The organism is Pseudomonas cichorii, assembly GCF_003700275.1.
Classification (GTDB): domain Bacteria; phylum Pseudomonadota; class Gammaproteobacteria; order Pseudomonadales; family Pseudomonadaceae; genus Aquipseudomonas; species Aquipseudomonas cichorii_B.
The window spans coordinates 1-57671 of sequence record NZ_RBRE01000083.1 but is presented as its reverse complement, the minus strand read 5'-3'; the positions used below and the strand labels follow the sequence as shown (position 1 = coordinate 57671).

The window sequence follows — 57671 nt, the reverse complement described above, 5'->3', positions numbered from 1 at the left end:
GGGCTGCAGGCCGAACGTTTCAAGCGTGGCTCGGTAGCCGTCGCGGCGCTCCAGAGCGCTGAAGTCGCCGGCCATGCTGTTCTGTACAAAAGCGATGCGCCGGTAGCCTTTACCGTGCAGATAACGGGTGGCCGTAACTCCGACCTGGTAATGCGAGAAACCGATCTGGATCGGGCTGCGTTCAGGCTGGTGGTCCCAGGTTTCAATGACTGGAATATCGGCTTGCTCGATCATCTTCTCGGTCGCGGCGCTGTGAAAGCGGCTGGTCAGCACCAGGGCCGCCGGTGACCAGCCGAGGAACGCCCGCACCGCGCTTTCTTCCTGCTCGGTAGAGAAGTAGCTGGAGGCCAGCAATAGCTGGAAACCGTGCTGGCTCAAGGTGTCGCTGAAACCCTGGATGGTGTTGGCGAAGATCGGGCCGGAGATGTTGGGCATCACCATGGCGACCACCCGGCTGCGCGCCGATGCCAGACCGCCCGCCACCAGATTGGGGACATAACCCAGCTCATTGACCGCCGCAGCGATGCGCTCGCGCAGTTCGGGTGAAACCTGATCCGGCTGGTTGAAATAACGCGATACGGTAATCGCCGAAACCCCTGCCTGCCGGGCCACGGCATTGATGGTCACGCGACCTGCGCCCCGGCGTTTGCGTGTCACAGGAAGGTCATCGGCCATGAACGGTCACTTCGTATAAAAGAAAAAAGAATATAAAAGTAATTTTTCAGTATTGGACGATCTATGTGCCAGTTACTGATACTGGCGATGTTAGCGCTAACAAGATGGTTTGTCTGCTACTCGCTACCGCGAATGCCCGGACCCGGTTTAGCCAGCAATTTCCGACGTCAGTGCTCAGGCACTGGCCGACCAAGGCACATATCAGGCAGGCACGTAGATGCACACAACACTTGGGGATCGCGTCAAACACAACCTTCTGGCGCAAGCCATCGATCAGGCGAATACGGCGCGGGGACGTCGTTGTGGCATGTTGCTGATGAGCCTGGCGGCCATGCCGCTGGCTCCGGCGATGGCTGCAACCGAGGCCACGCAGAACGCCGAGGCGCCAACGCTCAAGGCGGTCACCGTTACCGCCACGCGCCGCGAAGAGTCATTGCAGAAGGTGCCGGTTGCGGTCTCCGTAGTGGAGGGTGAGCAACTGGAGCGTGATAACCGTAATGGTGTTGCCAGCATCGTGCAGCAGGTTCCGACCCTGAATTTCAGAACCGGGGCTTCCAACAAGGACACTTCGTTGTTCATTCGGGGGGTGGGCACGATCTCCACATCACCGGGTGTCGAGCCTACCGTGGCAACGGTCATCGATGGTGTGGTGCTCGGCCGTCCGGGCCAGGCTACCCTTGATCTGCTGGACCTGGAGCGCATCGAAGTCCTGCGCGGCCCGCAGGGCACGCTGTTCGGCAAGAACGCTTCGGCCGGTGTACTGAACATCGTCACCAAGGCGCCCACCGAAGAGACTCACGGCTACATCGAGCAGTCGTATTTCAGCGGCAACGAAAGTCGCACGCGTTTCGGCATTGGCGGCAGCCTGATTCCGCAAACCCTCAAGGGCTCGATCACGACGCTGTTCGGCAGCTACGACGGCAACGTCGACAACAAGCTCAACGGCCAGGAAGTGAACGGTTACAACCGCAAAGGCGCGCGCGGCAAGCTGGAGTTCACGCCCAATGACGACATCACTTTCACCCTGGCCGCCGATTACATGGAAGCCCATGACGACGCGCCCAACGGTGTGGTCAGCAAATCGCTGACGCCCGCATTCAGCAACGCCTTGTCGCCGGTGCGCGCCGACAGTGATAACCGCGATGTGATCAGCGATTACCGCAGCCATGTGGACGACATCAACAAAGGTCTGTCCGGCCAACTGGACTGGAAGCTGGGCGATTTCACCCTGACTTCCATCACCGCCTGGCGTGGCTGGGACAACACCCAGTATCAGGATGGCGACCGTCTCGGCACCATTACCGCAGCGTTCCCTGGCACCCAGGACAAGGGCGAACTTGAATACAACCAGTATTCGCAGGAATTGCGCCTGGCTTCGCCAAAAGGCGAGTTCGTGGAATACGTCGGCGGCCTGTTCTACATGCACGGCAAGAGCGATGAAACCTATCAGCGCACCCTGATCACACCGACCAGCCAGGATCGTGGCGTTGCCGATTACAGCACCACCAGCGAAAGCTATTCGGTATTTGGTGAGACCACCTTCAACTTCACGCCGGACTTCCGCGCCATCGCCGGCCTGCGCTGGACCCACGACAAGCTGGAATACGATCATCGTCGTGTGTCGACCTCGGCTACCACGGTCAGCGGCATCCAGCCGGCGACCAGCAGTTCCGGCTCTGTGGACGAAGACGGCAAATCCGGTCGTCTCGGCCTGCAGTACGACCTCACTGATGACGTGACCACCTATGTCACTTACTCGCGAGGCTACAAAGGCCCGGCCTATAACGTGTTCTTCAACATGCAGCCGCGCGACACCGATGCACTCAAGCCGGAAACCTCGAATACCTGGGAAGTCGGTATCAAGGCCAACTCCTGGAACAATCGTCTGACGACCAACCTGGCGGTGTTCCACAGCGAATACGACAACTACCAGGCCAACTTCTTCGACAGCGTCGCCGGGCAAGTGGTGACGCGCCTGATCAACGCGGGCAGCGTCAAGTCCGAGGGCGTCGAGCTCGACTATGCGTTGCAGGCCACCAACAATCTGAAAATCTCCGGTGCCCTGGCCTATACCCGGGCCCGTATCGACAGCTTCGCCTGCCCGGCCGGTGCGGCGGCGTCCTGCAACGTCGATGGCAAGACCCTGCCATACAGCCCGGACTGGAAAAGCTACGTGCGTGCCGATTACACCATTCCACTGGATAACGGCCTGGATATCGAGCTGGGCACCGATTACAGCTGGCAAAGCGAAGTGCAGTACGACATCAGCCAGAACGTCGACACCAAACAAGGCGCCTATGGCATCTGGAACGCGAGTGTTGCCCTGGCGGATTACAACGCCGGCTGGCGTGTCGCGCTGTTGGGCAAGAACCTGGCCGACAAGTCGTACTCACCGATGCTGGCCACCGGTGGCAACTATGTCTACCGCTCGGTGCCGCGTGATGACGAGCGTTATTTCGGTGTGCAGTTGCGTAAGGATTTTTGAGCCGTTGCGTGCAACAACCCTCAATGAATCGGTAAGGAGTTGGTTATGAGCAAGTCTGCTCGTCAGTTGAAGCTCGGCGCATTTCTAATGGCTACCGGGCACCATGTCGCGGCATGGCGTCATCCGGATGTCCCGGCCAATGCCGGGCTGGATTTCAAGCACTACAAGCATCTGGCCAGGGTGGCAGAAGAGGCGAAGTTCGATGCGCTGTTCGTGGCCGACAGTGTTGCGGCTCCCACGGGCGATATCGCCAGCCATATGGCGCGCTCCGATCATTTCGAGCCGCTGACGCTGCTCTCGGCCCTGAGCGCGGTGACCGAGAACATCGGCCTGATCGCCACGGCGACCACCACCTATAACGAGCCTTATCACGTGGCTCGCAAGTTCGCTTCGCTGGATCATCTGTCCGGCGGGCGGGCCGGCTGGAATCTGGTGACCTCCGATGCCGCCGCCGAAGCGCAGAATTTCGGTCGTGAGGAACATGTCGGGCACGCCGAGCGTTACAGCCGGGCGCGAGAGTTTCATCACGTGGTGACCGGGCTCTGGGACAGCTGGGCGGACGATGCCTTTATCCGCGACAAGGCCAGCGGTGAGTATTACGACCCGGCCAGGCTGCACGTGCTCGACCATCATGGCGAGCACTTCAAGGTCAAAGGCCCACTGAACGTGGCGCGCTCTCCGCAAGGCCAGCCGGTTGTAGTACAGGCGGGCTCTTCGGAAGTCGGACGGGATCTGGCGGCGCAAACCGCGGAAGTGGTGTTCACCGCGCAGACTTCGCTGACCAGCGCCCAGGCGTTTTATGCCGATCTGAAAGGGCGGCTGAAAGCTTATGGACGCAGTACCGATTCCCTGAAAATCATGCCCGGTGTGTTTATCGTCGTGGCTGAAACCGAAGCCCAGGCCCAGGCCAAATTCGAGTCGTTCCAGGATCTGGTCGACCCGCATGTCGGCGTGGCGCTGTTGGGGCGCATGCTGGGCAATTTCGATCTGTCGGGTTATCCACTGGATGGGCCGCTGCCGGAGTTGCCGCTGACCGACAGTGGCCAGCGCAGCCGGCAGCAGTTGCTGACTGAACTGGCCGACAAGGAAAACCTGAACCTGGCGCAGCTTGGACGGCGCATTGCAGGTGGGCGAGGGCATTACAGCCTGATCGGCACGCCAGTACAGATTGCCGATGAGCTGCAAACATGGTTCGAGCAGGGCGCGGCCGATGGCTTCAACGTGCTGGTGCCGCATTTGCCGGGAGGCCTTGAGGATGTGGCGCGCCTGCTGGTGCCCGAGTTGCAGCGTCGTGGTCTGTTCCGTACCGAATACGAAGGCCCGACCCTGCGGGAAAACCTGGGGCTGAAACGCCCGTCGAACCGATTTGAATGATCACTGCCCTGTAGGAGCGAATTCATTCGCGAGAAGGTGTTCCCGGCGACACATTTTCTTCGGGTGTACCGGCCCCTCGCGAATAAATTCGCTCCTACAGGCATTACAAGGAAAATACCCATGAGACCACTGGCTTTGATTGCTGCTGTATTGAGCCTGTGCGGAGTACTCAACAGCGCTTCGGCCCAGGAGCCGGACACGTTGCGCATCGGTTACCAGAAAGGCTCCATTACTCTGGTATTGGCCAAGGAACATGGCTTGCTGGAGAAGCGTTTCGCCAACACTCAGGTCAAGTGGATCGAGTTTCCGGCCGGGCCGCAGATGCTTGAGGCCTTGAATATCGGCAGTCTGGATATTGCTTCGACCGGCGATATCCCGCCGATCTTCGCTCAGGTGGCAGGCGCGGATCTGGTGTACATAGGTGCCGAACCGGCCAAGCCTCAGGCCGAAACCATTCTGGTGCGCAATGACAGCCCGTTCAAGAGCGTGGCCGATCTGAAAGGCCGCAAGGTCGCCCTGCAGAAAGGCTCCAGTGCACACAACCTGGTGCTGCGCGCCTTGAACAAGGCCGGGCTGAGTTTCAAGGATATCCAGCCGATCTACCTGACTCCCGCCGATGCCCGTGCCGCCTTTGAGAACGGCAGTGTCGATGCCTGGGCCATCTGGGACCCTTATTACTCCATTGCTCTGAACGAAGGGCACAGCCACGTCCTGGCCAATGGTGAAGGGCTTGGCTTGTCCGGCCCGATCTACACGGCTCGCCGGGCCTATGCCGAGAGTAATGGCGATTTCATTGAGCAGGTCTTGAACGAACTGAGCGCGGCGGATGCCTTGACTCGCAGCCAGCGTGCCGAGAGTATCGGGATTCTGTCGCGCAGCATGGGCCTTCCTGAAGCGGTGATCGGTCAGTACATCGATCATCGTCCTGAATCGCCCAGCTTGCCGATCACACCGCAGATTATCCGCGCGCAACAGGCCACCGCCGATCTGTTCTACGAGAACCGATTGGTGCCCAAGCGGGTCGATGTACAGCAGGCTGTCTGGCGTCGCGAGTAACACCTCACACATTCGCGACAGACCGAATACCCAACAAGAGAGGACTCAATGACCTACATCGCTGCCGAAAACCGTTACAACGACATGCCTTATCGCCGCACGGGCCGCAGCGGTCTGTTATTGCCAGCCCTGTCGCTCGGGCTGTGGCACAACTTCGGTGACAGCACGCCCATCGACACCCAGCGCGCCATGCTGCGCACGGCCTTCGATCTGGGCATCAACCATTTCGATCTGGCCAACAACTATGGCCCACCGTATGGCAGTGCCGAAATCAATTTCGGACGCTTGCTGCGCGAAGACTTCAAGCAATACCGCGATGAACTGATCATCTCCACCAAGGCGGGCTGGGACATGTGGCCAGGTCCTTACGGACAGGGCGGCGGATCACGCAAATACGTCCTGGCCAGCCTCGATCAGAGCCTGCAGCGCCTGGGCCTCGATTATGTGGATATCTTCTATTCTCACCGCTTCGACCCGGACACACCGCTGGAAGAAACCGCGAGCGCACTGGCGACTGCCGTGCAGCAGGGCAAGGCGTTGTACATCGGTATTTCTTCCTATTCCGGCTCGAAAACCCGGGAAATCGCCGCGCTGCTGAAAGAGTGGAAAGTGCCGCTGTTGATCCATCAACCGGCCTACAACCTGCTCAATCGCTGGGTCGAGAAAGACCTGCTCGACAGCACCGAAGAACTGGGTGCCGGTGTGATTGCCTTTACCGCTCTGGCGCAGGGATTACTGTCGGACAAGTACCTCAATGGCGTACCGCAGGATGCGCGGGTCAACCGTCCGGGTGGCGGTTCGTTACAGGCGGCGCATTTGTCCGAGCAGAACATCGCTCATGTGCGGGCGCTCAACGAGATCGCCAAACGGCGTGGTCAGAGCCTGGCGCAGATGGCCCTGGCCTGGACCCTGCGCGATCCGCGCGTCACCTCGGCGCTGATCGGCGCGAGTCGCCCGGAACAGATCATCGAGAACGTCGGTGCGCTGAAGAACCTTGAGTTCAGCCGTGAAGAGCTGGCCGAAATCGACCGGTTTGCAGTGGAAGGCGGGATCAATCTCTGGGAGAAGCCATCATTGGCCACGTAGAGCGAATTCATTCGCGAAAAATCCATTCGCGAATGAACCCGCTCCCATAGGGGGATTTAGCCTTCATCCCCCTCATCGTCATCCCCGCCATCGACCTTCATGCCCAATTCCTTGATCTTGCGGGTCAAGGTATTGCGGCCCCAGCCCAGCAGCACGGCAGCATCGCGACGGCGACCGGCAGTGTGCTTGAGGGCGGTTTCGATCATGATGCGCTCGAAGGTCGGTACGGCGCTGTCCAGCAGGCTGGATTGCCCACGCGACAAGGCCTGGTCGGCCCACTGGCGCAATGCCTGTTCCCAGTTGGTCACCGGCGCGGCGTCTTGCGGCAGGCTCAATAGCTCTGGCGGCAGGTCGCTGATATGCACTTCACGGCCCGAAGCCATGACCGTGATCCAGCGGCAGGTGTTTTCCAGTTGGCGGACGTTACCCGGCCATGGCAGGTGCTTGAGGTATTCCTCGGTTTCTGCCTTGAGCAGCTTGGGTTCCACCGCCAGTTCCTGCGCGGCACGGCTCAGGAAGTGCCTGGCCAGGGTCGGAATGTCTTCGCGGCGGTCCGACATGCGCGGAATGTGAATGCGGATCACGTTCAGGCGATGGAACAAGTCCTCGCGGAACTTGCCGGCCTGCACCAGGGTTTCCAGGTTCTGGTGAGTCGCAGCGATGATGCGCACGTCGACCTTGACCGGCGTATGACCGCCAACCCGGTAGAACTCGCCGTCAGCCAGCACCCGCAACAGACGGGTCTGGGTATCGGCCGGCATGTCACCGATTTCATCGAGGAACAGTGTGCCGCCATCGGCCTGCTCGAAGCGGCCGCGCCGCAGGTTGGCCGCGCCGGTAAAGGCGCCTTTTTCATGGCCAAACAGTTCCGATTCCATCAGGTCCTTGGGAATCGCAGCCATGTTCAGCGCGATGAACGGCGAAGCCGAACGCGGGCTGTGGCGATGCAGGGCGTGGGCGACCAGTTCCTTGCCGGTACCCGATTCACCATTGATCAGCACGGTGATGTTGGAGTGGCTCAAACGCCCGATGGCGCGAAACACTTCCTGCATCGCTGGCGCTTCACCAATGATTTCCGGGGTGCGGGTCAGGGTTGGCGCGACGTCCAGACCTTGCTGTTCCTGAGCGTGCTGGTTGGCGCGCTTGACCAGCGAGACGGCTTCGTCGACGTCGAACGGCTTGGGCAGGTACTCGAACGCACCGCCCTGGTAAGAGGCTACGGCGCTGTCCAGGTCCGAGTGGGCGGTCATGATGATCACCGGCAGACGCGGATGCTGCTCGCGAATTCGCGCCAGCAGATCAAGGCCACTGGCGCCCGGCATGCGGATATCGGAAATGATCACGTCCGGTTGTTGACGGGCCAGGCGACTCATCACCCCATCCGCGCTATCGAAGCTTTGTGTGGTCATGCCTTCCTGTTGCAGAGCCTTTTCCAGTACCCAGCGGATGGAACGATCGTCATCTACGATCCAGACAGTTTCACTACGGCTCATGTCGAAGCGGCTCCTTGTTCCAGCGGCAGGAAGATCGAGAAAGTGGTGTGGCCAGTATGGCTCTCACATTCGATCAGTCCCTGGTGCTGGCTAATGATGTTCTGGGTAATGGCAAGTCCGAGTCCCGTACCATCCGGGCGGCCACTGACCATGGGGTAGAAAATGGTTTCCTGAAGCTCGGCCGGAATACCGGGGCCGTTATCGATGATTTCGATCTTGCTCACCAGTCGGTGCCGAATGTGGCCGATGGTGAACTGGCGCATGGCGCGGGTGCGCAGGGTGATGCGCCCCAGGCGTAATTCGTTCTGGCCACTGATGGCCTGCATGGCGTTACGCACGATATTGAGTACCGCCTGAATCATTTGTTCACGGTCGATCAGGACGTCGGGAATACTTGGATCGTAGTCGCGCACCAAAGTGATGCATCCCTGGCTTTCGGCTTCGACCAGGCTGCAGACCCGCTCAAGCACTTCATGCACATTGGTCATGGCCAGTGAAGGCAGCTTGTTGGAGCCAAGCATCCGGTCCACCAGATTACGCAGGCGATCGGCTTCTTCGATGATGACGTTGGTGTAGTCCTTGAGGCTTTCTTCAGGCAACTCGCGGGACAGCAACTGCGCCGCGCCGCGAATGCCGCCGAGCGGGTTCTTGATTTCGTGAGCCAGGCCACGCACCAGCATCTTGGTGGTTTCCTGCTTGGATAACTGGGCCTCTTCCTTGGTGATGCGCAGCAGGCGATCACGAGGATGGACTTCCAGCAACAGCAGGGTGACGCCCTTGTTGAGAATCGGTGTTACCGCATAGTCGACGGTCAGGGTCTGGCCGGTCAGCGCGGTCAGCATGGCTTCACGTTTGGTGAAGGGGTGAGCCTGTTCCACGGCCTGACGAAGCGAACTAAGTGCTTCGGCGGATTCGGTGAACAGTTCGCTGATGAATTGCCCATGACTGCGCTGGCCACTGATGGCCAGCAGCATTTCCGCTGCCGGGTTCATGTACTCAAGGCGCAGGTCGGCATTGAGCAGAATGGTGGCAGTGGTCAGGTTGTCCAGTAACAAACGGTGCAGCGCGTCGCTGATAGTCATGAATCTTGGTGACCTCTTTTGGCACATTGCAATCGCGGAGGTGCAGGAGCCGAGCCGTCCTGGCCAGCATCAGCAAAGCCACTGATACGGTGCTTTATGGGGTGCTGTGTCAGTGAAGTTGCAAGAACCAAACCAAGGCTCCGAAAAGAAGCGCTTAATTCGCAAAATCAGGGCTTTTTTGGGATCTGTGCCCGCATAAAGCGCCACCCGACAGTCATTCCTGAACCAGATTGGGCTGTCTTGAAGCGTAGCGGAGAGAATCATGCACCATTAAGGTGCCTTGTGGGCGGGATGTGTTTTCCTGCCTAGAAAAAAGGCAGGATGCTGCTTTCCTCTTTGGGCTTGTCCTTGAGTGGACATTCGGGACGTACACCGTACTCGCCGGGTTTGCAGGGATTGGCGGTGCGTTTCTGCGCCAGCGAGATACGCAGCATATGGAAGGGCTGGTTGGGGGTTTTTTCCAGTACGCGGCCAGACTCATCGACTATCTCGACCGACAGCTGATGCGTGCCACGGTCGATATTGTTCAGCGGGAATACCGGGCTGCGTCCGGGCTGACCTACCGGTTGCCCATCGAGCAACAGGCGATAGCCATGGCCGGGCTGCAGGGCCGGTTCGCTGGTGACGGTCACGATCACTTCACCGCTTGTGCTGCGCACCGTTCCGTCCGGCTCGGGGGCCAGAACCCGTAGCAACTGATAGCGAAACATCATCTTGACCCCGGGTTTCGCCGGTATTGCCTGCCGGGTGCGAGGCGGTGGTGTGCCGGTCATGTTGTTGCTCGGCGGAATCTCCACACGCTTGGCATTCTTGTGCGGCTGATCGGTGAACACCCGGTTGCCGTTGGCATCGATGTAGGTATAGACCTCCGCTACGGCAGGCTGGGCCGACAGCAGCAACAGGCACGCCAGCAAACCAAACATGACGCGCATCTCAAGGCCGACCGACATGGACGCGCTGCACGGTCAGGGTGATGGTCGGGCTTTGCTGGACGATGTGCTCACCGCTTTTCACCACCACGGCAAAGCTGTGCTCGCCGCGGTCGATGTTTACCACCTGCAGGCGCGGCACATTGGACGGCTGCCCGTAAGGATTGCCGTCTACCAGCAATTGCAACTGATGAGGCTGTTGCAGGCGAGGCTGAATCCTCACACCGATGGTGAAGGTGCCGTTATTGGCGCGCAGCGCTTCATCGGTCGGCAGGTCGGTCAGTTCCAGGGTCTGATAGAAAGCCGATGGCTGCTGTTGGACTTCCCGCTGCTCTTGAGGCGCAGGAGCGCTGTTTCTTTGCATTGTTGAAGTATCGACGCTATTGAGCGGCGGCAGCACGACGGCTTCGGCCTTCGTGCCGTCCGGTGGCTGGTTGCTGTAAGCCGTATTGCCATTGGCGTCGGTGTATTTGTAGATCTGCGCAACGGCCGGCCAGGTGGTCAACAGCAGCAGGCAGATAAGGCAAAGACGCATGAAGGCTCCGATGACAGGACGAAGGCAGGGCATCCCGCTGCCGCATTACTGGGATAACGGTGTTCCGACGGCTCCAGCATAGAACACAACCAGTTCGACCGGAGTATTGCCGGTCTTGCCGCGGTGCATGATATCCACCATTTCGGCCAGGGTGTCACCTGCTTTGATGAGTATGGATTTGCTGCCGTCCCTGGCCTGTACTTCCAGCTCGCCGGAAAGCACGTAGGCGGCGTTCGGAACCGGATGCCGGTGCCATGGCAGGGTCGTATTGGCCGGAATGGTTATCTTGAGAATGCTCAGTTCCGGTTGGGTTGCGGGGTAGCTCCTGTATGGCGTGCCATCCCACGACCGGGTGCTCTTGAGCAGCACTTGCGCGCTGGGACTGTCCTGGTTGCCAGTGGGGCTGTCGGCGAAGGCGATACCGCAGGCGAATAGCAGGCAGGTAGCGGATATCAGGGTTTTGATGTGCATGGGCGCCTCGACTCTGAAATGGAGTGTTTTCCAAGCGAAGGCGCAAGATTCCCGCAAAGGGCCGACTGAAAGGGGTTAGATATGTATTACCTGCGAGCATAAAAAAGGCCTCCCGAAGGAGGCCTCATTACGCCATCAACGCTGGCGCGACTGGATTAGCAGCTGTAGTACAGCTCGTATTCCAGTGGGTGTACGAAGGTACGTACCTTGATTTCTTCTTCGCTTTTCAGGGCGATGTAAGCGTCGATGAAGTCGTCGCTGAAAACGCCGCCTTTGGTCAGGAACGCACGACCCTTGTCCAGCTCTTCCAGGGCTTCTTTCAGGCTGCCGCAAACTTGTGGGATCTCTTTGGCCTCTTCAGGCGGCAGGTCATACAGGTTCTTGTCAGCTGCATCGCCAGGGTGGATCTTGTTCTGGATACCGTCCAGGCCAGCCATCAACAGTGCAGCGAACGCCAGGTACGGGTTGGCTGCCGGATCCGGGAAGCGTGCTTCGATACGACGGCCACGTGGGCTGGAGACGTAAGGAATACGGATCGAAGCGGAACGGTTGCGAGCCGAGTAGGCCAGCATTACCGGGGCTTCAAAGCCTGGTACCAGACGCTTGTAGGAGTTGGTAGCCGGGTTGGTGAAGCCGTTCAGGGCCTTACCGTGCTTGATGATGCCGCCGATGAAGTACAGGGCGGTGTCGGACAGGCCGGCATAGCCTTCGCCAGCGAAGGTGTTCTTGCCATCTTTGGCGATGGACATGTGTACGTGCATACCCGAACCGTTATCGCCGTACAGAGGCTTCGGCATGAAGGTAGCGGTGCGGCCGTAAGCGTCGGCAACGTTGTGGACCACGTATTTCAGGGTCTGAACTTCGTCAGCCTTTTTAACCAGCGTGTTGAATTTCACGCCGATTTCGTTCTGGCCGGCAGTTGCCACTTCGTGGTGGTGAACTTCCACGGTCTGGCCCATTTCTTCCAGGGCGTTGCACATTGCGGTGCGGATTTCGTGGTCGTGGTCAAACGGCGGAACCGGGAAGTAACCACCTTTGATGCCTGGACGGTGGCCTTTGTTGCCGCCTTCCACGTCCTGGTCGGACATCCACGAACCTTGCTCGGAGTAGATCTTGAACATGGAACCGGAAATGTCGGACTTGAACTTCACTTCGTCGAAGATGAAGAACTCTGGCTCCGGACCGGCAAACACGGTGTCACCGATACCGGTGGACTTCAGGTATTCCTCGGCGCGGTGAGCGATGGCGCGTGGGTCGCGGTCGTAACCTTGCATGGTCGAAGGTTCGATGATGTCGCAAACCAGGATCAGGGTCGGTTCTTCGGTGAACGGGTCCAGAACTGCGGTTTCGTCGTCCGGCAGCAGGATCATGTCGGAGGCTTCGATGCCTTTCCAGCCAGAGATGGAGGAACCGTCGAACATCTTGCCGACTTCAAAGAAGTCGTCTTCCAGCGCATCGCGAGCCGGCATGGTCACGTGGTGCTGTGTACCTTTAGTGTCCGTGAAGCGCAGATCAATCCATTTAACGTCATGATCTTTGATGAGTTGAACCGACTTCGACATGGTGTCCTCCGGGGTGGCTAAGGGCCGAGTTATGGTTGGGGCCCTTTAAATTTGGGTGATGCCGGCGCGAATACTCTGCCAAGGCAATCTGCCTCACAAGGGAGCAATTTGCATGCCAGTGCCCCGAGTTGGGTTTTTTGCCTCAAACAGAGGCTTTTCCGGGGCAAAAATGGATTTGTCGACAAAAACGCGCACTTTTATGGTGCTCAAAAATGGTGCTTCGTTCTTTTTTGGTGCATCGATGATTGGTAGTGCGATAACTGGTTAAACCTTGAGCAATTTCCGCTATAATCCGCGCCCCCCTTTTTCGGCCGGCACCTCACGTACCGTTTCCATGAAACTAATCGTTAAAGTTTTTCCCGAAATCACCATCAAAAGCCCGCCGGTGCGCAAGAAGTTCATCCGCCAGCTGGCCAAGAACATTCGTACCGTGCTTCGTGATCTGGACGCGGACATTGTCGTGGGTGGGGTTTGGGACAACCTTGAGGTCGAAACCAGGCTGACCGATGCAAAAGTCCTGCAGGGCATCACCGAACGCCTGAGCTGCATGCCGGGCATCGCCAATTTCCTGCAGGTGGCCGAGTACCCGCTGGGTGATCTGGACGACATCGTTGCCAAGTGCCGGATGCATTACGGTGACCTGCTGCCCGGCAAGATGTTCTCGGTGCGCTGCAAGCGTGCCGGGCGCCATGATTTCAGCTCCATGGATGTCGAGAAGTACGTCGGCAGCAAGTTGCGCATGCAATGCGGCGCTGCCGGAATCGAGCTGCGCAAGCCTGAACTGGTGGTGCGCATGGAAATTCGCGACCAGCGGTTGTTCGTCATTCATGACCAGCATCAGGGCATGGGCGGTTATCCGCTCGGTGCGCTGGAGCAGACACTGGTGCTGATGTCCGGTGGCTTCGATTCGACCGTGGCGGCCTACCAGATCATGCGACGCGGCCTCATGGCACATTTCTGCTTCTTCAATCTGGGCGGTCGTGCCCATGAACTGGGCGTGATGGAAGTCGCCCACTTCATCTGGAAGAAGTACGGCAGCTCCCAGCGAGTGCTGTTCGTCAGCGTGCCTTTCGAGGAAGTTCTGGGAGAAATTCTGCAGAAAGTCGATAACAGTCATATGGGTGTAGTTTTGAAGCGTATGATGTTACGCGCTGCCTCATCTGTTGCCGACCGCCTGGAAATCGATGTACTGGTGACCGGCGAAGCGATTTCCCAGGTGTCCAGCCAGACGCTGCCCAATCTTTCGCTGATCGATTCGGCCACCGACAAGCTGGTACTGCGCCCGCTGATTACCAGCCACAAGCAGGACATCGTCGATCTGGCGACTGAAATCGGTACGGCCGAGTTTGCCCGGCACATGCCTGAATATTGCGGGGTGATTTCGGTCAACCCCAAGACCAGCGCCAAGCGTAACCGCGTTGAGTATGAAGAGAAGCAGTTCGACATGGCGGTTCTGGAGCGTGCGCTCGAACGTGCCAGGCTGGTGACCATCGATCGGGTGATCGACGATCTCAGCCAGAGTGTCGAAATAGAAGAAGTCAGCCAGGCCCTGGCTGGTCAGGTCATCATCGACATCCGTCACCCGGATGCTCAGGAAGACCTGCCGCTGGATGTGCCGGGCGTAGAGATACAGGCGCTGCCGTTCTATGCATTGAACAGCCGCTTCAAGGAACTGGATAACACGCGCCAGTACCTGTTGTATTGCGACAAAGGCGTCATGAGTCGCCTGCATGCTCACCATTTGCTCAGTGAGGGGCATGCCAATGTGCGCGTTTATCGACCGAGCTAAGTGCCCGGGGCTGTTTGCCTGTGGCTTGCGTCACCGGCCCCCCGACACCCGTCGTCAAGCCGTAACGGCTTTTGCCGACTCAAAGTAATTGCTGTCTGACACCAGTCAGCTCACCGAATCCTCTGATCGAGATACACAAGTGATCGAAAATCTACGTAACATCGCAATCATTGCTCACGTTGACCATGGCAAGACCACCCTGGTAGACAAACTTCTGCGTCAGTCCGGCACTCTGGAGCGTAACGAGCTCAACGACGAGCGCGTAATGGACTCCAACGACCAGGAAAAAGAGCGCGGTATTACCATTCTCGCGAAAAACACCGCGATCAACTGGAACGGCTACCACATCAACATCGTGGACACCCCGGGCCACGCCGACTTCGGTGGTGAAGTAGAGCGCGTGATGTCGATGGTCGACTCCGTTCTGCTGCTGGTCGACGCTCAAGACGGCCCTATGCCGCAAACCCGTTTCGTGACCAAGAAGGCTTTTGAAGCCGGCCTGCGTCCAATCGTGGTCATCAACAAGGTTGACCGTCCGGGCGCGCGTCCTGACTGGGTTCTGGACCAGATCTTCGACCTGTTCGACAACCTGGGTGCCACCGAAGAACAGCTGGACTTCAAAGTCGTCTACGCCTCGGCCCTGAACGGTATTGCCGGTCTGGACCACACCGAAATGGCTGAAGACATGACCCCGCTGTACCAGTCGATCGTCGACAACGTACCTGCGCCGTCGGTTGACCGTGACGGTCCGTTCCAGATGCAAATCTCCGCTCTGGACTACAACAGCTTCCTGGGTGTTATCGGTGTTGGCCGTATCGCTCGTGGTCGCGTCAAGCCGAACACTCCGGTTGTTGCAATCGACGTTGATGGCAAGAAGCGCAACGGCCGTATCCTGAAGCTGATGGGTCACCACGGTCTGCACCGTGTAGACGTTGAAGAAGCAGCTGCCGGCGACATCGTCTGCATCAGCGGCTTTGAAGAGCTGTTCATCTCCGACACTCTTTGCGATCCAAACAACGTTGAAGCGATGAAGCCGCTGACCGTTGACGAGCCAACCGTTTCCATGACCTTCCAGGTAAACGATTCGCCTTTCTGCGGTAAAGAAGGCAAGTTCGTGACCAGCCGTAACATCAAGGAGCGTCTGGACAAGGAGCTGCTGTACAACGTTGCTCTGCGCGTTGAAGAAGGCGACTCGGCTGACAAGTTCAAGGTTTCCGGCCGTGGTGAGCTGCACCTCTCGGTTCTGATCGAAACCATGCGTCGCGAAGGCTTCGAAATGGCCGTAGGCCGTCCGGAAGTGATCATTCGTCGTGTAGACGACGTGAAGCACGAACCGTACGAAAACGTCACCATCGACCTGCCGGAAGAATCCCAGGGCGCGATCATGGAGCAAATGGGTCTGCGTAAAGGCGACCTGACCAACATGGTTCCGGATGGCAAAGGCCGTGTTCGCCTTGAGTACAACATTCCGGCTCGTGGCCTGATCGGTTTCCGTAACGAGTTCCTGACCCTGACCTCCGGTGCAGGCATCCTGACCTCGATCTTCGACCGTTACGACGTGATGAAGTCCGGCGACATGTCCGGCCGTCAGAACGGCGTTCTGGTTTCGGTTGAAACCGGCAAGGCGCTGACCTACTCCCTGGAAACCCTGCAGGCTCGCGGCAAGCTGTTCGTTGAGCACGGTCAGGAAATCTACGGTGGTCAAATCGTCGGCCTGAACAGCCGTGACAACGACCTGGGTGTGAACCCAACCAAAGGCAAGAAGCTCGACAACATGCGTGCTTCGGGTAAAGACGAAACCATCGCTCTGGTTCCACCTGTCAAGTTCACCCTTGAGCAGGCTCTGGAATTCATCCAGGACGACGAGCTGTGTGAAGTCACTCCAAAGTCGATCCGTCTTCGCAAGAAGATCCTCGACGAAAGCGAGCGTACCCGCGCTGCCAAGAAAGCCAAGGCTTGATTTAAGCCCGGCTGAATGAAAACGCCCCCGGTCGAAAGGCCGGGGGCGTTTTTGTTTGTGTGTGTTTTGTTGGAGATCACCCGCTGTCCAGGCGCGCACACCTGCGAATCCAGCCCTTCAAGAAGCTTCAGTCAGTGCCCATGACTCTTTCCCACATGCGATGGCTCGCCTTCGGCCGTTGTCACTGCGCCGGTCACTTCAAGGCGTTCCAGAATCCCGCAATGGTCCGCTCTCCCGTCGCCGCAACGCCGCCGCAGGTCCAGTAGCTGTTCCTGCAAGACTTGCAGGCTGGCTATGCGTGCATTGACGTGTTCAATATGTTCGTCGACCAGCGCATTGACGCTTTCGCACTGGTCCTGTGGGCTGTCGCGCAGTTTGAGCAGGCTGCGGATTTCTTCCAGGGTCATGTCCAGGCTGCGGCAGTTGCGGATGAATGACAGCCGTTCCACATGTGCCTGGGTGTACAGCCGGTAATTGCCGTCGCTGCGGGCCGGTGCAGGCAGCAGGCCTTCGCGCTCGTAATAACGAATGGTTTCAACCTGAGAGTCCGTCAACTTTGCCAGTTCGCCGATCTTCATCTGTTTCATCTCGTATGAGCGCTTGACCCTATAGTGGCTACAGGGTGTTCACTTGGCAACAAGTAGATCCCGGAGTGAACCCCATGGGCCAGATTACAGACGTTTCCCCCAGGCACGATCAGCACAAGGACGAGCAGCACGGCGGGCATGCGCATTCATGCTGTTCCGGCGCAGCCGCACCTGCCACGGTCACCTTTGACGAGGCGCCCGAGGCCGGCGGGCATCTGAGCCGTTTTCGTATCGAACAGATGGACTGTCCGACCGAGCAGACCCTGATCCAGAACAAGCTGGGCAAGATGTCCGGTGTGCACAAGCTGGAGTTCAACCTGATCAATCGCATCCTCGGTGTCTGGCATGAGCTGCCGACCACTGAGCCGATTCGCGAGGCGATTGGCTCGCTGGGCATGCAGGCTGAATTGCTGGAGGAGGGGGCGAGTCAGGATGCACCTGCCACGCCTGCGCCGAAAAAGCCCTGGTGGCCGCTGGCGCTGTCCGGTGTGATGGCGCTGGGTGCGGAAATCGTCCATTTCGCTCAGCTTGGCCCGACCTGGGTCGTGGCGTTGCTGGCACTGATTTCGATCTTCAGTTGCGGTCTGGCGACCTACAAAAAGGGCTGGATCGCCCTCAAGAACTTCAACCTTAACATCAATGCCTTGATGAGCATTGCGGTGACCGGTGCGGTGCTGATTGGCCAATGGCCTGAAGCGGCGATGGTGATGTTCCTGTTCACGGTGGCCGAGCTGATCGAAGCCAAGTCTCTGGACCGTGCCCGCAACGCTATCAGCGGCCTTATGCAGTTGACGCCGGATGTGGCGACCGTCCGGCAGAGTGACGGCAGTTGGGTCGAAATTGAGGTTAAAAGCGTCGAGCTGGGCGCTATCGTACGGATTAGGCCTGGCGAGCGGGTCGGTCTGGATGGCGAGGTGGTTGCGGGTAACTCGACCATCGATCAGGCACCGATTACCGGGGAAAGCCTGCCTGTGGAAAAGACCGTGGGCGACAAGGTATTTGCCGGGACCATCAACCAGTCCGGTTCGCTGGAATACCGGGTGACGGCTGCGGCCAGTCATTCCACTCTGGCGCGGATCATTCATGCGGTGGAAGCGGCTCAGGGCGCACGGGCACCGACCCAGCGTTTCGTCGACAGCTTTTCACGAATCTACACCCCGCTGGTATTCCTGACCGCGCTGGCCGTGGCGCTGGTCGCGCCGCTGTTTCTGGGCGGCGCATGGTTCGACTGGATCTATCGGGCGCTGGTATTGCTGGTGGTGGCTTGCCCGTGTGCGCTGGTGATTTCCACTCCGGTGACCATCGTCAGCGGTCTGGCTGCCGCAGCGCGCAAGGGCATCCTGATCAAGGGTGGCGTTTATCTGGAAATGGGCGAAAAGCTCGATTACCTGGCTCTCGACAAGACCGGCACCATCACTCACGGCAAGCCGGTACAAACCGACTATCTGCCGCTGGATGTGACCGTTGCAGACAGTGCAGCGGCTATTGCCGCCAGTCTGGCCGGTCGTTCCGATCACCCGGTTTCCCAGGCGATAGCCAAGGCTGCCGGGCAGGATCAGGGCCTGCATGAGGTCACGTCTTTCGAGGCATTGCCGGGGCGCGGTGTGAAAGGCGAGATCAATGGCCAGCTTTATCATCTGGGCAACCACCGTCTGGTTGAGGAGCTGGGGCTGTGTTCGCCGGAGCTGGAAGCCAGGCTCGATGCGCTGGAAGTGCAGGGCAAGACTGTGGTGCTGTTACTCGACAGTTCGGGTCCGCTGGCGCTGTTCGCCGTGGCCGACACGGTCAAGGACAGCAGCCGCGAAGCGATTGCCCAGTTGCATGAGCTCGGGGTCAAGACTCTGATGCTGACCGGCGACAACCCACACACTGCCAGGGCCATCGCCAGCCAGGTCGGGATCGATCAGGCGCGGGGCAATCTGCTGCCTGTGGATAAGTTGCAGGCGATTGAAGAGCTGTATGCACGCAATCACCGGGTCGGGATGGTTGGCGACGGCATCAACGATGCCCCGGCGCTGGCCCGTGCGGAGATTGGATTCGCCATGGCTGCGGCGGGCACCGATACGGCGATTGAAACCGCCGATGTCGCCCTGATGGACGACGATCTGCGCAAGATTCCGGCGTTTATCCGCCTGTCACGCAATGCTTCGGTGATCCTCAAGCAGAACATCGCGCTGGCGCTGGTTACCAAGGTGTTCTTCCTGGGCATCACCTTTGCCGGGTTCGCGACCATGTGGATGGCGGTGTTTGCCGATATGGGCGTGAGTTTGCTGGTGGTGTTCAACGGGTTGCGCTTGCTCAAGAAGTGAGCAGGATTGGGGCGCTGCCGTATGGCAGGTAATGATGTGAGAGGCGGCTTGCCGGCGACAGGGTCAATGAACGTCACCCACTCTGCGCCAGCAAGCTGCCTCCCAAAGCCATCAGCCAAACCGCTCCTGCCCCCAGGCAACAAAGGTTTCCAGCAAGGCCTGCAAGACTTCCCGGGTCGGTGCTGCAAGGTCCGGGCGGTAATGGAAGGGCGCGAACTCTTCCATGTAGGTGCTCTGCGCCAGTTCCAGCTGCACGGCATGGATGTTATTGGCCGGGTTGCCGTAATGGCGGGTGATATGCCCGCCCTTGAAGCGTCCGTTGAGTACATGGCTGTAATTGCTGGCCGCAGCACATACGCTTTCCAGCCGGCTTGCCAGCTCGACGTCACAACTGGCGCCGTTGAAGGTGCCAAGGTTGAAATCCGGCAGGCGCCCGTCGAACAGGTGCGGAACATGGCCGCGGATGGAGTGGGCATCGAACAGCAACGCATAGCCGAATTCGTCGCGCAGGCGTTGCAGTTCCTGCTCCAGCGTCTGGTGGTAAGGCATCCAGATCTGTTGCAGATAGCTGGCCCGTTCTTCTGCGCCGGGTTCCTGGCCGTCCTTGAACAGCGGTACGCCGTCGAACAGGATCGAGGGAAACAGCCCGGTCGTAGCACCGGCATACAGCGGTTGGTCGTCGGGCGGCCGGTTGAGATCGATGACGAAGCGTGAATACTCGGCAGCCAGGGTGCTGGCGCCCAGTTCGGCGGCGAAGTCGTACAGGCGCGGGATGTGCCAGTCGGTATCGGGCAGGCTCAAGGCTTCGTCCACCAGACCGGCTTCGACAGTCGGAGTCAGCGTCAGGCCCGCATGAGGCATGCTGATCAGCAGTGGGACTCGGCCACGCTTGAATGTCAGAACGTTATCCACAGGGCTCTCCTTCAGATCGATGATTCGACGCCGTGGCGCACGATGCGTTTATCCAGATCGCCGCCCAGCCAGTAAGCCAGATCGGCAGGCCGCTCGATGTTCCAGGCGACGAAATCGGCTACCTTGCCGACCTCCAGCGAGCCATGGGTTGTCTCCATGCCCAGCGCCTTTGCGGCATTCAGGGTGACGCCCGCCAGCGCTTCTTCGGGTGTCATGCGGAACAGGGTACAAGCCATGTTCAGCATCAGGCGCAGCGACAGGCCTGGTGAAGTGCCGGGGTTCATGTCGGTGGCGATGGCGATAGGCACGCCATGCCTGCGCAGGGCGTCCATCGGTGGTAGCTGGGTTTCGCGCAGAAAGTAATAGGCGCCCGGCAGCAGTACGGCGACAGTTCCGGCAGCGGCCATGGCAATGGCGTCGTCTTCGTTCATGAACTCCAGATGATCCGCCGACAAGGCCTGATAACGCGCCGCAAGGCTTGAGCCGCCAAGGGAAGACAGCTGTTCGGCGTGCAGTTTTACCGGCAGCCCCAGTTGTTTTGCTGTGATGAACACCTGCTCGACCTGGGCCGGTGAAAACGCCAGGTATTCACAGAACGCATCCACCGCATCCACCAGGCCTTCGCTGGCCAGCGCCGGGAGCATCTCGTTGCAGATGTGCTGGATGTAATCGTCGGCGCGGTCGGCGTATTCCGGGGGCAGGGCGTGAGCTGCCAGACAGGTGCTGCGCACGCTGACCGGCAAGGTGTTGCCCAGGCGCCGGATCACTTGCAGGATCTTGCGTTCGTTGTGCAGATCCAGGCCGTAACCGGACTTGATCTCCACACTGGTCACGCCGTCCTTGAGCAGATGCTTCAGGCGCCGTTCGGCGCTGGCGAACAGTTCGTCCTCGCTGGCCGCCCGGGTTGCCCGCACGGTGCTGGCGATACCGCCGCCCGCCGCCGCGATCTGCGCATAGCTGACACCTTGCAGACGCTGCTCGAATTCACCGCTGCGATTGCCGCCGAACACGATATGCGTGTGGCAATCGATGAAGCCGGGTGTGACCCAGGCGCCGCCCAGGTCCACGGTCTGGCTGAAACCCGACTCAGCGAACTGATCCTGAGGTCCGATCCAGTGGATGAACTCTCCAGAGGTCACGATGGCGGCATTCTCGATGATCGAGTATTTGCCTTGCGCCATGCTTGCGATGTGACAGTTCTTCCAGAGTGTTGTCATCCCGGACCTCCGAGGTCATTGAGTGTTTTTGAGCTGTCGGGGCTTTATCCACAAGCGATAGGCGATGAGCAGCAGGACGATCCAGATCGCGCCGACGATCAGCGCTGCACGGTTATCGGGGAAGTAGCCCAGTACACCGAAAATGAACAGCATGAAAACGATGGCGGCAGCCGGTCCGTAAGGCCAGAACGGTACCGGAAACTTCAGTTGCGCGACTTCTTCGCGGCTCATCGAGCGACGCATCGCAACCTGGGTCAGGAGGATCATCAGCCATACCCAGACCGTGGCGAAGGTGGCCAGCGAGGCGATCAGCAGAAAGACGTTCTTCGGAATCAGGTAATTGAGCAGCACACCGGCCAGCAGTGTCACGCCCATTACCACCACGGTCATCCATGGCACGCCCTGGCGCGACAGTTTGGCGAAACCTGCCGGGGCCTGACCTTCCAGCGCCATGCCATACATCATGCGGCCTGCGCCGAATATGTCGCTGTTGATCGCCGAAACGGCTGCCGAAATCACCACGATATTGAGAATGGTCGCGGCCGAGGCAATGCCCAGGTTGTCGAAAATCTGTACGAACGGACTGCCCTGAGTGCCGATCTGTGGCCATGGGTAAATCGACATCAGCACAAACAGGGTCAGCACATAGAACAGCAGGATGCGCAGCGGCACGGCATTGATCGCCTGGGGCAGCGTGCGTTGCGGGTTCTTGGCTTCACCTGCGGTAATGCCGATGATTTCGATGCCGCCAAAGGCGAACATTACCACCGCCAGCGAGGCGATCAGGCCGCCGATGCCATTGGGCATGAAGCCGCCATGGGTCCACAGGTTGCTGATGCCGATGGTGCCTTCGCCAGCAGATGAGCCGATGCCGAACAGCATGATGCCGAAGCCGGCGACGATCATCGCGACAATGGCGCCGACCTTGAGCAGCGACAGCCAGAACTCGGTTTCACCGAACACCTTGACGTTGCACAGGTTGAGCGCGCCAATCAGGAACACGATGCCCAGCACCCAGATCCAGCGCGGCACTTCCGGGAACCAGAAGCCCATGTAGATCCCGAACGCGGTGACATCCGCCAGACAGACGATGATCATCTCGAAGGCGTAGGTCCAGCCCAGCACGAAGCCCGCCATGGGGCCGAGGTAACGGCTGGCGTAATGGCTGAACGAGCCGGAGGTGGGGTCATGCACGGCCATCTCGCCGAGGGCGCGCATCACCATGAAGACTGCTGCGCCGCCGATCAGGTAGGCCAGCAGAACTGCAGGCCCGGCCTGCTGAATCGCGGCGGCAGAGCCATAGAACAACCCTGTGCCGATGGCAGAGCCCAGAGCCATGAAGCGAATGTGGCGGGCTGATAAGCCGCGTTTCAAACCATCTTTTGACGTCATTTCCGTCCATCTCATTACTGGGTATGGCAAATAGCTGCGAGAACACCTGCTTCCGGCTTCCCGCAGCGATTGACCATTGCGAGCCCTGCCAGGCTCGCGGTGCATCACAGACTAGGTAGCAGACGTGCAGGAACCAACGGGTTCAGGCAAGTGGAGGACAACAGCTGGCTGGCAGCTTCGATGTCCGGTGCAAAAAAGCGGTCCTTCTCGTAGGGCGGTACTTTGCTGCGCAGTACAGCGCGGGCCTTTTCCAGTTTCGGCGAGGTTTTCAGGCCATCGCGCAGGTCCAGCCCCTGGCATGCAGCCAGCCATTCTACGGCAAGAATCCCTCGAACGTTTTCTGCCATTTCCCATAAACGCTTGCCGGCTGCCGGCGCCATGGAAACATGGTCTTCCTGGTTGGCCGAAGTCGGCAGGCTGTCGACGCTGTGCGGGTGGGCCAAAGCCTTGTTTTCACTGGCCAGCGCCGCCGCAGTCACCTGAGCGATCATAAACCCGGAGTTGACCCCGCCGTTGGCCACCAGGAACGGCGGCAACTGTGACATGTGCTTGTCCATCATCAGGGAAATGCGCCGCTCGCTCAGCGAGCCGATTTCGGCGATGGCCAGTGCCAGGTTGTCGGCGGCCATGGCCACCGGCTCGGCGTGGAAGTTGCCGCCGGAGATCACATCGTTCTCGGCAGCGAACACCAGCGGGTTGTCGGAGACGGCGTTGGCTTCGATTTCCAGCACTTCGGCGGCCTGACGCAACTGGGTCAGGCAGGCGCCCATGACCTGTGGCTGGCAGCGCAGCGAGTACGGGTCCTGAACCTTGTCGCAGTTGCGATGGGATTCAGACACTTCGCTGCTTTCCCCCAACAGGTCGCGATAGCAGGCTGCTGCATCGATCTGGCCGCGCTGACCACGGGCGGCATGAATACGGGCGTCGAACGGCGAGCGTGAGCCAAGTACCGCTTCCACCGTGAGTGAGCCGCAGGTCATGGCCCCGGCAAACAGATCTTCGGCCTCGAACAGGCCGCGCAGTGCAAAGGCGGTGGAAACCTGAGTGCCGTTGAGCAGCGCCAGACCTTCCTTGGCGGCCAGGGTCAGCGGTTTCAGGCCGGCAATCGCCAGCGCATCGACGGCATTCAGCCATTCGCCCTTGTAGCGCGCCTTGCCTTCACCCAGCAGCACCAGCGACATATGCGCCAGCGGTGCCAGATCGCCGGAAGCGCCCACCGAGCCCTTGAGCGGGATGTGCGGATAGACCTCGGCATTGATCAGGGCGATCAGGGCATCGATCACCATGCGCCGGATGCCGGAGAAACCACGGCTCAGGCTGTTGACCTTGAGCACCATGACCAGGCGCACCAGTTCGTCGCTGATCGGTTGCCCGACACCCGCCGCATGGGACAACACCAGCGAGCGTTGCAGGTTTTCCAGATCTTCGCTGGCGATGCGCGTGGAAGCCAGCAGGCCGAAGCCGGTGTTGATGCCATAGGCCGTACGGTTTTCGGCCAGGATGCGTTCCACGCAGGCCACGCTGTCGTCGATCTGCCGGTCGGCACTGCTGTCGATGCCCAGCGTCACCGGTTGTTGATAGATCGCACGCAGTTGCGCCAGGGTCAGCGTACCGGGCTTCAGGTTCAGTGCCGTGGCGGATGTGGTAGTGCTCACTATGCTGCTACTCCTTTATTGATATCAGTCGCTCGTTCGGGCTGACTTCTGGCTGCCGTTTGAGTCCTGCCTGAGCGGCGACTGTTGTCATGGCCTGTCGAACGTTTGCGACAGGTGCTTCAACCTTCAAGCATTGGCAGGTTCAGGCCCTGCTCTTTGGCACATTGAATGGCGATGTCATAACCGGCATCGGCATGGCGCATGACACCTGTAGCCGGGTCGTTATGCAATACGCGGGCGATGCGCTTGGCGGCCTCATCGGTACCGTCGCAGACAATTACCATGCCTGAATGCTGGGAAAAGCCCATGCCGACACCGCCGCCATGGTGCAGCGAAACCCAGGTCGCGCCGCTGGCCGTGTTGAGCAGGGCGTTGAGTAATGGCCAGTCGGAGACGGCATCGGAACCATCACGCATCGATTCGGTTTCGCGGTTGGGGCTGGAAACCGAGCCGGAGTCCAGATGGTCGCGGCCGATCACTACGGGTGCAGACAACTCGCCGCTGCGGACCATTTCGTTGAAAGCCAGGCCCAGTCTGGCGCGCAAACCCAGGCCGACCCAACAGATACGTGCCGGTAGCCCCTGGAAGCTGATTCGTTCGCGGGCCATGTCCAGCCAGTTATGCAGGTGGGCGTTGTCCGGGATCAGCTCCTTGACCTTGGCATCGGTCTTGTAGATGTCCTGCGGGTCTCCCGACAGGGCTGCCCAGCGGAAAGGACCTACGCCGCGACAGAACAGTGGCCGAATATAGGCTGGAACGAATCCGGGGAAATCAAAGGCATTGGCTACACCTTCTTCCTTGGCCATCTGGCGGATGTTGTTGCCGTAGTCGAAAGTCGGAACACCGGCCTTCTGGAAAGCCAGCATGGCTTCGACGTGTTCGGCCATGGATTGTTTGGCGGCCTTGACGACTGCCGCCGGCTCGCTCAGGGCGCGAGCGCGGTAGTCTTCCCAGCTCCAGCCTTTGGGCAGGTAGCCATTGAGCGGGTCATGGGCGCTGGTCTGGTCGGTGACCATGTCCGGGCGCACGCCACGACGGACCATTTCCGGAAGAATCTCGGCCGCGTTGCCGCACAGGGCAATGGAGATGGCCTTGCCTTCGGCGGTATAGCGGGCGATACGCGCTAGGGCGTCGTCCAGATCGGTGGCCTGCTCATCGACATAACGGGTCTTGAGGCGGAAATCGATCCGGCTCTGCTGGCATTCGATATTCAGCGAGCAGGCGCCTGCCAGGGTCGCCGCGAGTGGCTGCGCGCCACCCATTCCGCCCAGGCCGGCGGTCAGTACCCAGCGACCCTTGAGGTTGCCATCGTAATGTTGGCGACCGGCTTCGACGAAGGTTTCATAAGTGCCCTGAACGATGCCCTGGCTGCCGATATAGATCCAGCTGCCGGCGGTCATCTGGCCATACATCGCCAGGCCCTTGGCATCCAGTTCGTTGAAATGCTCCCAGCTTGACCAGTGCGGGACCAGGTTCGAGTTGGCGATCAGCACGCGCGGTGCATTGCGATGGGTCTTGAACACGCCGACCGGTTTGCCGGATTGCACCAGCAGGGTTTCATCGTCGTTCAGTTCAGTCAGGCTCTCGACGATCTTGTCGTAGCACTCCCAGTTGCGCGCCGCCCGCCCGATGCCGCCGTACACCACCAGTTCCTTGGGATTTTCGGCCACTTCCGGGTCCAGGTTGTTCATCAGCATGCGCAGCGGGGCTTCGGTCAGCCAGCTTTTGGCGGTGAGTTGAGTGCCCCGGGCAGCCCGCACTTCGACATCGCGATGGCGGGTCCAGTCTTGCTTGAGGTGTTGAGTCTTGTCGGTCACGAAAAAATCCTCGGCGATCAATCCAAGCCAGCCCGTGGAGGGCGAGCGGTGCCTGGCACTCAGGCGACATTCTGGCAGGTGGTGCGTGTGACCTTTATAACCTGTCTCTACTTGTATGTACAAGCATAGGCAATTGAAAAATCCATTTCTTCAGGCTGGTGCGGCATTTCCAGAAACCCGGTACCTGAAAATGAGTAAGCCGATGCTTGTGCTGTCATGAAGAGATGTTTACATCTCGAAACATTGCAGGTTGGTATGTGCTGGCAAGAGAAGCAGTTCTTCATGATCTGTCGAAACGAAGCAAGGGAAGTTGCCAATGATGGCTATCTGATACTGTCATATTAATGACGGATTGAACTAAAGACAGTGCTGTTTAAGAAATTTCCTACGAGGTCGGATAGTTATTATTATGACGCTCTGATTACTTCTCGCACATTTTGTGGAACTTGTTCAGTCTTGACGTGTCTGATAGCCCTCGTCGTTGCTGCTATTCATGAAAAGTATTGAAAACTGTAGCGTTGATGGCTCTATCTCAAGGGTTTTAGCGGGGTTTGCGGCGGCTTAATTAACAAGCCGGGAGCGGGGATTCCCCCAGTTTATATGGGGAAAACTCCTACGTAGTGTGTTGAATATTCTTCTTTGTTTGTAATCCGATGCTTGCTAGTGGCCATCACCGTGAGTAAGATCCACGCACTTTATATAGGGTGTGTTTTTTCAAACGGTTGTATGGCACCGTAATCCCCTTAATGATGGCAATATGCCTCTTAAACATTAACAGCCACAGTGATGTGTTCGTGGAAGGTCAGGGATGTCCTATTCAAGCAAGCTTTCTGCCCATTATCTGGAACTCGCCAAAACCTCTGTTTCCACTGAGAGTTTTGCGGGCGAAGACGTTCGTTTTTCGAGCGAGTATGAGGCACTGGAAAGCGAGCTGAACAAAGCGCAATCCATGCACAACAGCGGTCAGATCGACTGGCTGAAAATCCGCGAAAACAGTGAAAGCCTGCTCCGTACCCAGTCCAAGGATTTGCGGGTCGCCGCCTGGCTGACCTGGGCGCTGTACCAGCGTGAATCATTCCAGGGGCTGCTGGCCGGGCTTGGGCTTTTGCATCATCTTTGTGAGCATCACTGGGCCGAGATTCATCCGAACAAGTCCCGCACCCGCTCCGCTGCCATCAGTTGGCTGGTACCGCGTCTCGAGCAGGTGCTGAACGAAAACGTCGCCATTAAAGAGCAGTTGCCACTGTTCCGTCGTCTGGTCGAGCACCTTGAAGGCCTTGATGCTGCATGCACCGAACACCTGGGCGACGATGCTCCGCTGCTGCTGCCGATTTGCCGCCGCCTGAAAAGCATGGTCCAGCGTGCCGCCGATAACCAGCCGGAACCCGGCGTGGTAGGCGCTGCGGTTGCCCAGGTCAAACAGGCGGCAACGCAACTGTTTACCCCTGGCGCACCGATTGATAACGAGAAGGAAGCGCACAAGGCCTTGCGCGCCCAGCAGGAAAACGCTCGTCCTTTGTGCGCCTGGTGGCTAAAGCAGAAAGCCAGTGACCTGCGCGCCCTGCGCCTCAATCGCACATTGCTGTGGCTGCCGATCGATGCGGTGCCGGAGCGCAACGCCGAGCAGATAACCGCGCTACGCGGGCTGCCCGTAGACAAGCTCAAGGCCTATCAGGATCGTTTCGATCAGGGCAAGTACGCCGACCTGCTCGTTGAGTTGGAGGCGAGCCTGGCGAAGGCGCCGTTCTGGTTCGATGGCCAGCGAATGGTCTGGGAATGCCTCCAGAACCTCAGCGCCGAACTGGCAATGCGCGAAGTGGAAATCCACTTCGCGCTTTTGGTTCAGCGGCTGCCTGGCATCGTCGAACTGCGCTATCACGACGGCGCGCCATTCGCCGATCCGGCGACTCGGGCGTGGATTGCCGCCAATGTCATGCCGCATCTGCAAACCGCCAGTGCGCCGCGCAAGGTCGAGACCGATACCGAAGCTCGTCCGGCCTGGGAAAAGGCTCTGGAAGATGTCTTGCCGATCCTGCGCAAGGACGGGCTCAAGCCTGCCGTGCAGATCCTCAAGCAGGGCCTGCAGAGCGCCAATGGCGGACGAGTGCGGTTCTTCTGGCAGTTCGCCCTGGCGCGGCTGTGCTTCATGGCCAAGAAGTACGAACTGGCCAAGAACCAGCTTGAAACCCTCGATCAGACATTACAGGACTCAGGCCTGAACGCCTGGGAGCCCGATCTTGCATTGGAAGTGCTGCATCTTCTGCACAGTTGCTGCGAGCTATTGCCGCAGAACCATGCAGTACGTGACCGCAAGGAAGAGATTTATCGCAGGCTGTGCCACCTCGACCTCGAAGTGGTGCTCGAATAGGCCTCACGGCCACAACCGCAAGGAGAAAACCCATGGCCAAAGAAGGCTCGGTAGCCCCCAAGGAACGCATCAACGTCACCTTCAAACCCGCCACTGGCGGTGCTCAGGAAGAGATTGAACTGCCGCTGAAACTGCTGGCAATCGGTGATTACACCCACCGCAAGGACGATCGCAAGATTGAAGATCGCAAGCCGATCAGCATCGACAAGATGACTTTCGATGAAGTATTGGCCAAGCAAGAGCTGGGTCTGACGCTGAGCGTGCCGAACCGTCTGCAGGAAGATGGTCAGGCCGATGAGCTGGCTGTGCAACTGCGCGTCAACTCGATGAAGGACTTCAACCCGGCCAGCCTGGTCGAGCAAGTGCCTGAGCTGAAAAAGCTGATGGAACTGCGCGATGCGCTGGTGGCCCTCAAAGGTCCACTGGGTAACGCACCAGCGTTCCGCAAAGCCATCGAAGGCGTGCTTGCCGACGACGAATCCCGCGGTCGCGTACTCGGTGAGCTGGGCTTGAACGCCGCAGCCCCGGACGCCTGAGACTCCAGCAGCCAAGGAAGCCAACACAATGAGCACTAGCGCAGCAAAACAGAACGCCGCCGAAAATGGCGAATACAGCATTCTCGACAGCATCATCGCCGAAACCCGCCTGACGCCGGACGACGAAGCCTACGACATCGCCAAGCGCGGTGTGTCGGCTTTCATCGAAGAGCTGCTCAAGCCGCAGAACAACGGTGAGCCGGTCAAGAAAGCCATGGTTGACCGCATGATCGCCGAGATCGATGCCAAGCTCAGCCGTCAGATGGACGAAATCCTGCACCACCCGGACTTCCAGGCACTGGAATCGTCGTGGCGTGGCCTGCAGTTGCTGGTCGACCGCACCAACTTCCGTGAAAACATCAAGATCGAAATCCTCAACGTCTCCAAGGACGACCTGCTGGACGATTTCGAGGATTCGCCGGAAGTCATGCAGTCGGGCCTGTACAAGCATATCTACACCGCTGAATACGGCCAGTTCGGTGGTCAGCCGGTAGGCGCGATCATCGCCAACTACTACATGTCCCCAAGCTCGCCGGACGTGAAACTGATGCAGTACGTGTCCAGCGTAGCCTGCATGTCCCACGCGCCGTTCATTGCTGCTGCCGGCCCGAAATTCTTCGGCCTGGAAAGCTTCACCGGCCTGCCGGACCTGAAGGATCTGAAAGATCACTTCGAGGGCCCGCAATTCGCCAAATGGCAGAGCTTCCGCCAGTCGGAAGACTCCCGCTACGTTGGCCTGACCGTGCCGCGTTTCCTGCTGCGCAACCCGTACGACCCGGAAGAAAACCCGGTCAAATCGTTCGTGTACAAGGAAACCGTTGCCAACAGCCACGAGCACTACCTGTGGGGTAACACCGCTTACGCATTCGGCACCAAGCTGACCGACAGCTTCGCCAAGTTCCGCTGGTGCCCGAACATCATCGGCCCACAGAGCGGTGGTGCTGTTGAAGACCTGCCTTTGCACCATTTCGAGAGCATGGGCGAAATCGAAACCAAGATTCCTACCGAAGTCCTGGTTTCCGACCGTCGTGAATACGAACTGGCCGAGGAAGGCTTCATTTCCCTGACCATGCGCAAAGGCTCCGACAACGCGGCGTTCTTCTCCGCCAGCTCGGTGCAGAAGCCGAAGTTCTTCGGCATCAGCGCAGAAGGCAAGGCCGCAGAGCTGAACTACAAGCTCGGCACCCAACTGCCGTACATGATGATCGTCAACCGCCTGGCTCACTACTTGAAAGTGCTGCAGCGCGAGCAACTCGGTTCGTGGAAAGAGCGTACCGACCTCGAACTGGAACTGAACAAGTGGATCCGCCAGTACGTGGCCGACCAGGAAAACCCGAGCGCCGAAGTTCGTGGCCGTCGTCCGCTGCGCGCTGCGCAAATCATCGTCAGCGACGTTGAAGGCGAGCCTGGCTGGTACCGCGTCAGCCTGAACGTGCGTCCGCACTTCAAGTACATGGGTGCCGATTTCACCCTGTCGCTGGTTGGCAAGCTGGACAAAGAGTAAACGGAGCTCACTCATGACTGGATACGGCAGCCTTTTTGAACGCCTCAATGGCGACGCGGACAAGCGCGCCGGCTGGAGCCGCGAGGTTTCCGCCATGGCGTCCGTGGCTGCCCATCTGGCCAAGATGCTCAGCACCCGTGCGGGCAGCGTGCAGACGCTGTCCGATTACGGGTTACCCGATCTCAATGACATGCGCCTTAGCCTGCACGACTCTCTGAGTCAGGCCCGTCTGGCCATCGAAAACTTTATCGAAGCCTACGAGCCGCGCCTGAGCAACGTGCGTGTCATTTCCCTGCCGCGTGACAACGATCAGCTTCGCCTGTCCTTCAGTATCGAAGGTCTGCTGGAAGTTGAAGGTTTCAAGCGCCAGGTCAGTTTCGCCGCGCGCCTGGATGGAAGCGGTCAAGTCAAGGTCAACTAAGGAGCCTGCGATGTCCGGTAAACCCGCTGCACGTGTATCCGACCCCACTGCTTGCCCGGTCTCCGGCCACGGCACAAACCCGATTGCCGCCGGTTCCAGCAACGTGTTCTTCGACGGCCTCCCGGCCGCCCGCCAGGACGATGCCTCGGCCTGCGGCGGCACACTGGTCGGCGACCTTGCCACCACGGTACTGATCAACGGCAAACCAGCCGCGACCGTGGGTTCGGTGGGCTCGCACGGCAACAAGGTAACGGCAGGTTCCGGGACGGTGATTATCGGCAATACACATACGCCGGCGCCGTTTGTGCCGCCGTTGCCGGTGGAGATCAAGTGGCCGTTCGACGAGCATTATGTGATCAATTGCCAAGACACCGGTAAGCCTCTTGCAGGTGTTGCATACAGTTTCAAAACAGCTTCTGGGAAAATAATCAATGGGGTTACGGGGATTGACGGAAAGACCCAAATAATTTCCTCCTCGGAAGCTGAAGCATACGAGTTGATTATTGAGCAGCAATCTGAAGTCGTTATTGGTTAGTGTTATCCAGGATATTGCAAGTAAGGAATTATGATATGGCGGATACAAAAGTGGCTTCAACTCTGACTCCAGCCAGTAATCGGGCTGCTAAGTCTACCGCTGTTCGTCAATTCAAGATTACCGATATTCCTGCTGCAATGGATAAAATGAACTGGCCTGTGGCTGCAAATCTTATGCGGCACTGGTTTAAAGGCAATCCCTGGCCTACGACTGATGGCGCAATGAGCCCTGAAGTCAAGGACCATACGGTTCTTGCGAAAGATCCGTATGTAGAGGATTCCATCGTGACAATGAATTGGGTTATGCAGTTTGAACCGGCAAAGGAAGTTGTTCAAGAACTGAAGTCTGCTTGGAATAATCCTGCGGCACAGAGAAATATGCGCAATAAAATGGGGCCTAAGCTTCTGAGCAAGACGCCTGGAACATACCCGTTAAAATTTGATGGGAAAGCAAGGGATGTTGAGGATTTTGGGTACAGCAATAGTAGGGCCGTCAAGTTTGGTCTGATTGAAAAAACCGATGAGCTCAGGGCGGCGTTGGCTAATTTTAATATGCGTGTCTTTCCCGAAGGTAAAGTTGTCGTTTCGGATAAAGGTATACAGTTGTTAGTTGATCGTATCGGGTTTTATGTTGAAGATTCCTATGACTTCAATGATTCTCCCGACGACAGCTTCAGCCAGCCATTGGGTTACTGGAATTTCGATGGGATTGCCAATCCGGCTTATGCAAATGCGGCCAATATCAGCGCGCAACAAGCGAGAGCCAATATAGCGTCGAATCCATTTCTGGATCCACAGGCTTCTCAGCAAATGTACAAAGAGTTAGATGAGGCGCGTTATTTTTATATAACGAACTCTCACTTTGTAAAATATCGAGCCCAGTTTGGGAAGGGCGGAGATTTTCAGGTTTTTTCCGATGTGCTGTATGAGTCTGTTCCTTTAGTGGTTATAGATATTCTGAGTAAATGATAGGTGTTTTTGGTTTGGCTGGGCCACGAAAATTTCTTGGTGTGAAAGAATGATGCGTTTAATTCAGGGTAAGTGGATCTGGTCGCTCGGCGCTTTGCTGATAATTAGCTGTGCGCTTTTGATTTATTGTGTGAATGCCATGCTTGGATACCCTGCCAGTTCGACTCAAGTCAGTCCTTCGGGTCGTTATGTCATGGAGAATGTGCGTGTTGGGCGGATTTTCATGCTGGGCGGCATGGGGTATTTAAGAGTTATTGATACTCAGGAGCCGGCTAAGGTCTACCGAACGCCTTTATATGATACGCAGTCAATGGACTTGCGTGCTTTTGAAAATGAAAAAGAAGTGGGTGTCTCCTGGGTTGATTTTGACAGGCAAGAAAAGACGTTCACTATCTCTGTGCCTCAGTGGGAAGAAAGTTGGTTGAATATATTTATCAGTAATACACCTTATACCCATTTGGAAAACTGAGCGACATGTCTAGGGTCGGTGAGGCTGTGAGCGATTGGAGCATTATTGTCGACAATGTTTGGCGGTGTGCTTTTATCGGACTCGTTTATTTTTGCAGCCGAACCTGTTCTCAGGTGTTTCCAATGATCCAGATAAATGTGGAATGCAATCCACAGGACCGTTCTCCCATGAGCTCCACTATCAGGCAGGTAACTCACCGTGTCCTTTAACCACTACTACCAAAGCGAACTCACCGCACTGCGTCAGTTGGGCCGCCGTTTCGCCGAGCGTAGTCCGGCGCTGGCGCCTTATCTGGGGCAGACCGGGCGGGATCCGGATGTGGAGCGGTTGCTGGAAGGCTTTGCGTTCCTGACCGGGCGGTTGCGGCAGAAGCTCGATGACGAGTTGCCGGAGCTCAGTCATTCGTTGATGCAACTGCTGTGGCCGAACTACATGCGGCCGCTGCCGGCGTTCAGCATTTTGCAGTTCGATCCGCTCAAGCGTTCCGGGCCGGCGCTCAAGGTCGAGCGCGATACGCCTGTCGAGAGCCGGCCGATCGATGATGTGCGTTGCCGTTTCCGCACCTGCTACCCGACCGAAGTCCTGTCGCTGGCGCTGGCCGCGCTCAATTACTCGGTGAAGGGCGACGGCTCGTTGCTCAGCCTGCGCCTGGAAATGACTGCTGACGGTCATCTCGGTGAACTGGAACTGAGCCGCCTGCGCCTGCACCTGGCTGGCGAGCGTTATATCAGCCAGATGCTTTACCTGAGCCTGTTGCGCAACCTGGAAGGCATCGAGCTGATTCCGCTGGATGGCAACGGTAAGCCCATCGAAGGCGTCAACGGCATACCGATGGCGTTCAAGATGCCGGGCAACCGCGTGCAGCCGGTGGGCTTTGCTGAAGAAGAAGCGTTGATTCCGTATCCGCTGAACACCTTCCGTGGTTATCGCTACCTGCAGGAATATTTCGCCTTCCAGGACAAGTTCCTGTTCGTCGACGTCACCGGCCTGGACATGCTCAAGGCGCTGCCGGAAGACACGCTCAAGCAGATGCGCGGCCTGGAACTGCGCTTCGATATCCGCAAGAGTGGCATCCAGCGTCTGCGTCCGACCCTGGATAACGTGAAGCTGTTCTGCACCCCGATCGTCAACCTGTTCGAGCACGACGCGCTGCCGATCCGCCTCGACGGCAAGCAGGACGAATACCTGTTGCTGCCTGCGGAATACGATCTGGAAAACTGCGGGGTGTTCTCGGTGCAAACCGTGACCGGCTGGAAGCCCGGTGGCCTCGGTTATCAGGAATACGTGCCGTTCGAGTCCTTCGAGCACGACCCGAGTTTCGACGTGCCCAACAGCCGTCCGCATTACAGCATCCGCCAGCGTTCGTCCCTGCTGCACGACGGCCTCGACACTTACCTGAGCTTTGGTATCCGTCACACCGAAGCCCATGAAACCCTGTCGATCGAGCTGATGTGCACCAACCAGAACCTGCCGCGCAAGCTCAAGCTTGGCGACATCTGCATGGCCTGCGAAGAGACGCCGGAGTTCCTGAGTTTCCGCAACATCACGCCGGCCACATCGAGCTTCGCGCCGCCGCTGAACCGTGACTTCCTGTGGAAGCTGATCAGCAACATGTCGCTCAACTATCTGTCGCTGGCCGACGTCAATGCGTTGAAAGTGATTCTGGAAACCTACGACCTGCCGCGCTACTACGACCAGCACGCGGAAAAGGTCAGCAAGCGCCTGCTCGGCGGGCTCAAGCACATCAAGCACCATCACGTGGATCGCCTGCACCGCGGCCTGCCGGTACGCGGTTTGCGCACCGAGCTGACCATCGACCCGGAAGGCTATATCGGTGAAGGCGACCTGTTCGTTTTCGCTTCGGTTCTTAACGAGTTTTTTGCGCTTTACGCCAGTCTCAATTCGTACCACGAGCTGCGGGTAAAAAGCACACAGGGAGAGGTGTACCAATGGACACCACGTATGGGTCTGCAACCCCTGCTTTAAGCGGGTTGACCCGAGGTATACGCGAGTACTCGCTGTTTCAGGCCGTGCTGCTGGTCATCGACCGGCTGCGCGATGCACACCCGCACCTGAGCGAAGACGACCTGTACGACCAGCTGGAATTCCAGGCCAACCCGAGCCTGGGTTTCCCTGGCAGCGATGTCGACCGCGTGGAGTTTTTTGAAGAGCACGGGCAGATGCGCGCGCGCATGCGTTTCAACCTGATCGGCCTGGTCGGTTCCGGCTCGCCGTTGCCGGCGTTCTATGGCGAACAGGCCTTGGGCGACAGCGAGGACGGCAACCCGACGCGCAACTTCCTCGACCTGTTCCATCATCGCCTGCAACGGCTGATGCTGCCGATCTGGCGCAAGTATCGCTATCGCGCGCGCTTCCAGAGTGGCGCCATCGACCCGTTCTCGGCACAGCTGTTTGCCCTGATCGGCCTGGGCGGCGAAGAGATTCGCAAGGCCAAGGAGCTGAACTGGAAACGCCTGCTGCCTTATCTCGGTCTGCTCAGCTTGCGGGCGCACTCGGCGGCGTTGATCGAGGCGGTGTTGCGTTACTACTTCAAGCACGAAGACCTGGTCATCGAGCAGTGTATCGAGCGCCGGGTGGAAATCCTCGACGAGCAACGCAACCGCCTCGGTCGCGCCAACAGCGCGCTGGGCGAAGACCTGGTGCTTGGCGAACACGTACGCGACCGAAGCGGCAAATTCCGTATCCACATCACCGAACTCGACTGGCAGCGATTCCATGAATTCCTGCCAATCGGTTTCGGCTACCAGCCGCTCTGCGCGCTGGTGCGATTCACTCTGCGTGACCCGCTCGACTATGACATTCGCCTGGTGCTGCGCCAGGAAGAAATCCGTGAACTGCGCATCGGTGAGCAGAACGCCTGTCGCCTCGGCTGGACCAGTTGGCTGGGCCGCGAGAAAGCGGACGGCGTGGTGACTCTGGGCAGCAAAACTCATTAAGGACAGATGATCAATGATCAACGTAGACCTGCAACAACTTATCCAGGCGCTGGATGCCGAAACCCGCCGTGATCTCGAGCGCTCGGCCGAGCGTTGTGTTGCCCGTGGCGGCAGCAAGATTCTGGTCGAAGACTTGCTGCTGGGCCTGCTGGAGCGTCCGAACGGACTGCTGGCCCGCGCCCTGCAGGATGCCGATGTGGACGCCAGTGAGCTGAACGCCGCATTGCAGACCCGCGTCGAGCACAGCGCTTCGCGCAATCCGGTCTTTGCCCCGGAACTGGTGCAATGGCTGCAGGATGCATTGCTGGTGGCCAACCTTGAGCTGGGCCAGAGCAAGGTCGAGGAGGCCGCGCTGATCCTCGCGCTGCTGCGCAACCCGATGCGCTACGCCGGCAGCCGCTACCAGTCATTGCTGGCCAAGCTGAATATCGAGCGCCTGAAAGAGTTTGCCCTGTCGCAGAACGAACAACCGGCCAGCGGCAAGCCTGCTGCGCAGGGTGAGTCGCTGCTGGAGCGCTTTACCCACAACCTGACCCAGCAAGCTCGCGACGGCAAGCTCGACCCGGTTCTGTGCCGTGATGGTGCGATCCGGCAGATGGTCGACATCCTCGCCCGGCGCCGCAAGAACAACCCGATTGTGGTGGGTGAAGCGGGCGTCGGTAAGACTGCCATCGTCGAAGGCCTGGCCTCGCGTATCGCTGCCGGTGAAGTACCGCAGGTGCTCAAGGGTGTCGAACTGCTGTCGCTGGACATGGGGCTTTTGCAGGCCGGTGCCAGCGTCAAGGGTGAATTCGAGCGCCGTCTCAAGGGCGTGATCGACGAAGTCAAGGCTTCGCCAAAGCCGATCATCCTGTTCATCGACGAAGCTCATACCCTGATCGGTGCTGGTGGCAACGCCGGCGGTTCCGATGCCGCCAACCTGCTGAAACCGGCGCTGGCGCGTGGCGAACTGCGCACCATCGCCGCGACCACCTGGGCGGAGTACAAGAAGTATTTCGAGAAAGACCCGGCGCTGGCCCGTCGTTTCCAGCCGGTGCAATTGCATGAGCCGACCGTCAGCGAAGCGGTGACCATTCTCCGCGGCCTGGCTCAGGTCTACGAGAAGAGCCATGGCATCTATCTGCGCGACGATGCCGTCGTTTCGGCCGCAGAACTGTCGGCCCGTTACCTGGCTGGTCGGCAACTGCCGGACAAGGCCGTCGACGTGCTCGACACCGCCTGCGCCCGGGTGCGCATCAGCCTTGCCGCCGCCCCGGAAAGCCTGGAGCGCCTGCGTGGCGAACTGGCCGAAGGTGGCCGTCAGCGTCAGGCGCTGCGCCGTGATGCCGAAGCCGGTCTGTTGATCGACCACGAAGCCCTCGATGCGCTGGAAGCGCGCCTGGACGAAGCCGAAAACGAAAAAGTTGCCCTGGAAGCGCTGTGGACCGAGCAGAAGCAACTGGCGGAAAACCTGCTGGATCTGCGTCAACAACTGGCCAAGGCTCGCGAAGCCGCCGCCGTCGAGCCGGCCATCAGTGTTGAAGAGGACGCCGAAGGCACGGTCATCGAAACGCTCAGCGTCGAGGTCGACGAAGCCCTCAGCGTGGAAGCGCTGGAAGCCCGCCTGCACGAAACCCACAGCGCCCTGATCGCGGCGCAGGCCAAGGAGCGTCTGGTCAGCTTTGAAGTCTGCCCGCGTCTGGTGGCTGAAGTGATCAGCGCCTGGACCGGTGTGCCGCTGTCGCAACTGGCGCGTGAGCACAACGCCAAGATTGCCAGCTTCGCCACCGACCTGCGGATCCGCATCCGTGGTCAGGAACAGGCCGTTCACGCCCTGGACCGCTCGATGCGCGCCACCGCTGCCGGCCTGAACAAGCCCGACGCTCCGGTCGGTGTGTTCCTGCTGGTCGGCCCGAGCGGCGTCGGCAAGACGGAAACGGCACTGGCCCTCGCGGATCTGCTGTACGGCGGTGATCGTTTCATCACCACCATCAACATGTCCGAATTCCAGGAGAAACACACCGTTTCGCGCCTGATCGGTGCGCCGCCGGGCTATGTCGGTTACGGCGAAGGCGGCATGCTCACCGAAGCCGTGCGGCAAAAGCCGTACTCGGTGGTGCTGCTCGATGAAGTCGAGAAAGCCGACCCGGACGTGCTCAACCTGTTCTATCAGATCTTCGACAAGGGCGTGGCCAACGACGGCGAAGGGCGCGAGATCGATTTCCGCAACACGCTGATCCTGATGACCTCCAACCTGGGCAGCGACCGCATCAGCGCCCTGTGCGAAAACGGCGAGCGACCAACCGCCGAAGTGCTGGAAGAAACTATCCGCCCGGTACTGAGCAAGCACTTCAAGCCGGCCTTGCTGGCGCGCATGAAAGTGGTGCCGTACTACCCGGTTGGTGGCCCGGTACTGCGCGAGCTGATCGAAATCAAACTCGGTCGTCTGGGCGAGCGCCTGAATCGTCGTCAGCTGGATTTCAGCTGGTGCCAGAACCTTGTCGACCATCTGGCCGAGCGTTGCACGCAAAGCGACAGCGGTGCGCGCCTGATCGATCACCTGCTCGACCAGCACGTGTTGCCGCTGGTTGCTGACCGCCTGCTCGATGCCATGGCCAGCGGGGAAAGCCTCAAGCGCGTCCACGCGACGCTCGATGGCTCCGCCAGCGTGACCTGCGAGTTCGCCTGAGGTGGGTGTGATGTTCACTCAGGTACCGCAGCCGCTGGCCTATGCCGAAGCCTTGCTGGCGCAGTACGCCGTTCTGTCGCGTGCGACCAACGGCGCTGCGCTGCTGGGTGATTTCGTGCACGGCCTGGCCGGGCTCAGCGGTTGCGAGCTGACCCAGCTGTATCTGCTGGATGCGACCCACACTTGCCTGGGCATGAATGCCGAGTGCCTGGATGGCGTGCTGCAACCGCGTCAGGCGGCAAGCATGCCGGCGGATTACAACGGCGAACAGCTGTTGCAGTTCGCCCTGTGCCAGAACCGAGTGGTGTGCCTGGGTGAACTGAGCGGCAGCCTGCACGAAACCAGTTTCCTGCCGGCGCAGGCCGAGCCCTGGCAGTCGCTGCTGTGCGTGCCGGTCTTCAACCATCAAAAACAATCCGTCGAAGGCTTGCTGCTGTGTGCGAGCCGTCGTCATGTCGACTTGCAAGGCTTTGCCGATTCTCTCGGCCAGCTTGGTTCGTTCGTGCTCGGCCAGTTGCACCTGTTGCAGCGCTTGCGTCAGCCCGGCGACGAGCCGCGCCCAGCGCCGCTCAGCGTGCCCAGCGCCAGCGATTACGGCCTGATCGGCAAGAGCGCCAGCATGCGCCAGACCTATTCGATGATCAGCAAGGTTCTGCACAGCCCGTACACCGTGCTGTTGTGCGGCGAGACCGGCACCGGCAAGGAAGTCGTCGCCCGGGCGATTCATGACTTCGGTCCACGTCGTTCCCAGGCTTTCATCGTGCAGAACTGTGCGGCGTTCCCGGAAAACCTGCTCGAAAGCGAGCTGTTCGGTTATCGCAAGGGGGCCTTTACCGGCGCCGATCGCGACCGGCCCGGACTGTTCGACGCGGCCAACGGTGGCACCCTGTTGCTCGACGAAATCGGCGACATGCCGCTTTCGCTGCAAGCCAAGCTGCTACGCGTCCTGCAGGAAAGCGAGATTCGTCCGCTGGGTTCCAACGACACCCACAAGATTGATGTACGGATCATTGCTGCCACCCACCGCGACTTGTCGGTGCTGGTCAGTGAAGGCAAGTTCCGCGAGGACTTGTACTACCGTCTGGCGCAATTCCCGATTGAGCTGCCGGCCTTGCGTCAGCGCGAAGGCGACATTATCGATCTGGCCCGGCACTTCGCCGACAAGACCTGCGAGTTCTTGCAGCGTGACCCGCTGCGCTGGTCGGGCGCGGCGCTCGATCATCTGTCCGGCTACGCCTTCCCCGGCAATGTGCGCGAGCTCAAGGGCCTGGTCGAGCGTGCCGTGTTGTTGTGCGAGGGCGGCGAGTTGCTGGCCGAACATTTTTCCCTGCGCGTCGAGGCCATACCCGAAGACAGCAGCCTGAATCTGCGCGAGCGGCTGGAGCGCGTGGAGCGCAGCCTGCTGCTCGATTGCCTGCGCCGCAACGCTGGCAACCAGAGCCTTACCGCCCGTGAACTCGGCCTGCCGAGGCGCACGCTGCTTTACCGCATTGGCCGCCTGAATATCGATCTGGGTGAATTCAATGGGTAGGCAAAAACATTCGATTTCATCTCATCCGCTTCCAACAGCGCGATCCGCAAGGCTTCGCGCTTTGTACTTACTTCTGGAGACCCTCTGATGTCTGTTCGTCACTGGCAAGCCGTCCTGCTGACTCTTGTCGTTCTTTGCGGCCTTGGCGGCTGCAGCGGCAATTACAAATTCAACGACAACACCTATCGCCCATTGGGTGATCCGCAGGCGGTCAATCGCGGCAAGTGACCGCAAGGAGCATCATCTATGGAACTGGTTTTCGAAATGCTGAACACCAAGCAGTTCGTGCCTACGGAGTTGTGCCAGAAGACCTTCAAACAGGCTGGTGGCGTGATTGGCCGTGGCGAGGACTGCGACTGGATCATTCCGGACCGCAAGCGGCATCTGTCCAATCATCACGCGATGATCAGCTACCGCGAGGGCACGTTTTTCCTGACCGATACCAGCAGCAACGGTATCCAGGACAACTCGACCGGCGGACGCCTGCGCAAGGGTGAAGCCGTACGCATCGAACACGGCAGCGTGTACGTGCTGGGTGATTTCGAGATTCGTGCACGGCTGGTTCGCGACCCGGCGAATTTCGACGTGGAAGTGGGCCGTCCGCAGGCTGCAGGCAGCATCATTCCCGACGATGCGTTCCTGGACCTCGATCCGCTGAACGCCATGGATCAGCAGGAGCGCGTCTACTCGGAAATCGACGAGCTGATTTCCCCGCGTGCGGTTGCCGATGATGGCCGCCAGCGCGCCGACTATGCGCGCATCGACATGGAAAGCCTGCTGGTGCCGGAACTGATCGAGGTTCCCGCAGAACCTGCACCTGCTCCGGCACCGCCGCCGGTCGAGCGTCAGGCTGAGGGTTTCTGGGACAAGTTCGGTGCTGCGCTGGGCGTGGACCTCAAAGGCCTCGACCACGATGCCAAAGAGGCGCTGGCGTTGAACGCCGCGCGTCTGCTCAGGCAAAGCGTCGGTGGCTTGCAGCAGAGCCTGCGCACTCGCAGCGAGCTGAAAAACGAGTTGCGTCTGGCACAGACCACCGTGCAAGGCACGCAGAAAAATCCGCTGAAATTCGCCGTCGATGCCGGTGAAGCACTGGGCATTCTGTTGCAGCCGAGCAAGCCGGGCCAGTTGCCGGGCGAGCAGGCTGTATCCCGAGCGTTCCGCGACTTGCAGGCGCATCAGGTGGCCTTGCTGACCGCCAGCCGTGCGGCCGTTCGCGGCACTCTGGAACACTTCTCGCCGCAACAGCTCACCTTGCGTTTCGAGCGCGATAACAAACCGTTGCTGGCCACTTCCGGCAGCCGCTGGAGAGCCTTTGGCCGTTATCACCAGGCGCTGCGCCAGGATGATGACTGGAGCGAACGCTTGCTGGCCCGTGACTTCGCCCAGGCCTATGAAGAACAGATTCGCCTGATTTCAACCCTCCACACCGACCACCAAGGATGATGCGCATGTCTCGCCGTTCGACTGCTTTTATTAAAACGCTGGCTGCGCTGACCGCTCTGGTGCTGCTGGCCGGTTGCTCGACGCTGTCGCCGTACTCCCATATCACCAAGCTCAATCTGAAGCTGACCGCCAGCGATCAATTGAACCCGGACCTCAATGGGCGTCCATCGCCGGTGGTGGTGCGTCTGTTCGAGCTCAAGCACCCGGTAGCGTTCGAGAACGCTGATTTCTTCAGCCTCTACGAGAGCGCCAAGGAGTCCCTGGCTCCGGACATGGTGGCAAGCGAGGAACTGGAGCTGCGCCCGGGTGAAACCGTCGAGCTCAAGCTCAGCGTGCAGGAAGGCAGCCGTTACGTTGGCGTCCTCGCGGCCTACCGTGACCTGCCGGACAGCAAATGGCGCTACACGGTGCAGGTTGCCCCGCTGGAGCTTACCAACGCCGACCTGACCCTCGATCAGAACGGCATTCGCAATACCCATGCAGCGCTCGCCAAGGCAGATGACTGATCATGAATTCCCATAAAGTCATTTGGCAGGAAGGCATGTTGCTGCGCCCGCAGCACTTCCAGCACAACGATCGTTACTACGACCACCAGATGAAAACCCGTACCCAGTTGCTGGGCAGCTACACCTGGGGCTTTCTCAATCTGGAAATCGACCTGCAGTTCCTCAACATGGGCAAACTGGTGGTCAGCCAGGCTTCGGGGATTCTGCCCGACGGCAGCCTGTTCGAGCTGGGTGGCAATACCGAGCCGCTGGCGCTCGATGTGCCGCCCAACACCGGTAATACGCCGATCTATCTGGCGCTGCCGCTGGTCACAGGTAACCACATCGAGTCGCGCCGTCCGGAGCAATCCGACGTGCTGGCGCGCTACACCGCGTACGACGCGGAAGTGGCCGACTCCAACGCCGGCGACGATTCGTCCAGCCAGGTCAGCTGTGGTCGTCCCGACTTCAAGCTGCTGTTGGGCGAGCAGCAGAGCGACCAGGCGTACGTGAAGCTGAAGATCTGCGAAGTGCTCGACACCACGCCGGATGGTGTGATCAGCCTTGACCCGGATTTCGTGCCGACCTACATCCAGGCCCACGCTTCGAGTTACCTGCTGTCGTGCCTCAAGGAAGTCATCAGCATGCTCAGCCACCGGGGCGACACCATCGCCGACCGGATCCGTTCCAACGGCAAGGTCGGTGGCGCTGAAGTCGGTGACTTCATGATGCTGCAACTGATCAACCGCACCGAACTGCTGCTGCGTCACTACCTCGGTCTGGAGCAGGTGCACCCGGAAGAGCTGTACCGCACGTTGCTGACCATGCTCGGCGATCTGGCGACCTTCTCCAGCGACAGCAAGCGCCCGCGCCTGGACAGTCGCTATCAGCACAGCGACCAGGGTGCGAGCTTCCGCAAACTGATGGAAGCAATCCGTCAGGTGTTGTCGATGGTGCTGGAACAGCACGCCATCGAGTTGATTCTGCAAGCGCGTCAGTACGGCATCATCGTCTCGCCGCTGCACGATCACAAACTGTTGGGTTCGGCCTCGTTCGTACTGGCGGCCAGCGCCAACTGCGACTCCGAAGAGCTGCGCCATCGCTTGCCGGCACACCTCAAGGTCGGCCCGGTGGAGCGCATTCGCCAACTGGTCAACCTGCATCTGCCCGGCATCAAGGTCAAACCGTTGCCGGTGGCCCCGCGGCAGATCGCGTTCCACTCCAACAAAACCTATTTCATCCTCGAACTCAGTTCCGAAGACCTGGCGCAACTCGAGCGCTCCGGCGGCTTCGCGTTCCACGTGTCCGGCGAATTCGCCGAACTTGAACTGAAATTCTGGGCCATCAGGAACTGACTGACATGATCAAGGACACGGAATACAACCAGGACGACAAAACCGTCCTGCTCGACCGTCAAGGCCAGGGCCCGGCATCGAGCCCGCTGACCGACTTCGCTGCGCCGCCACGTTTCGAGCAACTGGAAGAGCGCATGATCTACGCGGCGCGCCTGCGCCCGGCCGAAGCCTTCAACATCAGCCTCAACTCGCTGGTGGCAGCAGGTTCCGAGCTGTTGTCGGAAGTGGTGCGGCTCAAGCACAGCGACACCCGCGAAGACATGTACGCGCTCAACGAGCGCCTGACTGCCGGGCTGAAACTGTTTGAAGTGCGCGCCCTGCACAACGGCGCCGAAAGCAGCCAGGTCATGGCGGCCCGTTACGTGCTGTGCACCGTGGTCGACGAAGCCGTCGTGACCACGCCCTGGGGCAACGAAAGCGAATGGTCGCAGATGAGCCTGCTCAGCAGCTTCCACAACGAAACCTTCGGTGGCGAGAAGTTTTTCCAGCTGCTCGATCGGCTGTCGAAAAACCCGGTCAAGCACCTGCCGATGCTGGAACTGATGTACCTGTGCCTGTCCCTGGGCTTTGAAGGCAAGTACCGGGTACAGGCGCGCGGCATGCTCGAACTCGAAGGCATCCGCGATGCCTTGTATCGCCAGATCCGTCAATTGCGCGGCGACGTGCCACGTGAGCTGTCGCCGCACTGGGAAGGCCTGAACGATCAGCGCCGCAGCCTGGTGCGCATCGTGCCGACGTGGATGGTGGTGTTGTTTACCCTCGTCTGCCTGGTGGTGATGTACTCCGGCTTTGCCTGGGTACTTGGCGAGCAACGCGAAACCGTTCTGCAACCTTATCAACCGTTTGACCCAGCCGCGGTCCAGCTGCAGTCGCAGCCGTGAACAGGGACGTATGATGAAGAATTTTTTCAAGAAAGTCGGGGCATTCCTGCTCAAGACCTGGGTCTGGACACTGCTGTTGGTGCTGTTTTTGGCACTGCTGGTGTGGTTCGTCGGGCCGTTGCTGGCGGTAGATGATTACAAGTTCTGGGAAAGCTCGACCTCGCGCTTGCTGACCATCAGCGTGCTGTTCCTGATCTGGGGCCTGACGATGGTTTTCGTCAGCTGGCGCGCCGGTGTGCGCAAGAAAGCCATCGAAGATAGCGAAGACGGCCAGGAACGTATCCGCCGCGAAGAGCAGATCGACGAAGAACAGAAAGAGTTGAAGACGCGTTTCAAGGACGCACTGAAAACCCTGAAGACGTCGAGCCTGTATCGCGGCCGTAGCGAGCGCTGGCGCAGTGACTTGCCGTGGTACCTGCTGATCGGTCCGCAGGGCAGTGGCAAGACCAGCCTGCTGGATTTCTCGGGCCTTGAGTTTCCGATCAACAAGATCGAACGCAAACTGACCCGCGACACCCTCGGCACCCGCCATTGCGACTGGTACTTCGCCGACCACGGCGTCCTGATCGACACCGCTGGCCGTTACCTGACCCAGCCGGATGCGGAAGTCGACGGCAGTGCCTGGAGCACCTTGCTCGACCTGCTGCGCAAGCGTCGCCGCAATCGCCCGTTGAACGGCGTGCTGGTGACCATTCCGGTGGAAACCCTGGTGGGCGGCAGTGAACAGCACCTCGAAACCCTGGCCCGTCAGGTGCGTGCGCGCCTGCAGGATGTGCATCAGAAACTGCATGTCGACGTGCCGGTTTATCTGGTCCTGAGCAAGGCTGACAGCCTGTTGGGCTTCGACGAGTTCTTTGATCAACTGACCCGCGAGGAAAGCGATCAGGTGCTCGGCACCAGCTTCCGCAAAGAGCAGAGCGGCACCGATGTGGCCGTGCTGCGCAGCGAGTTTGAAGAGCTTCTGCGTCGCCTCAACAGCCAGGTGATCATGCGCATGCACCAGGAGCGCGACACTCAGCGCCGTGGTCGCATTCTCGACTTCCCGCATCAACTGGGGCAGATCGGCGAGCGTCTGTGCCTGTTCGTCGACATGGCGTTCACCGGCAACCGCTATCAGCGTGTCAGCCAGTTGCGCGGTTTCTACCTGACCAGCGCACCGCACCTGACTGAAGAAATGGACGCCAGCACTGCTGGCATCGGCGCCAACCTGGGCATGAGTTCCGGCATGTTGCCGACCCTGCGCAGTGGCCGTTCGCGCTTCATTCACCACTTGCTCAGCCGGGTCATCTTCCCCGAGGCCGATCTGGCCGGTCTGGACAAGCGCGAGCGTAGCCGCATCCATTGGGGCCAGCGTGCCCTGTATGTCGGCGCACTGGCAGCGCTGGCGCTGTTCGGCGTGTTGTGGGCCGGTGGTTTCTCGGCCAACTACGAACGCCTGGAAAACCTGCGCAACCTGGCCCATAACTGGACCCAGCAGCGCTCCGCCCTGACCGCTCGCGATGACTCCATGGCGGCGCTCAAGATCCTCGACACCAGCTACGCGGCGACTCAGGTCTTCCCGCACAAAGGCGACGTCGGCTATCACGAGCGTGTCGGTCTGTATCAGGGCGAAGACGTCAATCCGGTGGTTGCAGAGGCTTACGAGCGCGAGCTTGAAGGACAGTTGCTGCCGCGGGTTGCAAGCCTGCTGGAAGGGCAGATTCGTGCCAACACCAAGGACCGCGAGCGCCTGCTCAACAGCCTGCGCGCGTACCTGATGCTGAACATGAAGGAGCGCCGTGACGCGCCATGGCTCAAGGACTGGGTCGCTACCGAATGGTCGCAGCGCTATACCGGCAACACCGCTGTGCAGAACGGTTTGAACAGCCACTTCGAGCGCCTGCTCAAGCAGCCGTTCGTCTATCCGCTCAACGATCAGTTGGTGGCTCAGGCGCGGCAGATCCTGCGCAGCGAGTCGCTGGCCAACGTGGTTTACCGGATGCTGCGCGAGCAGGCCCGTAATCTGCCGGAATACCGCTTGAGCCAGCACCTCGGCCCACAGGGCTCGCTGTTTGTCGGCACCGACTATGTGATTCCCGGGTTCTACACCCAGCAGGGTTATCAGCAGTACTTCTCGGTGCAGGGTTCGATGCTGGTCAGCAATATCCTCAACGACAACTGGGTCCTGGGCGAAGGCACTGGCCTGAGCGGTATGGATTTGCGTCGCCTGATGGTGGAACTGGAGCAATTGTATTTCCGTGACTACGCCAACTACTGGAGTGAAGCGGTAGGTCAGGTCGAGCTGCCGGCAATCAACGATTTTGGCGAAGGCGCGGCGCAACTGGCTGGCCTGATTTCGGCCAACTCGCCGGTTCTGCAACTGTTGGTGGAAGTGCGTGAGAACACTCGCTTCCCGGTAGTCGCTGACACTGCCGAGCAGGCCGCCGATGCTGCCGGGCAACTGGCAGACAAGGGCGGCAATCTCGGCAAACTGGCGGCTGGTGCTGCAGGCAAGGCGTCTGACGCCCTGGCGAAACAGTTGCCGGACACCGCGAGGAAATCCCTGCAAAGCCGCTTCGAGCCGTTGCACCGCTTGCTGGATGACAATAACGGTCCGACTGCCGAGCTGACCCCGGCCCTGACCGCTCTCAACGAGCTGCAAATGCAGATGGCCAGCCTGGCGCGTGCCAGCGCGCCGGAGCAAGCCGCGTTTGAAATGGCCAAGACCCGCATGAGCGGCCAGCGCGATGCGCTGAGCAACTTGCGCACCGCATCCGGCCGTCTGCCGCGTCCGGTGGGCGTGTGGTTCAACGTGCTGGCTGAAGACAGCTGGCGCCTGGTGCTCGGCGATGCCTATCAGTACCTGAACCAGCGCTACCAGAACGAGCTGTACAGCTTCTACGGCAATGCGATCAACAAGCGCTATCCGTTCAACGCCCACAGCCCGAGCGACGTGGCGATCAGTGACTTCCGCGAGTTCTTCAAGGCTCAGGGCATCGCCGACCGTTTCTTCGACAACTACATGCGTCCATTCGTCAGTGGCGATCCGGGCAGCTACCGCATGCGCAGCATCGATGGCCACAGCCTGCCGGTATCCAAGGTCTACCTCGACCAGATGGCCTCCGCGCTGGTGATCCGCAAGAGCTTCTTCGCCGATAACCCGGCCGAGCCGCAAGTGCAGTTCAAGCTGGAGCCATACACGCTCGATCCGGCGGTCAGCCGCTCCGAGTTCAAGCTGGGCGACAAGACCATCGAATACCGTCATGGCCCGATCGTGCCGGTGTCGTTCAAGTGGCCGACCGATGCCGAAGACGGTCGCACCAGCCTGGTCCTCGACCGCATGGCCGGTCGTCCGCTGGGCATCGAGAAAAACACTGGCCCATGGTCGTTGTTCCGTCTGTTCGACCTGATGCAGACCGAATACCTGACAGGTCGCGATGTACTGGTGCTCAAGGCTGACGTGGGTGGCCTGCGCGCCAACTACTTGCTGACCAGCCAGCGCACGCCGAACCCGTTCGACATGAGCGTGCTGCGCTCCTTCCGCATGCCGGTGCAACTCTGATGCTGGTAGCCAGTCCCTGGCGCAGCGCTGCGCGTACCGATGCCGGCAAGGTTCGGGCGCGCAACGAGGATGCTTTTCTGGACTCCCCACAGCATGGGCTGTGGGTGGTCGCGGACGGTATGGGCGGTCATCAGGGTGGCGATATCGCCAGTCAGTTGATCGTCGCCAGCCTGGCGGAACTGCCGGCGCAGGATGATTTCGACGAACGCCTCAAAGGCATTCGTCAGTGCCTGCACTGGCTCAACCGCCGCCTGGGCCAGGAGTTGACCGTCACTGCCGGGCACCACGACAGCATCATGGGCAGTACCGTGGTGGCGCTGCTGATGGAAGGCAATCGTGCCGCCTGTATCTGGGCGGGCGACAGCCGTTGCTACCTGTGGCGCGGCCAGCGTTTGTATCAGCTGTCCAAGGACCATTCGCTGCAACAGCAACTGATCGACGAACAACAGATGAGCGTTGAGCAGGCCAAGGCCCATCCCGGTTCGCATGCCCTGACACGCGCCATCGGCGCTGCCGAGCAGTTGACCCTGGATGTGCTGGAGCTTGAGGTGTACCCCGGCGATGCATTCCTGCTGTGCAGCGATGGCTTGTATCAAGGCCTGAGCAGCGACGCACTCGGCAATGCCTTGAGCCTGAGTGCACCGCAGGTTGCACTGGAGCGTCTGTTCGATGGCGCGCTGCGTGGTTCGGCCCGGGATAACCTGACTGCCGTGGTAATCCGCCAATGACTGAATTCGTGCGACCGATCGACGACCTGCTGGTGAACGAAGAGCAGGACAACAACCTGACCTACTTTGCGTTTGCCAAGTCGCACAAGGCTGAAGCCGCGCTGGCGCCGACCAGGGCCAGCATCGGTGAAATGCCCGAAGTGCTGGCAGGCCGTTACCGCATCGAGCGTCTGCTCGGTGCCGGTGGCATGGGCTTGGTCTACCGTGCACGGGACTTGCTGAGCGAACAGTTCGGCGATCCCGATCCTTACATTGCGCTGAAAATCCTCAGCGAAGAATTTGCCGAGTCGCCGGATGCCAGTGCCTTGCTCTACAGCGAGTTCGCCCTGACCCGACGCCTGCGCCACGACAACGTGCTGCGCTTGCACAGCTTTGACGTGGACACCGATTGCCAGCGGGCCTTCATCACCATGGAACTCATGCGTGGCCTGACGCTGGACAAACTGCTCTGCGAGCGGCCTCTGGGCCTGCCGTGGAAAGAATTGCGCGACATCGTGCTGCCGCTGCTCGACGCACTGGCCTACGCCCATGCTCGCGGCGTGCTGCATGGTGATATGAAACCGAGCAACGTGATGCTCAGCGAAGACGGCGTGCGCCTGTTCGACTTTGGCCTTGGTCAGGCAGAAGAGGGCATTCTCACCGGCCTGCCGCACCTGAGCCGCGCCCGTTTCAACGCCTGGACCCCAGGCTATGCCGCCCCGGAACTGCTGGAAGGCCAGCCGCTGTCGGCCAGTGCCGATGTCTATGGCGTGGCCTGTGTGATCTATGAGCTGGCGGGAGGCAAACATCCGTTCCGCCGCCTGCCCTCGACCCAGGCCCGCGATGAGCGTCTTGAGCGTGAGCTGCAAGCTCCGCGGAATTTACCGAAACACTGCTGGCCCGCCTTGCGCGCCGCGCTGGCTTTCGAGGTCGGAGATCGAGCGATCACCGCCCGACAATTGCGTGACACTTTTGCCACCACTTCGTCCTGGCTGCAACGCTTGAGGCAGGGGCGTAACGGATGACTACCGAACAGGGAGCAAACAATGTTCAACCCTTCTAACGAAACGCACTTCAGCCTGACCGTCCAGGACTACACGGGCGATCTGCAAGTGTTGGCGTTCACGGGTACCGAAGGCATCAGCCAGCCCTATCGTTTCGACCTGGAACTGGTCAGCGAAAACCCTGATCTGGACCTGGAGCAGCTCCTGCACAAGCAGGCGTTCCTGGCGTTCGATCCACAGGGCAGCGGCATCCACGGGCAGATTTACCTCGTCGCCCAGGGCGATGCCGGCAAGCGTTTGAGTCGCTATACCGTGTCGCTGGTGCCGCAGTTGCAGTACCTGCATCACCGCACCAACCAGCGCATCTACCAGCAGATGTCGGCGCCGAAAATCATCGCGTTGATCCTCGAAGAGCACGGTATCAAGAGCAACGGCTACAGCTTCCAGCTCAGCCAGCCATGCCCGGATCGTGAGTACTGCGTGCAGTACGACGAAACCGACCTGCACTTTGTCCAGCGCCTGTGCGAGGAAGAGGGTATTCACTACCACTTCCAGCACAGTGAAGACGCTCACCTGTTGGTGTTTGGCGACGACCAGACCGTCTTCCCCAAGCTCGGCCAGCCCACGGCCTACGTGCAGGGCAGCGGCATGGTCGCCGACGAGCCGGTCATCAAGGGCTTCAAGCTGCGCCTGGAAACCCGTACCAGCCGCGTCACCCGGCGCGACTACGACTTTGAAAAGCCTAACCTGCAACTCGAAGCCGCCTACAAGCCAGCCGACGAAAGCAGCGAACCGGATCTGGAAGACTACGACTATCCAGGCCGCTTCCTGGATCGCGCCCGCGGCAAGTTTCTCAGCCAGCGCGCACTGGAACGCCACCGTGCCGACTATCAGCAAGTCGAAGGCTGGGGCGACCAGACTACCCTCAACAGCGGCCACTTTCTGGAAATCTCCGAGCATCCGCGTACCGAGTGGAACGACCTGTGGCTGCTGACGGAAATCTTCCACGAAGGCAAACAGCCGCAAGTACTCGAAGAGTCGGTGACCAGCGACACTACCGACAACAAGGACGACTTCCACCAGGGTTACCGCAACCGCTTCCTCGCCACGCCGTGGAACGTCTTCTACCGCCCGGCGCTGGAGCACAGCAAACCCCGCGTGCTCGGTAGCCAGACTGCAATGGTCACCGGTCCCAAAGGCGAAGAGATTCACTGCGACCAGTACGGCCGGGTGAAAGTGCAATTCCACTGGGACCGCGAAGGCCTGGCCGACGACAAGACCAGTTGCTGGCTGCGCGTCTCCTCTGGCTGGGCTGGCGACGGCTACGGCGCCATCGCCATCCCGCGCATCGGCATGGAAGTGCTGGTGAGCTTCTTTGAAGGCGATCCCGACCAGCCAATGGTCAGCGGCTGCCTGTACCACAAGGAAAACCAGGTTCCCTACGCGCTGCCGGCCAACAAGACCCGCACCGTATTCAAGACCCTCAGTTCCCCGGGGGGCGGCGGCTACAACGAACTGCGCATCGAAGACAAGAAAGGCGCAGAACAGATCTTCATCCACGCCCAGCGCGACTGGGATGAAAACATCGAACATGACCAGAAAATCCGTATCGGCAACGAACGTCACGACACGGTAGAGAAGAATACCTACACCGAACTCAAGGCCGAAGAACACCGCATCACCTTCGCCGACCGCAAGACCGAAGTGAAACTGGAAGATCACCTGACCGTCGGCCAGAACCAGCACGTCAGGCTGGGCACCGCGCTGCTCACCTCGGCAGGCAACGAAATCCACCTCAAGGCGGGCGACAAGATCGTCATCGAAGCCGGAATGGAACTGACCATGAAAGCGGCTGGCAGCTTCGTCAAGCTGGATGCCGGCGGCATCACGATGATCGGCCCGGTGGTCAAGGTGAACGCCGGAGGTTCGGCAGGTAGCGGAACCGGCATCGGCATCAAGCCGCCGACGCTGCCGGGTGCGGCGGACAAGGACAAGGCGGGGAGTCTGATGGATCAGGCGCCGGTGAATACACCGCCTGAGAAAGTTAAGCCGAAGGCTTTTTTTGTGTTTTCCGAGTGATTGATATGAATCGTGTGTTGAAGAAAAGACGCCTACTGGCTGCAATGTTTTTTGCAGCGTCAGGACTCAGCCTTTTTCATGGCACCGCCAGTGCATATGAGTGCCCATCCGAGGAGTTCACCACCTTCCTCACGGCGTTTTCTACTGCTCCGCAAGTGCAGCAGCGCTTCACGGCAAGTACGGTAACGACTTTGGTTCTGAAACCTGCGGCACAGCCTGATCAATTTGAGCCTCAGACTATTCAGGTGAAGAGTACAGACCTGGCTTTTCCTCTGATGGCACCGATGGCTTCGGATAAAACTGAAGGCGTTGTCATTGAGAGCGTGGACGACACCCACGTCAATGTCATTGATAAGCGTGCCGGTAACAGCCATATCAAAATCTTCAACTTTACTCGCCAGGCGTGCTGGGTGCTTGGGGGAATGGAAGACTGGTCGATCAGTGAAAATAACCTCTCAGCCGAAAAAAAAGCAGGCATGAGTCGTACTGAAAATTACTGCTATCAACGTGCTGAGGCTTACTCCGGGCTCGCAGGGGCAGAGCAGTACCCGCTTACTGCCGAATTGTTTGAAGCCACCCTGGAAAACTATCTATGCGCTGCCGCTTCGGGTGATCCTGAAGCCAGCCTAGATGCTGCAAGTTTGAGTCTTTCGGGCATGGCTCCGCAGTTGGAGACCGCAAAGGTCGAGGCGCTTTTAAAAGCGGCTGCAACGACCCTTGCCGATGGGGCTGCGAGCCTGTCGACGTTTTACTGCTACGGCAATGACATTGCAGCCAACGGTGTATGCCAACATCCCGATCTGGCAGAAAAGGAGCTTGTTCGAGCTGCATCCATGGGTTCTGTCGATTCGATCAATTACCTGGGTTATGTCTTTGAAGAAGGGAAATTGGGGACTAAAGACGTACCTAGAGCGATGGCTTGTTATCGTCTAGCCGCCGATAAAGGTAATCAAACCGCCGCTACTAATGTGCAACGTCTGAAGGCGCAGGCGGCTGACCGCACAACAGCCAGCCATTGCTATTAATTCGCAGGATGTAGAAATGACAGAACCACTTGATTTAAAAAGCAGATACACCGGCGGCGATTATATTTATAAGATGGGTGGCAATGGCTCCACCCTCTTTCAGGGGAAAAAGGCGATTGATTGTTCTCATATGGTCAACCTGCTGCTGACAGGCGCTGGTTACAGTATTCCGTATGAAGATACTCGAGTGATGAATAACTCGACCTATTACACGACCGTTTTACCGCAGGATGTGAAAAAGGGCGATATTGCGCTCTGGATCAACATAGCTCCTGTTCGTGGTGGTGCAGCGCTATTTCATACCGGTATTGTTGAAGACTATAACCCTGTGACCCAGGCTGGACACTTTTTCGGCGCCCAGAGTAGTGGTAATGCTACTGCGGTTTTTGGTCCAAGACCGCCTCTTAGTTACTATTGGCCAGTCCCGACGAAATTCCTGAGAGCAAAGGAAGAGTTCAGAACAGGGGGCACGCCAGCACCTGCTCCGGCCCCAGCACCAGCGCCGACTCCAGCACCTGCCGGGCCTGCTCCCTTGTTGAACTTCCAGTACCCGTTCCGCAAGGCGGACGGTAAGCAGTTCACTGATGCGGACGAAATCTACAAGGCGCTGGAAGGTGAAGCTTCCGGTCACTATCTTCTGGGCAGCAACAAGTTCTGGCACGGCGGTATCCATATTTCTGACAAAAGCGCACCACAGTGCGTGTCGAACGAGCCCATCCGCTGCATGGCCGATGGTGAGGTGGTCGCGTATCGCCTGAATCAGGATTATCTGGAATCCACGTTTGGCGATAACGAAAAGAAGCTGAAGTATTCCAACTCCTTCTGCCTGGTGCGGCACGAATACAAATCCCCTCCAAACCCGGATGAGGGGCCTAATAAAGGCAAGCAGAACAAGCTCAACTTCTACAGCTTGTATATGCACCTGCTGCCGTATGATCGGTATGCTGCATCACCGGATGAAATACCAGCACCACGTATCAGCATGATCGCAAGTGGCTTCAAGGCGCGAAGTGACATCAAGGATGCTCCAAACTGCGTGGAGTACGGCGCTATTTCAGCAGGCGCTGAAATTGAGATCCTGGAAGAGCATGCCGACCAGATTCATGCCAAAGGTAAGCTGATAAAAGGTGCTGTCGGTGGTCGTACCGAAGGGCAAGAGTTCTGGTTTGCCTACAAACAGAATGGTGCGCCATATCCTAGAACTGGCGGTGCCCCTAGCTGGAATGCAGTCGTTCCTCCAGAAAGAACCCGGCCAGGTTACTGGAAAGGCAAGGTGAGAGCAGTCGTCGCAGGAAGCGGCCTCACCCTTCGTCAGCCCCCGGCATCCCTGACTCAGGGTGCCGAGTCCGGAGTACCGATCAGCGCCCCTACGGCTCAAGGAGCGACCAAAGCCCTGGTTTTATGCACAAACAGTACGATTGAGTTTGACAGCGGTAAAGTTCTCAATCTCAGACTGGGAGATAAAACCCTGCGCATGGCAGAGTGCACATTTGTGCCCAGCACTTCAGGTCCCGTTACGGGGCTGAAAGAGCACACTGTTCCTGTACCTTCCTCCTTCTGGGCGTGCGTAGAGGATGTCTCTCCCAATCTATTTGTTAAATGGCAAGATCTTATACCTTCAGTATTTGATGAAGTCGTTCCTATGGGCACGGCAATCAAGGCTGGAGATCCAATAGGTTATCTTGGGCTTAATGAGAATATTTCTGGGCCTAATGGCGGTGTTTCGAGCAAATATCAGGTTCATGTTGAGATATTTTCAGCAGATTCTGAGGTTGAGATTTTTCTAAAAAATCAAGCTGGGTTGAAAGACGGTAAACAATATATTCATTTGCCGGCGGCTACTATATTGAGCAAAAAAGCCCCGCAAACAGATACAGTGGTGTTGTCCAAGGAGCATTTTGTTGAATTAAGAAAAGCGGTGGCTTTTAAGGATGCCGTTGATTGGTATGAAATTACTGTTGTCGATAATGGAGAAAGTAAAACGGGTTTGCTGAAGAAAGAGTCAGCAAAGCTTATAAGTCAGCATGACTGGGAGTTGTTGGGGTTTAAGATCGTAAAAGAAACCAATCAAACATCTGACGGGTTTTTGGATATTGATGATATGCCTGATTTTTTTAAGGCAATCTATAGCGATTTGGATAAACTTGGAAATAACGACGGCAAGGTAACGGCGGAAGACCTTCCTATCGCCTTGAAGAATTTGGAGTTCAGAGAACATTGGTCGAAATTGATTGCAGATCATCCAACGGAATGGAAGTCGAAATCAGATGCTCCTAAGTGGTCTCGTTTGAGTGAGTTGTTAGAAGACTCTCCTGCTGTATTGAAGCACGAAAAAGAAAGAATTGATAAATTGATTTTTTGGGATGACCTGACTGGCAATGCGAAAATTGGAGATGGGGGAGGAGTAGTTAAGCATTTTCATCCTATTAGCTTTGTATGTAATTTAATGGCTGGAGTAGGTGTGAAGTTAACTCTAGCAATGCTGAAAAAGGTATTTACTACAGGGGATAGCTCTAAATTACAACAGTTGGTAGATGAGCTTAATCCGAGATTGGCAGAATATAAGCTGGATACTCCTCTTAGGCTGAGTCATTTTTTTGCACAAGTACGAATTGAAGTTGGTGATGGATATGCTCTTGTCGAATCGTTAAGCTATCGACCTGAAAAATTGACAAAGTTTTCCTATTTCAGTGCTCGACCTGAAGAGGCAGATTTGTACGGATATAAGCCTGGTATACAATCTGCCAATCAAGTGGAAATTGCCAATAGGGCATATAACGGAGTTTCAGGTGTTACTGATTTAGGTAACGGTAATATTGCAAGTGGGGATGGTTGGAAGTACAGAGGGCGTGGACTCAAGCAACTGACTGGGCGATATAATTACACCCAGTTTACAAGTCTTTATCCTGAGATTTGGCCGGGAGAAAATACTGATTTTGTAAGCAACCCAGATCTGCTTGAAGAGCCAAAATATGCTGCTAGATCAGCTGTTTTTTTCTGGCTAAAAAACAAGCTTTACGAAATAGCCGATAAGGGTGAGGCCGCGGAGTTTGTTAATGCTATTACCGCTAAAATTAACCGCCATACCGATAGCTATGGCGATAGACGAGCCCAATTTACTAGGATTTGGACAAATGAAAAAATATTTCAATAAAAAAATGATAGTGGCATTTTTTAGTTTTTCTGTGTGTGGGGCTCACGCTGCAGAATATGTAATAATAAATCAGGATGTGACAGGTGGTGGGGGCGTAGATCAGATAAAACTTACGGATGAAGGTCGCGAGTTTTATACTTTTAGTGTGATTTCCAAAGGTAAGGAAATTTTAAAGAATGAAACCTTGGTTCCCAAAACTATAAAAAATAGTGGAGGGCTAGAAATCTTTCAAGGACTTTCAGTTGTTGATCGTAATATCTCGCTCCGGTATCGTTTTTGCAGTCCTTCTAAAGGTGTTTGTTACGATAGAAACATTATAGGTAGCTTTAAAGACGGTCAGTTCTTCTTCTCAAGAGAGGAGGCTATTGCTTCTGCTGATAAAATTTCCTTGTCAGGGACGTTTTATCAACGTCCAGCTCTTCCAATGGCCTCATTAAGTTATCAGTCACTTTTAGAAAATAATGATAATGCTGAGAAATTATTTGGCAATATTTATGGTAACTGTGTGGCTGATCAAGGCGGGGATTCATTAACTAAGATCTCTGAGGCGTTAGAGAAAGATATTCCGGATGAGTGGGTGTTAGCGCCTGGTTGCGTTACTCCTGCTTTAATATTTAATTTGAAAGCGCAAAATTATTTGACACCTAAAGCCGCAAATAAATATTTATCTAGGTCCGAAGGGGGCAGTAGTAAGTGATTTTGTTATAGCAGGAAATAATGGGAGCAGAAATAGCTCTGCTCTCTTTTTGATAATTTAAAAATGAGTGAAGAGTGAGAGGGTTTAATGTATTTCCAATTTGTACCTGTGCTCAAGCGGCCGTAACCTGTAAAAATTAATTCTTCCCCATGCTGTGTTATTTCAGAAATTTTAGACTATAAAGCTGGTTTTTTAAAGGCATCGTACAAAATGAAGAGTGAGAACTATTTGATAAAGTGGGTTGATGTGTCATCAGTGATTTAGGAGCTTCAGATCGACGGGCTATTGATTTAGAGCTAGGGGCCATGTACTACAGTAATTTAATAGGAGTGAATAGTGAGGTTTATAATATGTTTGGTTTTTTCTTTCAGGTTATGCATTTGCGCAAAATAATAAAGAGTCATTGTAAATATATGCAAAGCTGACACCGCTTTGATTTCTGGAAAACTGATCCGTTACTATCAAGTGCTAGGCAGTCCGTGTGTGAGTGTCCAGATACTCAGCCTGGTGGAGACGGCATTGCGAATGACACCAAGGAGTTTTGTAGTCTATCAGGAAGAAATTTTACTTCGGATTATACTGAGGTATGGTTGGAAAAAGGAGACTTTTCAAGTGACGAGCTGGATCTCACCTTAAAACTTCTTTCTCTAAGTCAAGATAAAGAACAGGTTGGTGTATGTAAGTTTAAAATTAAGGATGGAGCGATCAGTGAGCCTGTGTGTACAATAAAATAACAGGCGTTGTAGCTTTTTAGAGTGATAATGTGGAAAGGCTTATTGTAACTGATTTTATATATAATTTTTGTTCTGGAAGATATTTTGAACGGTATGAGGGTGGATTCCAGAAAGCGCTATGCATCTTGATAATTAAAGTGTAGTGCTCGGGGTGGTAGTTTAGTTTGCTTAATATGAACTCTCTCGTGCGTTGGCTAACTTTTGCTATTAAGGCTCGCTGTTT

At 58.1% G+C, this 57671-nt stretch carries 43 protein-coding genes (1 of these 43 running past the window's edge); 30 read left to right on the top strand and 13 right to left on the bottom strand.

Annotated elements, in window-relative coordinates:
* Positions 1-675, bottom strand: the 5' portion of a protein-coding gene (locus ALQ04_RS20945) for a LacI family DNA-binding transcriptional regulator (RefSeq protein WP_122317647.1). The gene continues 372 nt to the left of window position 1, outside the view; 675 of the gene's 1047 nt are visible here — the first part of the coding sequence; its start codon is at positions 673-675; its stop codon lies off the left edge, out of view.
* Positions 676-892: 217 nt separating this feature from the next.
* Here ALQ04_RS20945 and ALQ04_RS20940 point away from each other — a divergent pair, with 217 nt between their 5' ends.
* The 4 genes from ALQ04_RS20940 to mgrA all read left to right on the top strand — a co-directional run bounded on the left by ALQ04_RS20940 (position 893) and on the right by mgrA (position 6676).
* Positions 893-3160, top strand: coding sequence for a TonB-dependent receptor (locus ALQ04_RS20940; protein ID WP_122317646.1), 2268 nt, complete (start codon positions 893-895; stop codon positions 3158-3160).
* Between the two features lie 45 nt (positions 3161-3205).
* Positions 3206-4534, top strand: a complete 1329-nt coding sequence (locus tag ALQ04_RS20935) for an LLM class flavin-dependent oxidoreductase (RefSeq protein WP_122317645.1) — start codon at positions 3206-3208, stop codon at positions 4532-4534.
* A gap of 120 nt (positions 4535-4654) precedes the next feature.
* On the top strand, positions 4655-5590 hold the full coding sequence (locus ALQ04_RS20930) for a sulfonate ABC transporter substrate-binding protein (RefSeq protein ID WP_122317644.1): 936 nt from the start codon (positions 4655-4657) through the stop codon (positions 5588-5590).
* Between the two features lie 48 nt (positions 5591-5638).
* Complete coding sequence (gene mgrA, locus ALQ04_RS20925) at positions 5639-6676, top strand: L-glyceraldehyde 3-phosphate reductase (protein WP_122317643.1); 1038 nt, start codon at positions 5639-5641, stop codon at positions 6674-6676.
* A gap of 56 nt (positions 6677-6732) precedes the next feature.
* Here mgrA and ntrC read toward each other — a convergent pair whose 3' ends face one another.
* The 6 genes from ntrC to glnA all read right to left on the bottom strand — a co-directional run bounded on the left by ntrC (position 6733) and on the right by glnA (position 12748).
* Positions 6733-8169 carry a nitrogen regulation protein NR(I) gene (gene ntrC, locus ALQ04_RS20920; RefSeq protein ID WP_122317642.1) on the bottom strand — a complete coding sequence of 479 codons (1437 nt, stop codon included), beginning with the start codon at positions 8167-8169 and terminating at the stop codon, positions 6733-6735.
* Positions 8166-9251 (bottom strand): nitrogen regulation protein NR(II), encoded by a 1086-nt coding sequence (gene glnL / locus ALQ04_RS20915; RefSeq protein ID WP_122317641.1) that lies wholly within the window; start codon positions 9249-9251, stop codon positions 8166-8168. The genes ntrC and glnL overlap by 4 nt, the downstream gene beginning before the upstream one ends.
* A gap of 305 nt (positions 9252-9556) precedes the next feature.
* Positions 9557-10174: a DUF4124 domain-containing protein gene (locus ALQ04_RS20905; RefSeq protein ID WP_122317771.1), complete on the bottom strand. Its 618-nt coding sequence runs from the start codon at positions 10172-10174 to the stop codon at positions 9557-9559.
* Positions 10175-10184: 10 nt separating this feature from the next.
* On the bottom strand, positions 10185-10715 hold the full coding sequence (locus ALQ04_RS20900) for a DUF4124 domain-containing protein (RefSeq protein WP_122317770.1): 531 nt from the start codon (positions 10713-10715) through the stop codon (positions 10185-10187).
* A gap of 45 nt (positions 10716-10760) precedes the next feature.
* Entirely contained in the window at positions 10761-11186 is a 426-nt protein-coding gene (locus ALQ04_RS20895) for a cupin domain-containing protein (RefSeq protein ID WP_122317640.1), read from the bottom strand.
* 155 nt (positions 11187-11341) lie between these two features.
* A complete protein-coding gene (glnA, locus tag ALQ04_RS20890; protein ID WP_122317639.1) occupies positions 11342-12748 on the bottom strand; it encodes a glutamate--ammonia ligase in 1407 nt (468 codons plus the stop codon).
* Positions 12749-13082: 334 nt separating this feature from the next.
* Here glnA and thiI point away from each other — a divergent pair, with 334 nt between their 5' ends.
* Together thiI and typA are read left to right on the top strand one after the other, a co-directional pair.
* Positions 13083-14537 (top strand): tRNA uracil 4-sulfurtransferase ThiI, encoded by a 1455-nt coding sequence (thiI, locus tag ALQ04_RS20880; protein ID WP_122317637.1) that lies wholly within the window; start codon positions 13083-13085, stop codon positions 14535-14537.
* A 139-nt stretch (positions 14538-14676) separates the two neighbouring features.
* Positions 14677-16497, top strand: coding sequence for a translational GTPase TypA (gene typA, locus ALQ04_RS20875; RefSeq protein WP_122317636.1), 1821 nt, complete (start codon positions 14677-14679; stop codon positions 16495-16497).
* 131 nt (positions 16498-16628) lie between these two features.
* Here typA and cadR read toward each other — a convergent pair whose 3' ends face one another.
* Positions 16629-17075, bottom strand: a complete 447-nt coding sequence (cadR, locus tag ALQ04_RS20870; RefSeq protein WP_122317769.1) for a Cd(II)/Pb(II)-responsive transcriptional regulator — start codon at positions 17073-17075, stop codon at positions 16629-16631.
* An 83-nt stretch (positions 17076-17158) separates the two neighbouring features.
* Here cadR and ALQ04_RS20865 point away from each other — a divergent pair, with 83 nt between their 5' ends.
* Positions 17159-19393: a heavy metal translocating P-type ATPase gene (locus tag ALQ04_RS20865; RefSeq protein ID WP_122317635.1), complete on the top strand. Its 2235-nt coding sequence runs from the start codon at positions 17159-17161 to the stop codon at positions 19391-19393.
* Positions 19394-19504: 111 nt separating this feature from the next.
* On the opposite strand, the gene hutG is transcribed toward ALQ04_RS20865, so the two are convergent.
* The 5 genes from hutG to hutU all read right to left on the bottom strand — a co-directional run bounded on the left by hutG (position 19505) and on the right by hutU (position 26386).
* On the bottom strand, positions 19505-20305 hold the full coding sequence (gene hutG, locus ALQ04_RS20860; protein ID WP_122317634.1) for an N-formylglutamate deformylase: 801 nt from the start codon (positions 20303-20305) through the stop codon (positions 19505-19507).
* Positions 20306-20316: 11 nt separating this feature from the next.
* Complete coding sequence (gene hutI / locus ALQ04_RS20855) at positions 20317-21522, bottom strand: imidazolonepropionase (RefSeq protein WP_122317633.1); 1206 nt, start codon at positions 21520-21522, stop codon at positions 20317-20319.
* A gap of 15 nt (positions 21523-21537) precedes the next feature.
* A complete protein-coding gene (locus ALQ04_RS20850) occupies positions 21538-22914 on the bottom strand; it encodes an amino acid permease (protein ID WP_122317632.1) in 1377 nt (458 codons plus the stop codon).
* 104 nt (positions 22915-23018) lie between these two features.
* Positions 23019-24569 (bottom strand): histidine ammonia-lyase, encoded by a 1551-nt coding sequence (hutH, locus tag ALQ04_RS20845; protein ID WP_122317631.1) that lies wholly within the window; start codon positions 24567-24569, stop codon positions 23019-23021.
* Positions 24570-24688: 119 nt separating this feature from the next.
* On the bottom strand, positions 24689-26386 hold the full coding sequence (gene hutU / locus ALQ04_RS20840; RefSeq protein ID WP_122317768.1) for a urocanate hydratase: 1698 nt from the start codon (positions 26384-26386) through the stop codon (positions 24689-24691).
* An 808-nt stretch (positions 26387-27194) separates the two neighbouring features.
* Between hutU and tssA the strand changes: the two genes are divergently transcribed.
* The 23 genes from tssA to ALQ04_RS26790 all read left to right on the top strand — a co-directional run bounded on the left by tssA (position 27195) and on the right by ALQ04_RS26790 (position 56714).
* Positions 27195-28754 (top strand): type VI secretion system protein TssA, encoded by a 1560-nt coding sequence (gene tssA, locus ALQ04_RS20835; RefSeq protein ID WP_122317630.1) that lies wholly within the window; start codon positions 27195-27197, stop codon positions 28752-28754.
* 32 nt (positions 28755-28786) lie between these two features.
* Positions 28787-29290, top strand: a complete 504-nt coding sequence (tssB, locus tag ALQ04_RS20830) for a type VI secretion system contractile sheath small subunit (RefSeq protein ID WP_122317629.1) — start codon at positions 28787-28789, stop codon at positions 29288-29290.
* Between the two features lie 28 nt (positions 29291-29318).
* Positions 29319-30794 (top strand): type VI secretion system contractile sheath large subunit, encoded by a 1476-nt coding sequence (gene tssC / locus ALQ04_RS20825; protein ID WP_122317628.1) that lies wholly within the window; start codon positions 29319-29321, stop codon positions 30792-30794.
* Between the two features lie 13 nt (positions 30795-30807).
* Positions 30808-31215 carry a type VI secretion system baseplate subunit TssE gene (gene tssE, locus ALQ04_RS20820; RefSeq protein WP_122317627.1) on the top strand — a complete coding sequence of 136 codons (408 nt, stop codon included), beginning with the start codon at positions 30808-30810 and terminating at the stop codon, positions 31213-31215.
* A 10-nt stretch (positions 31216-31225) separates the two neighbouring features.
* A complete protein-coding gene (locus tag ALQ04_RS20815) occupies positions 31226-31750 on the top strand; it encodes a PAAR domain-containing protein (RefSeq protein ID WP_122317626.1) in 525 nt (174 codons plus the stop codon).
* A 35-nt stretch (positions 31751-31785) separates the two neighbouring features.
* Positions 31786-32718 carry a DUF6402 family protein gene (locus tag ALQ04_RS20810; RefSeq protein WP_122317625.1) on the top strand — a complete coding sequence of 311 codons (933 nt, stop codon included), beginning with the start codon at positions 31786-31788 and terminating at the stop codon, positions 32716-32718.
* Between the two features lie 49 nt (positions 32719-32767).
* Entirely contained in the window at positions 32768-33187 is a 420-nt protein-coding gene (locus ALQ04_RS20805; protein ID WP_147466619.1) for a hypothetical protein, read from the top strand.
* Between the two features lie 198 nt (positions 33188-33385).
* A complete protein-coding gene (gene tssF, locus ALQ04_RS20800) occupies positions 33386-35173 on the top strand; it encodes a type VI secretion system baseplate subunit TssF (protein ID WP_122317623.1) in 1788 nt (595 codons plus the stop codon).
* Complete coding sequence (tssG, locus tag ALQ04_RS20795) at positions 35137-36144, top strand: type VI secretion system baseplate subunit TssG (protein WP_122317622.1); 1008 nt, start codon at positions 35137-35139, stop codon at positions 36142-36144. Before tssF ends, tssG begins: the two co-directional genes overlap by 37 nt.
* 13 nt (positions 36145-36157) lie before the next feature.
* On the top strand, positions 36158-38812 hold the full coding sequence (gene tssH, locus ALQ04_RS20790; RefSeq protein WP_122317621.1) for a type VI secretion system ATPase TssH: 2655 nt from the start codon (positions 36158-36160) through the stop codon (positions 38810-38812).
* Positions 38813-38822: 10 nt separating this feature from the next.
* On the top strand, positions 38823-40343 hold the full coding sequence (locus tag ALQ04_RS20785) for a sigma-54-dependent Fis family transcriptional regulator (protein WP_122317620.1): 1521 nt from the start codon (positions 38823-38825) through the stop codon (positions 40341-40343).
* 87 nt (positions 40344-40430) lie between these two features.
* The gene (locus ALQ04_RS20780) at positions 40431-40571 is read left to right on the top strand and encodes a hypothetical protein (RefSeq protein WP_008030659.1); all 141 of its coding nucleotides are present in this window, start codon (positions 40431-40433) and stop codon (positions 40569-40571) included.
* 18 nt (positions 40572-40589) lie between these two features.
* Positions 40590-41786, top strand: coding sequence for a type VI secretion system-associated FHA domain protein TagH (gene tagH / locus ALQ04_RS20775; protein WP_122317619.1), 1197 nt, complete (start codon positions 40590-40592; stop codon positions 41784-41786).
* A 5-nt stretch (positions 41787-41791) separates the two neighbouring features.
* Positions 41792-42292, top strand: coding sequence for a type VI secretion system lipoprotein TssJ (tssJ, locus tag ALQ04_RS20770; RefSeq protein WP_122317618.1), 501 nt, complete (start codon positions 41792-41794; stop codon positions 42290-42292).
* A gap of 2 nt (positions 42293-42294) precedes the next feature.
* The gene (gene tssK / locus ALQ04_RS20765) at positions 42295-43626 is read left to right on the top strand and encodes a type VI secretion system baseplate subunit TssK (RefSeq protein ID WP_122317617.1); all 1332 of its coding nucleotides are present in this window, start codon (positions 42295-42297) and stop codon (positions 43624-43626) included.
* 5 nt (positions 43627-43631) lie between these two features.
* Positions 43632-44507: a type IVB secretion system protein IcmH/DotU gene (gene icmH / locus ALQ04_RS20760; RefSeq protein WP_122317616.1), complete on the top strand. Its 876-nt coding sequence runs from the start codon at positions 43632-43634 to the stop codon at positions 44505-44507.
* 13 nt (positions 44508-44520) lie between these two features.
* On the top strand, positions 44521-48048 hold the full coding sequence (gene tssM / locus ALQ04_RS20755) for a type VI secretion system membrane subunit TssM (protein WP_183142238.1): 3528 nt from the start codon (positions 44521-44523) through the stop codon (positions 48046-48048).
* The gene (locus tag ALQ04_RS20750; protein ID WP_122317614.1) at positions 48048-48776 is read left to right on the top strand and encodes a PP2C family serine/threonine-protein phosphatase; all 729 of its coding nucleotides are present in this window, start codon (positions 48048-48050) and stop codon (positions 48774-48776) included. Before tssM ends, ALQ04_RS20750 begins: the two co-directional genes overlap by 1 nt.
* Complete coding sequence (locus tag ALQ04_RS20745) at positions 48773-49780, top strand: serine/threonine-protein kinase (protein ID WP_183142237.1); 1008 nt, start codon at positions 48773-48775, stop codon at positions 49778-49780. The genes ALQ04_RS20750 and ALQ04_RS20745 overlap by 4 nt, the downstream gene beginning before the upstream one ends.
* A gap of 21 nt (positions 49781-49801) precedes the next feature.
* The gene (gene tssI, locus ALQ04_RS20740) at positions 49802-51838 is read left to right on the top strand and encodes a type VI secretion system tip protein VgrG (RefSeq protein ID WP_122317613.1); all 2037 of its coding nucleotides are present in this window, start codon (positions 49802-49804) and stop codon (positions 51836-51838) included.
* 5 nt (positions 51839-51843) lie between these two features.
* A complete protein-coding gene (locus ALQ04_RS20735) occupies positions 51844-52863 on the top strand; it encodes a tetratricopeptide repeat protein (RefSeq protein WP_122317612.1) in 1020 nt (339 codons plus the stop codon).
* Positions 52864-52879: 16 nt separating this feature from the next.
* Positions 52880-56017 (top strand): hypothetical protein, encoded by a 3138-nt coding sequence (locus tag ALQ04_RS20730; RefSeq protein WP_259645057.1) that lies wholly within the window; start codon positions 52880-52882, stop codon positions 56015-56017.
* A complete protein-coding gene (locus ALQ04_RS26790) occupies positions 55998-56714 on the top strand; it encodes a hypothetical protein (protein ID WP_147466618.1) in 717 nt (238 codons plus the stop codon). The genes ALQ04_RS20730 and ALQ04_RS26790 overlap by 20 nt, the downstream gene beginning before the upstream one ends.
* Positions 56715-57671 lie beyond the last annotated feature (957 nt).

Coding starts and splice junctions, on each gene's coding strand:
- ALQ04_RS20780 (WP_008030659.1), top strand. CDS start 40,431: ATGTCTGTTCGTCACTGGCAAGCCGTCCTGCTGACTCTTGTCGTTCTT.
- glnL (WP_122317641.1), bottom strand. CDS start 9,251: ATGACTATCAGCGACGCGCTGCACCGTTTGTTACTGGACAACCTGACC.
- ALQ04_RS20750 (WP_122317614.1), top strand. CDS start 48,048: ATGCTGGTAGCCAGTCCCTGGCGCAGCGCTGCGCGTACCGATGCCGGC.
- ALQ04_RS20850 (WP_122317632.1), bottom strand. CDS start 22,914: ATGACGTCAAAAGATGGTTTGAAACGCGGCTTATCAGCCCGCCACATT.
- tssC (WP_122317628.1), top strand. CDS start 29,319: ATGAGCACTAGCGCAGCAAAACAGAACGCCGCCGAAAATGGCGAATAC.
- ALQ04_RS20730 (WP_259645057.1), top strand. CDS start 52,880: ATGACAGAACCACTTGATTTAAAAAGCAGATACACCGGCGGCGATTAT.
- tssH (WP_122317621.1), top strand. CDS start 36,158: ATGATCAACGTAGACCTGCAACAACTTATCCAGGCGCTGGATGCCGAA.
- tagH (WP_122317619.1), top strand. CDS start 40,590: ATGGAACTGGTTTTCGAAATGCTGAACACCAAGCAGTTCGTGCCTACG.
- tssJ (WP_122317618.1), top strand. CDS start 41,792: ATGTCTCGCCGTTCGACTGCTTTTATTAAAACGCTGGCTGCGCTGACC.
- ALQ04_RS20805 (WP_147466619.1), top strand. CDS start 32,768: ATGATGCGTTTAATTCAGGGTAAGTGGATCTGGTCGCTCGGCGCTTTG.
- ALQ04_RS20815 (WP_122317626.1), top strand. CDS start 31,226: ATGTCCGGTAAACCCGCTGCACGTGTATCCGACCCCACTGCTTGCCCG.
- tssI (WP_122317613.1), top strand. CDS start 49,802: ATGTTCAACCCTTCTAACGAAACGCACTTCAGCCTGACCGTCCAGGAC.
- ALQ04_RS20900 (WP_122317770.1), bottom strand. CDS start 10,715: ATGCGTCTTTGCCTTATCTGCCTGCTGCTGTTGACCACCTGGCCGGCC.
- ALQ04_RS20930 (WP_122317644.1), top strand. CDS start 4,655: ATGAGACCACTGGCTTTGATTGCTGCTGTATTGAGCCTGTGCGGAGTA.
- cadR (WP_122317769.1), bottom strand. CDS start 17,075: ATGAAGATCGGCGAACTGGCAAAGTTGACGGACTCTCAGGTTGAAACC.
- ALQ04_RS20905 (WP_122317771.1), bottom strand. CDS start 10,174: ATGTTTGGTTTGCTGGCGTGCCTGTTGCTGCTGTCGGCCCAGCCTGCC.
- glnA (WP_122317639.1), bottom strand. CDS start 12,748: ATGTCGAAGTCGGTTCAACTCATCAAAGATCATGACGTTAAATGGATT.
- thiI (WP_122317637.1), top strand. CDS start 13,083: ATGAAACTAATCGTTAAAGTTTTTCCCGAAATCACCATCAAAAGCCCG.
- ALQ04_RS20745 (WP_183142237.1), top strand. CDS start 48,773: ATGACTGAATTCGTGCGACCGATCGACGACCTGCTGGTGAACGAAGAG.
- ALQ04_RS20865 (WP_122317635.1), top strand. CDS start 17,159: ATGGGCCAGATTACAGACGTTTCCCCCAGGCACGATCAGCACAAGGAC.
- ALQ04_RS20735 (WP_122317612.1), top strand. CDS start 51,844: ATGAATCGTGTGTTGAAGAAAAGACGCCTACTGGCTGCAATGTTTTTT.
- tssB (WP_122317629.1), top strand. CDS start 28,787: ATGGCCAAAGAAGGCTCGGTAGCCCCCAAGGAACGCATCAACGTCACC.
- tssG (WP_122317622.1), top strand. CDS start 35,137: ATGGACACCACGTATGGGTCTGCAACCCCTGCTTTAAGCGGGTTGACC.
- ALQ04_RS20810 (WP_122317625.1), top strand. CDS start 31,786: ATGGCGGATACAAAAGTGGCTTCAACTCTGACTCCAGCCAGTAATCGG.
- ALQ04_RS20940 (WP_122317646.1), top strand. CDS start 893: ATGCACACAACACTTGGGGATCGCGTCAAACACAACCTTCTGGCGCAA.
- tssM (WP_183142238.1), top strand. CDS start 44,521: ATGAAGAATTTTTTCAAGAAAGTCGGGGCATTCCTGCTCAAGACCTGG.
- ALQ04_RS20785 (WP_122317620.1), top strand. CDS start 38,823: ATGTTCACTCAGGTACCGCAGCCGCTGGCCTATGCCGAAGCCTTGCTG.
- icmH (WP_122317616.1), top strand. CDS start 43,632: ATGATCAAGGACACGGAATACAACCAGGACGACAAAACCGTCCTGCTC.
- ALQ04_RS20935 (WP_122317645.1), top strand. CDS start 3,206: ATGAGCAAGTCTGCTCGTCAGTTGAAGCTCGGCGCATTTCTAATGGCT.
- ntrC (WP_122317642.1), bottom strand. CDS start 8,169: ATGAGCCGTAGTGAAACTGTCTGGATCGTAGATGACGATCGTTCCATC.
- ALQ04_RS26790 (WP_147466618.1), top strand. CDS start 55,998: ATGAAAAAATATTTCAATAAAAAAATGATAGTGGCATTTTTTAGTTTT.
- tssA (WP_122317630.1), top strand. CDS start 27,195: ATGTCCTATTCAAGCAAGCTTTCTGCCCATTATCTGGAACTCGCCAAA.
- mgrA (WP_122317643.1), top strand. CDS start 5,639: ATGACCTACATCGCTGCCGAAAACCGTTACAACGACATGCCTTATCGC.
- ALQ04_RS20895 (WP_122317640.1), bottom strand. CDS start 11,186: ATGCACATCAAAACCCTGATATCCGCTACCTGCCTGCTATTCGCCTGC.
- hutI (WP_122317633.1), bottom strand. CDS start 21,522: ATGACAACACTCTGGAAGAACTGTCACATCGCAAGCATGGCGCAAGGC.
- tssK (WP_122317617.1), top strand. CDS start 42,295: ATGAATTCCCATAAAGTCATTTGGCAGGAAGGCATGTTGCTGCGCCCG.
- tssE (WP_122317627.1), top strand. CDS start 30,808: ATGACTGGATACGGCAGCCTTTTTGAACGCCTCAATGGCGACGCGGAC.